54 protein-coding genes and 1 pseudogene (1 of these 55 running past the window's edge) are annotated in these 57,671 nt (G+C 38.3%); 22 read left to right on the top strand and 33 right to left on the bottom strand.

Going from position 1 to position 57,671, the window contains the following annotated elements; all coding sequences use genetic code 11:
- From CFPU101_RS06125 to CFPU101_RS06115, 3 genes are all read left to right on the top strand, one after another.
- On the top strand, positions 1–855 hold the 3' portion of the coding sequence (locus tag CFPU101_RS06125; protein WP_206814451.1) for a four-carbon acid sugar kinase family protein. The gene continues 471 nt to the left of window position 1, outside the view; only the last 855 of its 1,326 coding nucleotides appear in the window; its start codon lies off the left edge, out of view; it ends in the stop codon at positions 853–855.
- 93 nt (positions 856–948) lie between these two features.
- The gene (locus CFPU101_RS06120; protein ID WP_206814450.1) at positions 949–2,280 is read left to right on the top strand and encodes an ATP-binding protein; all 1,332 of its coding nucleotides are present in this window, start codon (positions 949–951) and stop codon (positions 2,278–2,280) included.
- Positions 2,281–2,282: 2 nt separating this feature from the next.
- A complete protein-coding gene (locus CFPU101_RS06115) occupies positions 2,283–3,755 on the top strand; it encodes a tetratricopeptide repeat protein (RefSeq protein WP_206814449.1) in 1,473 nt (490 codons plus the stop codon).
- Here CFPU101_RS06115 and CFPU101_RS06110 read toward each other — a convergent pair.
- The gene (locus CFPU101_RS06110) at positions 3,752–5,470 is read right to left on the bottom strand and encodes an HAD-IIB family hydrolase (protein ID WP_206814448.1); all 1,719 of its coding nucleotides are present in this window, start codon (positions 5,468–5,470) and stop codon (positions 3,752–3,754) included. The genes CFPU101_RS06115 and CFPU101_RS06110 overlap by 4 nt on opposite strands.
- 234 nt (positions 5,471–5,704) lie before the next feature.
- Between CFPU101_RS06110 and CFPU101_RS06105 the strand changes: the two genes are divergently transcribed.
- A complete protein-coding gene (locus CFPU101_RS06105; RefSeq protein WP_206814447.1) occupies positions 5,705–6,808 on the top strand; it encodes a class I SAM-dependent methyltransferase in 1,104 nt (367 codons plus the stop codon).
- A gap of 62 nt (positions 6,809–6,870) precedes the next feature.
- Here the strand turns inward: CFPU101_RS06105 and CFPU101_RS06100 are convergent, their stop codons facing one another.
- The 7 genes from CFPU101_RS06100 to CFPU101_RS06070 all read right to left on the bottom strand — a co-directional run bounded on the left by CFPU101_RS06100 (position 6,871) and on the right by CFPU101_RS06070 (position 14,937).
- The gene (locus tag CFPU101_RS06100) at positions 6,871–8,220 is read right to left on the bottom strand and encodes a cytochrome c biogenesis protein (RefSeq protein ID WP_206814446.1); all 1,350 of its coding nucleotides are present in this window, start codon (positions 8,218–8,220) and stop codon (positions 6,871–6,873) included.
- 106 nt (positions 8,221–8,326) lie between these two features.
- Positions 8,327–9,073 (bottom strand): cytochrome c biogenesis protein CcdA, encoded by a 747-nt coding sequence (locus CFPU101_RS06095; RefSeq protein WP_206814445.1) that lies wholly within the window; start codon positions 9,071–9,073, stop codon positions 8,327–8,329.
- A 206-nt stretch (positions 9,074–9,279) separates the two neighbouring features.
- Positions 9,280–10,704 (bottom strand): glycogen synthase GlgA, encoded by a 1,425-nt coding sequence (glgA, locus tag CFPU101_RS06090; RefSeq protein WP_206814444.1) that lies wholly within the window; start codon positions 10,702–10,704, stop codon positions 9,280–9,282.
- An 83-nt stretch (positions 10,705–10,787) separates the two neighbouring features.
- Entirely contained in the window at positions 10,788–11,807 is a 1,020-nt protein-coding gene (gene thiL, locus CFPU101_RS06085; protein ID WP_206814443.1) for a thiamine-phosphate kinase, read from the bottom strand.
- A gap of 34 nt (positions 11,808–11,841) precedes the next feature.
- Positions 11,842–12,756: a histone deacetylase gene (locus CFPU101_RS06080; protein ID WP_206814442.1), complete on the bottom strand. Its 915-nt coding sequence runs from the start codon at positions 12,754–12,756 to the stop codon at positions 11,842–11,844.
- Positions 12,756–13,133, bottom strand: coding sequence for a phage holin family protein (locus CFPU101_RS06075; protein ID WP_307730434.1), 378 nt, complete (start codon positions 13,131–13,133; stop codon positions 12,756–12,758). Before CFPU101_RS06075 ends, CFPU101_RS06080 begins: the two co-directional genes overlap by 1 nt.
- Positions 13,134–13,347: 214 nt before the next feature.
- Positions 13,348–14,937, bottom strand: coding sequence for a glycoside hydrolase family 57 protein (locus CFPU101_RS06070; protein WP_206814441.1), 1,590 nt, complete (start codon positions 14,935–14,937; stop codon positions 13,348–13,350).
- 153 nt (positions 14,938–15,090) lie between these two features.
- On the opposite strand from CFPU101_RS06070, the gene CFPU101_RS06065 reads away from it, so the two are divergent.
- The 3 genes from CFPU101_RS06065 to arsS all read left to right on the top strand — a co-directional run bounded on the left by CFPU101_RS06065 (position 15,091) and on the right by arsS (position 18,645).
- Positions 15,091–16,257, top strand: coding sequence for a histidine kinase (locus tag CFPU101_RS06065; RefSeq protein WP_206814440.1), 1,167 nt, complete (start codon positions 15,091–15,093; stop codon positions 16,255–16,257).
- A 100-nt stretch (positions 16,258–16,357) separates the two neighbouring features.
- On the top strand, positions 16,358–17,545 hold the full coding sequence (locus CFPU101_RS06060) for a methyltransferase domain-containing protein (protein ID WP_206814439.1): 1,188 nt from the start codon (positions 16,358–16,360) through the stop codon (positions 17,543–17,545).
- 116 nt (positions 17,546–17,661) lie between these two features.
- Entirely contained in the window at positions 17,662–18,645 is a 984-nt protein-coding gene (gene arsS / locus CFPU101_RS06055) for an arsenosugar biosynthesis radical SAM (seleno)protein ArsS (RefSeq protein ID WP_206814438.1), read from the top strand.
- Here the strand turns inward: arsS and CFPU101_RS06050 are convergent.
- From CFPU101_RS06050 to psb35, 3 genes are all read right to left on the bottom strand, one after another.
- Positions 18,619–19,026, bottom strand: coding sequence for a hypothetical protein (locus tag CFPU101_RS06050; protein ID WP_206814437.1), 408 nt, complete (start codon positions 19,024–19,026; stop codon positions 18,619–18,621). The genes arsS and CFPU101_RS06050 overlap by 27 nt on opposite strands.
- Entirely contained in the window at positions 19,026–19,496 is a 471-nt protein-coding gene (locus tag CFPU101_RS06045) for a tetratricopeptide repeat protein (protein ID WP_206814436.1), read from the bottom strand. The genes CFPU101_RS06050 and CFPU101_RS06045 overlap by 1 nt, the downstream gene beginning before the upstream one ends.
- An 80-nt stretch (positions 19,497–19,576) precedes the next feature.
- Positions 19,577–19,786, bottom strand: coding sequence for a photosystem II assembly protein Psb35 (gene psb35 / locus CFPU101_RS06040; protein WP_206814435.1), 210 nt, complete (start codon positions 19,784–19,786; stop codon positions 19,577–19,579).
- A 108-nt stretch (positions 19,787–19,894) separates the two neighbouring features.
- Between psb35 and CFPU101_RS06035 the strand changes: the two genes are divergently transcribed.
- From CFPU101_RS06035 to CFPU101_RS26135, 3 genes and pseudogenes are all read left to right on the top strand, one after another.
- Positions 19,895–23,548 (top strand): Yip1 family protein, encoded by a 3,654-nt coding sequence (locus CFPU101_RS06035; RefSeq protein ID WP_206814434.1) that lies wholly within the window; start codon positions 19,895–19,897, stop codon positions 23,546–23,548.
- Between the two features lie 9 nt (positions 23,549–23,557).
- The gene (locus CFPU101_RS06030; RefSeq protein WP_206814433.1) at positions 23,558–24,319 is read left to right on the top strand and encodes a DUF3011 domain-containing protein; all 762 of its coding nucleotides are present in this window, start codon (positions 23,558–23,560) and stop codon (positions 24,317–24,319) included.
- Between the two features lie 14 nt (positions 24,320–24,333).
- Positions 24,334–25,589, top strand: a pseudogene (locus tag CFPU101_RS26135) (phosphopantothenoylcysteine decarboxylase).
- Here CFPU101_RS26135 and CFPU101_RS06020 read toward each other — a convergent pair.
- The 9 genes from CFPU101_RS06020 to lepB all read right to left on the bottom strand — a co-directional run bounded on the left by CFPU101_RS06020 (position 25,572) and on the right by lepB (position 33,264).
- Positions 25,572–27,194, bottom strand: a complete 1,623-nt coding sequence (locus CFPU101_RS06020; protein WP_206814432.1) for a CocE/NonD family hydrolase — start codon at positions 27,192–27,194, stop codon at positions 25,572–25,574. The pseudogene CFPU101_RS26135 and the gene CFPU101_RS06020 sit on opposite strands and share 18 nt — an antisense overlap.
- Before the next feature lie 115 nt (positions 27,195–27,309).
- A complete protein-coding gene (locus CFPU101_RS06015) occupies positions 27,310–27,768 on the bottom strand; it encodes a cupin domain-containing protein (protein WP_206814431.1) in 459 nt (152 codons plus the stop codon).
- Positions 27,769–27,776: 8 nt separating this feature from the next.
- The gene (folP, locus tag CFPU101_RS06010) at positions 27,777–28,616 is read right to left on the bottom strand and encodes a dihydropteroate synthase (RefSeq protein WP_206814430.1); all 840 of its coding nucleotides are present in this window, start codon (positions 28,614–28,616) and stop codon (positions 27,777–27,779) included.
- Between the two features lie 5 nt (positions 28,617–28,621).
- Positions 28,622–29,953, bottom strand: a complete 1,332-nt coding sequence (locus tag CFPU101_RS06005; protein WP_206814429.1) for a TIGR03279 family radical SAM protein — start codon at positions 29,951–29,953, stop codon at positions 28,622–28,624.
- A 208-nt stretch (positions 29,954–30,161) separates the two neighbouring features.
- Positions 30,162–30,353, bottom strand: a complete 192-nt coding sequence (locus CFPU101_RS06000) for a DUF4278 domain-containing protein (RefSeq protein ID WP_206814428.1) — start codon at positions 30,351–30,353, stop codon at positions 30,162–30,164.
- A 124-nt stretch (positions 30,354–30,477) separates the two neighbouring features.
- Positions 30,478–30,774 (bottom strand): DUF3288 family protein, encoded by a 297-nt coding sequence (locus CFPU101_RS05995; protein ID WP_206814427.1) that lies wholly within the window; start codon positions 30,772–30,774, stop codon positions 30,478–30,480.
- A gap of 22 nt (positions 30,775–30,796) precedes the next feature.
- On the bottom strand, positions 30,797–31,576 hold the full coding sequence (gene larB / locus CFPU101_RS05990; RefSeq protein WP_206814426.1) for a nickel pincer cofactor biosynthesis protein LarB: 780 nt from the start codon (positions 31,574–31,576) through the stop codon (positions 30,797–30,799).
- 125 nt (positions 31,577–31,701) lie between these two features.
- Positions 31,702–32,025, bottom strand: coding sequence for a DUF4164 domain-containing protein (locus tag CFPU101_RS05985; protein ID WP_206814425.1), 324 nt, complete (start codon positions 32,023–32,025; stop codon positions 31,702–31,704).
- 105 nt (positions 32,026–32,130) lie between these two features.
- Entirely contained in the window at positions 32,131–33,264 is a 1,134-nt protein-coding gene (gene lepB, locus CFPU101_RS05980) for a signal peptidase I (protein ID WP_242577795.1), read from the bottom strand.
- 114 nt (positions 33,265–33,378) lie between these two features.
- On the opposite strand from lepB, the gene CFPU101_RS05975 reads away from it, so the two are divergent.
- The 6 genes from CFPU101_RS05975 to cruG all read left to right on the top strand — a co-directional run bounded on the left by CFPU101_RS05975 (position 33,379) and on the right by cruG (position 42,543).
- A complete protein-coding gene (locus CFPU101_RS05975) occupies positions 33,379–34,665 on the top strand; it encodes an ankyrin repeat domain-containing protein (RefSeq protein ID WP_206814424.1) in 1,287 nt (428 codons plus the stop codon).
- Between the two features lie 19 nt (positions 34,666–34,684).
- Positions 34,685–35,608, top strand: coding sequence for an o-succinylbenzoate synthase (locus CFPU101_RS05970; RefSeq protein WP_374191935.1), 924 nt, complete (start codon positions 34,685–34,687; stop codon positions 35,606–35,608).
- Positions 35,605–36,918 carry a 2-succinylbenzoate--CoA ligase gene (locus CFPU101_RS05965; protein WP_206814422.1) on the top strand — a complete coding sequence of 438 codons (1,314 nt, stop codon included), beginning with the start codon at positions 35,605–35,607 and terminating at the stop codon, positions 36,916–36,918. Before CFPU101_RS05970 ends, CFPU101_RS05965 begins: the two co-directional genes overlap by 4 nt.
- A 26-nt stretch (positions 36,919–36,944) precedes the next feature.
- Positions 36,945–38,327, top strand: coding sequence for a sulfatase (locus CFPU101_RS05960; RefSeq protein WP_206814421.1), 1,383 nt, complete (start codon positions 36,945–36,947; stop codon positions 38,325–38,327).
- Positions 38,328–38,475: 148 nt separating this feature from the next.
- On the top strand, positions 38,476–41,292 hold the full coding sequence (secA, locus tag CFPU101_RS05955; protein WP_206814420.1) for a preprotein translocase subunit SecA: 2,817 nt from the start codon (positions 38,476–38,478) through the stop codon (positions 41,290–41,292).
- A 72-nt stretch (positions 41,293–41,364) separates the two neighbouring features.
- Complete coding sequence (cruG, locus tag CFPU101_RS05950; RefSeq protein WP_206814419.1) at positions 41,365–42,543, top strand: 2'-O-glycosyltransferase CruG; 1,179 nt, start codon at positions 41,365–41,367, stop codon at positions 42,541–42,543.
- Positions 42,544–42,651: 108 nt separating this feature from the next.
- Here the strand turns inward: cruG and CFPU101_RS05945 are convergent, their stop codons facing one another.
- The 3 genes from CFPU101_RS05945 to CFPU101_RS05935 form a co-directional block, all read right to left on the bottom strand.
- Positions 42,652–42,927: a hypothetical protein gene (locus tag CFPU101_RS05945; protein ID WP_206814418.1), complete on the bottom strand. Its 276-nt coding sequence runs from the start codon at positions 42,925–42,927 to the stop codon at positions 42,652–42,654.
- Positions 42,928–43,176: 249 nt separating this feature from the next.
- The gene (locus tag CFPU101_RS05940) at positions 43,177–44,388 is read right to left on the bottom strand and encodes a diadenylate cyclase (RefSeq protein WP_242577794.1); all 1,212 of its coding nucleotides are present in this window, start codon (positions 44,386–44,388) and stop codon (positions 43,177–43,179) included.
- Positions 44,389–44,418: 30 nt separating this feature from the next.
- On the bottom strand, positions 44,419–45,219 hold the full coding sequence (locus tag CFPU101_RS05935; RefSeq protein WP_206814417.1) for a PD-(D/E)XK nuclease family protein: 801 nt from the start codon (positions 45,217–45,219) through the stop codon (positions 44,419–44,421).
- Positions 45,220–45,266: 47 nt separating this feature from the next.
- Between CFPU101_RS05935 and grxC the strand changes: the two genes are divergently transcribed.
- From grxC to CFPU101_RS05920, 3 genes are read left to right on the top strand one after another with little or no spacing between them, the layout of a single operon-like run.
- A complete protein-coding gene (grxC, locus tag CFPU101_RS05930) occupies positions 45,267–45,524 on the top strand; it encodes a glutaredoxin 3 (RefSeq protein ID WP_206814416.1) in 258 nt (85 codons plus the stop codon).
- 14 nt (positions 45,525–45,538) lie between these two features.
- Complete coding sequence (gshB, locus tag CFPU101_RS05925) at positions 45,539–46,498, top strand: glutathione synthase (protein ID WP_206814415.1); 960 nt, start codon at positions 45,539–45,541, stop codon at positions 46,496–46,498.
- A complete protein-coding gene (locus tag CFPU101_RS05920; protein ID WP_206814624.1) occupies positions 46,495–46,800 on the top strand; it encodes a DUF2499 domain-containing protein in 306 nt (101 codons plus the stop codon). The genes gshB and CFPU101_RS05920 overlap by 4 nt, the downstream gene beginning before the upstream one ends.
- Here CFPU101_RS05920 and CFPU101_RS05915 read toward each other — a convergent pair.
- The 5 genes from CFPU101_RS05915 to CFPU101_RS05895 all read right to left on the bottom strand — a co-directional run bounded on the left by CFPU101_RS05915 (position 46,797) and on the right by CFPU101_RS05895 (position 50,262).
- Positions 46,797–47,198, bottom strand: a complete 402-nt coding sequence (locus CFPU101_RS05915) for a type II toxin-antitoxin system HigA family antitoxin (RefSeq protein ID WP_206814414.1) — start codon at positions 47,196–47,198, stop codon at positions 46,797–46,799. The two genes, CFPU101_RS05920 and CFPU101_RS05915, sit on opposite strands and share 4 nt — an antisense overlap.
- A gap of 100 nt (positions 47,199–47,298) precedes the next feature.
- Entirely contained in the window at positions 47,299–47,604 is a 306-nt protein-coding gene (locus CFPU101_RS05910; protein ID WP_206814413.1) for a type II toxin-antitoxin system HigB family toxin, read from the bottom strand.
- Between the two features lie 125 nt (positions 47,605–47,729).
- On the bottom strand, positions 47,730–48,179 hold the full coding sequence (cynS, locus tag CFPU101_RS05905) for a cyanase (protein WP_206814412.1): 450 nt from the start codon (positions 48,177–48,179) through the stop codon (positions 47,730–47,732).
- A gap of 93 nt (positions 48,180–48,272) precedes the next feature.
- Entirely contained in the window at positions 48,273–48,986 is a 714-nt protein-coding gene (locus CFPU101_RS05900; protein WP_206814411.1) for a hypothetical protein, read from the bottom strand.
- A gap of 802 nt (positions 48,987–49,788) precedes the next feature.
- Entirely contained in the window at positions 49,789–50,262 is a 474-nt protein-coding gene (locus CFPU101_RS05895) for a hypothetical protein (RefSeq protein WP_206814410.1), read from the bottom strand.
- Between the two features lie 367 nt (positions 50,263–50,629).
- Between CFPU101_RS05895 and dnaA the strand changes: the two genes are divergently transcribed.
- The gene (dnaA, locus tag CFPU101_RS05890) at positions 50,630–51,988 is read left to right on the top strand and encodes a chromosomal replication initiator protein DnaA (RefSeq protein WP_206814409.1); all 1,359 of its coding nucleotides are present in this window, start codon (positions 50,630–50,632) and stop codon (positions 51,986–51,988) included.
- 183 nt (positions 51,989–52,171) lie between these two features.
- Here dnaA and CFPU101_RS05885 read toward each other — a convergent pair whose 3' ends face one another.
- From CFPU101_RS05885 to crtA, 3 genes are read right to left on the bottom strand one after another with little or no spacing between them, the layout of a single operon-like run.
- The gene (locus CFPU101_RS05885) at positions 52,172–52,837 is read right to left on the bottom strand and encodes a PspA/IM30 family protein (protein WP_206814408.1); all 666 of its coding nucleotides are present in this window, start codon (positions 52,835–52,837) and stop codon (positions 52,172–52,174) included.
- A 55-nt stretch (positions 52,838–52,892) separates the two neighbouring features.
- Positions 52,893–53,579: a cyanoexosortase A system-associated protein gene (locus CFPU101_RS05880; protein ID WP_206814407.1), complete on the bottom strand. Its 687-nt coding sequence runs from the start codon at positions 53,577–53,579 to the stop codon at positions 52,893–52,895.
- Complete coding sequence (gene crtA / locus CFPU101_RS05875) at positions 53,576–54,427, bottom strand: cyanoexosortase A (RefSeq protein WP_206814406.1); 852 nt, start codon at positions 54,425–54,427, stop codon at positions 53,576–53,578. The genes CFPU101_RS05880 and crtA overlap by 4 nt, the downstream gene beginning before the upstream one ends.
- A gap of 404 nt (positions 54,428–54,831) precedes the next feature.
- Here crtA and CFPU101_RS05870 point away from each other — a divergent pair, with 404 nt between their 5' ends.
- Complete coding sequence (locus CFPU101_RS05870) at positions 54,832–55,464, top strand: PEP-CTERM sorting domain-containing protein (RefSeq protein WP_206814405.1); 633 nt, start codon at positions 54,832–54,834, stop codon at positions 55,462–55,464.
- Positions 55,465–55,679: 215 nt separating this feature from the next.
- The gene (locus CFPU101_RS05865; protein ID WP_206814404.1) at positions 55,680–56,483 is read left to right on the top strand and encodes a TPM domain-containing protein; all 804 of its coding nucleotides are present in this window, start codon (positions 55,680–55,682) and stop codon (positions 56,481–56,483) included.
- Between the two features lie 19 nt (positions 56,484–56,502).
- Here CFPU101_RS05865 and CFPU101_RS05860 read toward each other — a convergent pair whose 3' ends face one another.
- Both CFPU101_RS05860 and CFPU101_RS05855 read right to left on the bottom strand, forming a co-directional pair.
- Positions 56,503–56,829 (bottom strand): hypothetical protein, encoded by a 327-nt coding sequence (locus CFPU101_RS05860; protein WP_206814403.1) that lies wholly within the window; start codon positions 56,827–56,829, stop codon positions 56,503–56,505.
- A gap of 177 nt (positions 56,830–57,006) precedes the next feature.
- Positions 57,007–57,582 carry a CHRD domain-containing protein gene (locus CFPU101_RS05855; RefSeq protein ID WP_206814623.1) on the bottom strand — a complete coding sequence of 192 codons (576 nt, stop codon included), beginning with the start codon at positions 57,580–57,582 and terminating at the stop codon, positions 57,007–57,009.
- Between the last annotated feature and the right edge of the window lie 89 nt (positions 57,583–57,671).

Here is a 57,671-nt window from a genome sequence, read left to right as displayed (position 1 = left end):
CACAGTTATTTACCCGATTATGTGGAAGAAAAAACAAAAGGACGAATTAAAGCAAATGAGGTAGAACGCTTTTTATTAAACGACATTCGTCAAAGTAGTTGTAGTTTAGAACGATTAATGAAATTAGAAAATAATCAATGTGGGGTCGTAGATGGAGAAGTACAAGCAGATTTAGATCAATTTGCTCAGGATATTTTACAAGTAACTGCATCAAGAAAACGCTTTTTGTTTCGTAGCGCCGCCAGTATTTTAACTTCCTTAGCACAACTAGGGACACAACCCATTCCCGCCGAAGAAATGGCAAAATATAAACCAACTGATCTTTCAGGTGCCGTTATTGTCGGTTCTCATGTCAAAAAAACCACCGAACAACTTGAAAATCTCCTAAAAGAACCTGATACAGTTGGTCTTGAAATTGATGTAACTCGTTTGAGAGATTATCCCGAACAACGAGACGAAATCCTACAAGAAACCCTCATAAAAATAGAACAAATACATCAATCACATCAGACCCCTGTGATTTATACCAGTCGTCAAGAATTAACCTTTGATACGGTACAACAGCGTTTAGATTTTGGGGTGGCGGTTTCTGCTTTATTGATGGATATTGTGCAAAATTTACCGAAAGATATTGGTTTTTTAATCAGTAAAGGTGGCATCACGTCAAATGATGTTTTAAGTACGGGATTAAATTTACGATCAGCCCGTCTTGTTGGACAAATTTTAGCAGGTTGTTCGATGGTTCGTACTGCCGACAATCACCCCCGTTTCCCGAATTTACCAGTCGTTTTGTTTCCAGGTAATGTGGGGGATGCAGGGGGGTTAGCAACGGTTTATCGACGACTGCGAGGATAATTGATTTTTACTCGAAATGCGATCGCATTGCTAGAATAGTTTTAGGCTGTTGCACGGCTCATACAACATGGATTAGAGCAATTCTAAATATATATGTCCGAAGACTTAATTATCAGCATTTACAATAGTTTTAATCCCTTTGAGCCATTAAATCCAGGCGATCCGAAATATGTAGACTGTAGTAAAGTCCGAGGTGATGAAGATATCTTTAGGGAAATCGGAAAAAAAATTATACGTTCACAGAAATGCACTTACCAACTTTATACAGGACATAGAGGTGTTGGTAAGTCAACAGAACTATTACGTTTAAAACAAGATTTAGAAAGTAAAGACTGTTTTGTTGTTTATTTTGGTGCAACTGAAGATATCGACGAACAAGACGTTCACTATACAGATATTCTTTTAGCTTGTACTCGTCATATCCTACAACAACTTCGGGACTATGCTAATGATGCTCCCGTTGTCAATTGGTTAAAAGATCGCTGGACAGATATTCAGGATTTAGCGTCATCTGAACTAGAGCTAGAATCAATAGAAATAGAACCTAATATTGATTTTTTTGCTAAACTAACTGCCAGTATTAGAAAAGCTCCAAGTAAGCGAGAAGAAATTAGAAAAAAAGTTGATTTGTATGGCGTGTCTTTGATTAAAGCCTTAAATATATTTATTCAAGAGGCTATGCAGAATACAAAATTTAATGAGAAGTTTTCTAAATTAGTGGTGATCGCAGACAATTTAGATCGAATTGCTTTTCTACTGAGAGAAAACGGCAGAACTAACTATGATGAAATTTTCTTAGATTATCATACCCAGCTAACATCATTGCAATGCCATATTGTCTATACAGCACCGCTCTTATTAGTTTATTCTGATCGAGCTTTGGAGCTTCGTAACTTATATGATTCTCCTGAAGTTTTGCCCATGATTATGGTGAAAGATAAGCAGTATAATCTTTATAAAAAGGGAATTGATAAAATGACAGAAATTCTTTGTCGTAGAATCCAAAACTATCCAATTAAATATAATCAACCTAATTTAGGAATTTTTGATACTGAAGAAACTAGAGTTAAACTTTGTCAGATGACAGGAGGGTATGTCAGAGAATTAATGCTTTTTATGCAAACAGCAATGGATTATATTGACGATTTTCCAATTACTGAGAAATCAATTAATCGAGCATTGAATGATGCGAGAGAGAAAACTTATAGAATTGGAATCAATCAAGATGAGTGGAATAAATTAGCAATCATTGCACGTGACAAAATAATCCCAAATGAAATAGAATATCGAAGTTTACTGTTTCGTCGCTGTGTTTTAGAGTATTGGGAAATAGATGAAAAAGATAATCCCAAGAGATGGTATGATGTTCATCCTTTAATAGAAGATATTGATGAATTCAAAACAGCTAGAGATAACTTAAAATAATTATGGTAACGAATTTTACTAAAGAGCAACTTTTACGAGATTTCTCGCTTAAAACTGAATATCGAGAAACCTATCAAGCTTTACTTCGTAATTTAAAAAGACGAGAAGGATTCGGGATTTTATTTGTTCTTTGTTCTCCTGCACAGAGAGTAGAAATTATTGATTCTGTTCAAAAAGATTTACCTGATAAAAGCGTTGAAACTCTAAATTTAGAAAATAATATTAATAATTTATATAATTTGATTGCTCAAAAAAATAATCAAAAAAAGATTGATATATTATTTATTACAGGAATCGAAAAAACTTTAGTAGACTATATTAAATCAAGTGGTATCGGAGGACAAGGAGATTATTATAGACTTGATACCGTCCCTCCAATTCTATCACATCTCAATCTACAACGAGAGCGATTTAGAGACGATTTTAAGACTTGCTTTGTGTTTTTTGTACCTTTATTTGCTCTGAAATATATTTTGAGACGTTCACCTGATTTTTATGATTGGCGTTCGGGTGTATTTGAGTTTGCCTCCACTCAAGAGAGAGTAAAAGAAGAATCTTTACGTTATCTTAGAGAAGGAGATTATGAGCAATATCTTTTGTGGACTCCTCAACAACGACGAGAAAAAATTTTAGAAATTGAAGATTTAATCTCAGAGCGATATCAAACTTTAGAAAATAAAGCAGCGTTATGGTTTGAAGTTGGTAGGATTTATGCAGCAGAACAAAATTGGGAAGAAGCGATACAATCCTATGACAAAGCCATCGAACTTCAACCTGATAACTATAATGCTTTGAACCTTCGAGGTATTGCACTACGAGAGTTAGGAAGATTAGAAGAAGCGATAGTATCCTTTGACCAAGCTATCGAAATCCAATCTAATGATTCTGTTGCTTGGAATAACAAAGGTATTGTACTACATAAGTTAGGAAGATTTGACGAATCTATACAATCCTATAAACACGCTTTGGCACTTAAAGCTGATGACCATAATTCTTGGTTCTTTCTAGGCTATGCACTACTTGACTTAGGACAATTTGCAGAAGCAGCAAAATCTTTTGACACAGCTTTGACACTCAAACCTGATAACCATGATTCTTGGTTCTTTTTAGGCTATTCACTCTCTAATTTAGGAAGATTAGAAGAAGCTATACAATCTTTTGACACAGCTTTGGCTCTCAAACCTGATGACTATGCAGTTTGGTATTTTCGAGGTATTACACTTTCTAACTTAGGACAATTTGAAGAAGCTATACAATCTTACGACAAAGTCCTCAAATTTAAATCAGAAGATGCAAACACTTACTATAACAAAGCCTGTTGTTATGCTTTGCAAGAAAATATCGATCAAGCTTTATCCAATTTACAACAAGCGATCGCTCTCGATCAACAATACCAAGTAATGGCAAAAACAGATTCAGATTTTGACGATATTCGCTCGGATCAGCGATTTCAAAATCTGATAAACTCTCCCTAAGCAGGTAGGGTATAGCGTTCCTCGATCAAGTCTTTAATGCGATCGCGGCTTTGGTTGGCTGATAAATCAGAATTATCCTCAATCTCGGATGTTTCTGTGGCTAAATCTTCATCTTTAATCGCTTCTCGGAACCAGCGCGAGTAATCTTGTTGTTGAAGATGGTATAACCAAGTATCATCATCAACTCCCTCGGCTATTTGAGTAAACATAATCAGATTTTGCGCCTTTAAATTGAGTTTATTTTCAGCACCTCGGAAAAAGAAGCATTTATCATCACCCAATTCTCCCTTAGCATACTTCCGTCGATGGCGAACTTTTTCAAAACGAGGGGGATTAATCTTAAAGCAAAAAGGTTCTTCTTCGGTTTTGCGGAACCATGCTAAACTATTACCCTGCTCTAAAGTTTCTGGTATGGTTGATTCAGGTGGGCAGTATCCGACAGTCTGACAAAAAGCGTCAAGGGTTCGTCTGGGTTCTTTACCAACCACGAGAAGGGTATCAATCAGTGATAAGGCTGGTAACGCGACATGATCTGGATGTACTGTAATTAACATCACGCCATCTAAAGACTTAGGAAGGGTCATCGAAGACGGTTCCCAAGAGGTGGGTAAAAGATGGTGTGCTTCATCAATCACTATCCAATGAGGACGACCCAAACTAGAACGCATTTCTAATAGTAGGGGCCATAATTTCATAAAAAAGGCTGGTCGATCTTCTAATTTAACAGCCAAAAGATTGACGACCACATTTTGCTCAGGCTGCTGTTTTAATAGACTGATGACTTCATCAATATTAGGTGCTTGTTGGGTATTCCCTAATATAAATGCGCCTTCAAAATTTTCATAGTCTCCTTCAGGATCAATAATACAGAACTGATATCCTTGCTCTGTTAGACTTTCTAGTATTGCGCTGGCGAGAGTAGATTTACCACCGCCCGACATTCCCGCAAGTAGAATACTTGTACCATATGGATGAATTTGAACGGGGCTTTGGTCATCTTTTGTTCCCAAAGTCAAGTCATGACGCTTAATTTGAGTCGATAATTCAGCTAAATCTGACTCTAGTAAATGATCGATTAATTCGGCAACCCCTTCACCCCGACTATTCTCGGTCACCCAGTCAACCCGTTCTTTGACCATTGGTAAGGCATTAGCGACGGCTACAGACAATTCACACAAATCTAAAAACGCATGGTCATTTTCTGCATCACCAACCCCAATGACATTATGTGGTGAAAACCCCATTTTATCTAAAGCTGCCTTAAGTCCTGCGGCTTTATTAATTCCCGAAGGCAAAACCATGACAGCACCTTTATTAAAGATAACCTGTAATTCTAGCCCTAAATCTTTAATGGCTTCTAAAACCTTTGTCTCATTCGGTTCCCAAGTTGCAACAATCACACGACCTACTGAAAGGGGTTCAATATTTTGGCTTTTTAATCTTTCTACAAAAACTTCTGGAGGACTGGCACCTAATAAAAATTCTTCTTTAGTGGCAGGATCATAAATTAATGCTCCATTTTCAGCCACAATACAATCAAATACCTCTATTTGTGAAAAATCTCTACGGAGTTCGTTTAATTCTCGCCCTGTCACTAAAATAATTTTACGCCCCGATTCTTTAAATCGTTTGACGGATTCTAAGATCTCTTCTGATACTTGTCCATGAGTTGCGAGGGTTCCATCATAATCGGTGGCTAGGGCTAAATAACGCATATAAAATTCCGTAAATAATCAGTTTTTCTTTAATCTATTCGCTATTTAGTGCGAAATTCTAATCTAATATTGTTTTTAACTATAAATAACCTTTTTTGGCTAAGACACTGACCCTAAGAGAGATCAAACATTCATCTAATGGATGATTTTTATAAAGATTTGCAACAGTATTGAGGAAAAGCGTAGGTCAATATTGAGGTTTCTAGTAATACGAAAAACTTAGGAGGAATATCAATGAATTTACGATTACCTCTTTCTCATGACTATGTAGAATCCTCGACTAGCTTTAGACTTCCTCAGCAAGCAATCGCAGTCTCTAACGCGGTTCAAATGTGGTTTTCTGAAGCTTATATTAATGGTTTAGAAATTCCTGATTTTTTGGTTTTAAACACGCTTAAACCGCTTTTATCTTTAGTTTATCAATATTTCTCGACTTTACTCATTATGGATGATTGGGTGATTCAAGAAAGTGATGATTTAGCCGAAGATTCACGCCATCTGATGCGACTTCAATATAACTTACCAACCGAGCTTTTTCGGCTGATGCTTGGTGAGAGTTATCAGATTTATCCTAAGTATAGTGTGGGATTGTGGGAAAAAGAGGCAACGACTTTAGAAGAAGCTCAAAAAACCATGCTTGATGATTTAATCGAAAAAGCAGGAATAACCGACGGAGATGAAATTTTAGATATAGGATGTGGTTGGGGTTCAGCGTCTAATTATATTCTCTCTAAATTCCCTAATGTGCGAATCACAGCGATTAATCTTAGTCAGACTCAATGCGCCTATATGCGTCAAAAAATGCAAGAACCAGATAGTTATCTAAGTTCTCATCGATTTACTTTAATTGAGGAGGATTTTAATACTGTTTATTTAGCTAATCAATTTGATCGCATTATTACGATCGGTTTTTTTGAACACGTGGGCAATTTGACAAAATCTTTTGCTAAAATGGCTAATTTTTTAAAGAAAGACGGTCAAGTTTTTCTACATATTATCTCGTTTCAGTTACCCCATAATGGGATGGCTCCTTTCATTGATAAATATATTTTTCCTCGGATGCGGGTTTGGCATTATGATGCAGTACCAGCGCATGAGCAACATTTTAAAGTAATTGATCGCTGGTTTTTAGACGGCTATAATTATGCTCAAACTCTGCGATGCTGGCTAAAAAACTTTGATGCTCATCAAGAGGAATTAAAAAACTTAGATTACGGCATAGAATATCAAAAATTCCGTCGGATGTGGCGGCTTTATTTGCTGTGGTGCATTGCGTATTTTGAAGCGTGCAAGGGAAAAGTTTTAGGCAATGCTCAATATTTAATGAAAGTTGTTTAAGTGCTGTAAACTGACCAAGTTTTTTAAGATGAGAATTTGGTCAGTTATTTTTCAGTTAATTTTTATACCGTCTTTTCCATTGATTCCATCATCTCAATTATTTCTCGTTCAAAACTGACTTGCGCTCGATTGGTTTTCCCACCAATATAAAAGCGATCGCCTTCTTGCAAAGCCCAAATTTGTGAATGAGAAACATAACTCATCATGACCCCTATCATCAATAAACCAAAACCTGTATAAACAAAAGGAATACCAGGATCAGCTTTAATTTGTAGTCCCGTACTTCCGAGTAATTCTTTAACTTTTAACGTCACTCCATTGATTTCTAAATCCATTCCAGAGCGTACTGCACTATACAATTTACCTGTTTGATCATAAACCATCATTGTTCCTTGTAAATCTCTTGCAAGTAAAGAAATTCCTTGACTTAAATCAGGTTTGGTGGGTATCCAAGTTCCCCAGATTTGTCCGTTTCCATTGGTGTTTATCTGTGCCATTGGCAGTTTAAAAATGGGACTATTATTAATCTGTACTTTGACATATGAAATTCCCCAATTCGTTTGATAGAAAGTTACTCCTTTATAACGCAAGGGTTCATTGACATGAATAATTTTATGATCTAATTCTTTTCCATTAGTATCAACAATTGATAAATCTGAATAAAACTGATCCACATTACCATTAGGTGTATAATCTATCCAAAATCGATTAACTTTCACACCCCAATCTTTAGGTATCCAAGCAGCCGAAAAAGGCCCCGCTTCAATAATATTTCTGATTTGGAAAGTCTCGCCACTCGCTACCATTTCTTGAGCAAAGAAACCTGACATCACACCAATAATTGATCCAAGTAAGATAATAATCATTGCTGCATGAACAAGAATCGGGCCGATTTTTCCAGCGATTCCTTTTCGGGCATATAAACTATTATTTTCTTCAAAAATTTTATAGCCTTTCTTGGATAATAATTCTTTGAAACTAAGTAAAGAACCTGATTTTAATTCCGCGCTTAAGGCTAATTTCTCAAATTGCCTTTCTTTGTTATAAAATTTCCAACTTCTCGCCGCTTTTAGTGCAGGAAATTGTCGAGTAAAAGTACAAGCAATTAAACTTGTACCGAATAAAATTAATAAAGATAAATACCACCATGTACTATAAACATGATTTAAACCCAGAGCTAAAATGACTTTCCAACTTAAAAAACCAAATAATGCAGGATCTTCAGGGTAATTTTGTTGATAAAACGGTAAAGTTTCGCCTTGTTCGATGACCGTTCCACTCATGCTAAATACAGCAATCACTAACAATAGAATAATCGCTAAACGAAGATCAGCTACAATTTGTATTAAACGCCGCCATAAATATTTAGGATTTGAGAAGATATGAGATTCTAAAGAGTCAGAAACAGCCATTGGTTAATCAATTATAAATTTACTTTATTTTGATTATATCTCCAAATTCAGTTATTAATGGGCTTTAGACAAACCTCTCCAAATTTATTGGATTCAAGGAAAAAACTTAATTTAAAAACATTCCTTGAGGTAAACGAGATAACAACGAGAAAACACCAAAACCAATTAGTAAAAAACCACTAACAGGATTAATCCAAGCTGACCAACGTCGTAATGATAATATATTCTTCAAAGACGCTGTAAACGAGCCTACTAGAATTAAAGGCAGAACATAACCTGCAGTATAAGACAATAACAACACTGCACCAAGTTCTAAATCTTGGGTACTGGCAACCCACGCCAACAAACTAGCCAGAACGGGTGTACTACAAGGAGATGCGACTAAACCAAAGGTTAAACCCAATAAATAAGACCGTAAACTGGCAGGAAAATCGCTTTTAATCCAATCTGTTGCACCAATTGACGGTAGAGGGATAGTAATGATTTCAAGCAGGTTTAAGCCCATTATAATTGCAATCAGGCTGACTAAAATGGGTAAACCAAGCCCGACTTGTCCATAAACTTTTCCCAACCCTGCCGCAAAAATTCCTAAAGCTGCTAAAGTTGTTGCCAGTCCCAAAGAAAACCAGATAGATTGAATCGTAGCGTGAAATCGTCCCTGATTTTCGTAGCCACCGATATAAGCAACTGTAATCGGTAACATGGACAACATACAAGGGGTTAGACTGGTAACTAAACCTGCGAGAAAAATCACACCAATACTAACTCCACTCAGATGAGTCAGTTGTGAGGTTACGCTAGAGTTGGCGAATTGTTCTAAGTGATAGAGTTGGGTTTGAATGGTTTCCCACATAAACAGTAAAAGCTAGATCCTGTTGCATTCTAGCTTATTTGTATACAATTTGACAGAATTCTAAATGTGACCTCACCCTAACCCTCCCCACCTCACCCTAACCCTCTCCTACAAGGAGAGGGAACTATTAGGAAGACGTTTGTATATTAGAGAGGGAACTATAAAGAATAGTTTTTGTTTAGGAGGAGTTGAACGGTAAAATTAAGTTAACCCGTAACTAGGGCTAACTTACTTTGTTCATCTTCGGTTAATGCGTCAGACTGTCCTTTAATTTGCTTGTAAATTTTCAAGTATTCTAGAGCAGATTTAGTCCAGCTAAAATCTTGTTGCATTCCCCGTTGTTGTAATTTGCGCCAATCATTTTTATAGCGGAAACTTTCCCACGCCCTAACAAGACAAGTATAAAGGTCTAGGGGTTCATAACGATCGAAAGCAAATCCTGTTCCTGTTTCTTCCACTGGGTCATGAAAAGAAACAGTATCCACTAAACCACCCGTTCGACGTACAATCGGAATGGAACCATAGCGCATCGCTAAGAGTTGACTGATGCCACAGGGTTCAAAACGAGACGGCATGAGAAACGCATCGGTACCGCTATAAATACGCCGTGATAGTGCATCATTGTAGAGTAATTGAACCGACATTCGACCAGGGAAACGAGAAGCCATCTGCCAAAGTTGCGTTTCATAATAACGATCGCCTGTTCCGAGTATAATTAACTGAGCATTGGTATAAGACAAAAATCGTTCTAAAATCTGGATAACCAAATCAATTCCTTTTTGTTCAACCAAGCGAGTTACCATCCCCACTAAAAACGCTTGACGGTTCACTTCTAATCCTAGTTCTTCTTGTAAAGCTATCTTATTCGCTTGACGATTATCTATCGTATCAGCCGTAAACGTTTTTTGTAAGAATTTATCGTTTGCGGGGTCATAACTTTCGGTATCGATACCATTGAGAATACCAACTAAATTACCGCTAATAAACGATAATAACCCTTCTAAGGTTTCTCCATATGCGGGAGTTTGAATTTGTTGGGCATAGGTTGGCGAAACAGTTGTCACACGATCGGCATACTGAACCGCCGCCGCCATGGTATTATGTCCTTGCATATACCAAGGACACCACGTAATTCTATCTAGAAACCAACGCCAAGGGCCTTGATAAGCTAGATTATGAATGGTGAAAACAGTTGCAATATCGGGTGATTGGTGCATCCATACTGGAATCATCCCCGTATGCCAGTCGTGACAATGAATTACATCGGGTTTCCAATAATTCCAAGAAAATTCCGCAGCCCCATTCGCAAAAAGGGTAAACCGCCAGTCTTCATCTTCTCCACTATAAATCCGACGCGGTGAAAAAGCAGAATGACCAAATAAATATAAAGGAATATCTGAACCTGGGAGTGTCGCTTCATAGACTGAAATGTCTTGAAACATCACAAAACTTTTCCAAATGGGATCTTTTGGAATTTCCATTTTATCGGGCAGAAAACCATAATAGGGCAGAAAAATTCTTACATCATGCCCTAGCTGTCTTAATATTTTTGGTAAAGCCCCAACAACATCACCCATACCCCCCGCTTTAGCAACTGGTGCCGCCTCAGCAGAAACAAATAAAATTCGCATATACGCAAAGCGTTCCCTTTTTTGGTTTGCATTGCCAACGATTATAGGGGTTCACGGTAGACAATGAAGATCTTTTTCGGATTTTAATCGCTAAAATGCTGGTATCCTTGGGCTAGGTTTAATAATCGTTCGTTTAGCTTGACTTCTTTTTCTGTTGTAATATGACCAATAATCGCGGCATCTTGTCCAATTGTTTCCACAAATGCTTCGGCTATTTCTAAGGGTAAACACAATACTAATTCAAAATCTTCCCCTCCATACAATGTCCATTCTAGGGCTTGTTCATCTGAAACAAAATCACACAAGGCAGAATTTAGGGGTATGGCATTTTGATCTATTTTCGCCCCAACTTGACTACAACGACAAATCTGTACGACTGCATCCGCTAACCCGTCACTGCTATCCATCCCCGCAATAGAAGAGGACACGAGTGAGCCGTCGCACGACTCACCTTGAGATGTCCGTTTAGGAATCAAATTCCATAATGAGTCTAAAACATCTAATCTCGGTTTTGGGCGTTGATGGGCTTGAATTAAGATATTTTTGGAATTTATGTTTAAATTTTGTCCTGTTTCGGGATGTAACAATAATTCTAGTCCAGCGCGGGATAAGCCATGACATCCAGTGATAACAATAGCATCCCCAACTTTAGCCAAAAAACGGCTAATGATACGATTCGGTAATACTGATCCTAGCGCAGTAATACTGACACTAATTACAGAAGACCGACAAATATCACCCCCGACAATGACGGTTTGATATTGCTTTAAACAGTCTGTCATTCCCTCATAGAGACGTGTAACCCAATCTTGGGAAGTATCGGGAGGTAATGCTAAACCGACTGTAATTCCTAACGGTTTTGCCCCCATCGCCGCTATATCCGATAAATTTGCCGCAACAGAACGCCATCCAACATCTTCGGGTGAGGTAGTGCGATCGCTAAAATGTACGCCATCAATTAGTACATCTGTTGTCACGACCAGCGAATGTCCGTCTGGAACTTCTAGAATAGCCGCATCATCGCCAATAATTTCAGGTGGACAAAACTGCTGTAGGATTTTTAGCAATCCTTGTTCACCAATATTTTTAATACTACTTTCCACTGTTAGATGTATCTGCTTTTTTGAGAAATGTCATTTAGATTAAAGTGCGATAAACCTCATTTGCTGCACGATGTAGGATAGAATGACGATAAACTAACGCTTTTAAATCATCTGCATAACCACCCCCAATAACAGCAGCAACGGGATAACCAGCAGCGAGACAGGTCGTTAATACTTGCATTTCGCGGCGATATAGTCCAGTATCAGTTAAAGCCAATTTTCCTAAACGATCGTAAACATGAGGATCGACCCCTGCATCGTATAAAATTAGATCGGGTTTGATTTGGGTGAGTAAATCAGGTAAATATTGCGCTAGAGTTTGTAAATATCCGTCATCGTCTAAACCAATGGGTAAAGGAACATCTAAATCACTTTTTTGCTTTGTTCCAGGGAAATTCGCCTCACAGTGCATCGAAAAAGTAAAAACACTCTGATCATTTTGAAAAATACTTGCGGTGCCATCCCCTTGATGTACATCGAGATCAACAATTAAAATCTTTTGAGCAAGTTTGTATTTTTGTACTACTTTTGCCGCGATCGCTAAATCATTAAAAATACAAAACCCTGAGCCATAATGGGGAAAAGCATGATGAGTTCCCCCTGCAGTATTGCAAGCTAAACCATATTCTAAAGCCAGTTTTGCAGTTAAAATAGTTCCCCCAACCGCAACACAAGTTCTATTTGCGAGTTCAAGAGTCCAAGGTAAACCGATGCGTCTTTGTGCTTTTGGGTCGAGTGTCCCAGTACAATAAGCATTGACGTATTCGGGGGTATGAACAAACTCGATTAATTCTTGTGGGGGAAGCTCTGGAGTATATAAATTTTTTTCTTGAATGATGCCATCTTTTAGGAGGAGTTCGTAAAGAAGACTAAATTTAGGCATCGGAAATCGATGACCATCCGGTAAAGGCGCGACATAATTAGGATGGTAAACGATCGGTGGACTCATTATCTAGCTACACCAGGAGTCCCCAAAACTGAAGTTAAAATCTGATTTAGAATTGAGTTAACAAATGCTAAAGCGATCGCACCAAGTAAAGCACTAATAATCCCATTCCGCAATCTGAACCCTTGTACCAAAGCCGCCGCGAGTCCAAAAATAATCGCATTAATGACAAAGGCAAATAAACCAAAGGTAATCAAAGTAAAAGGAAAAGCGAAAAAGCTGATAATCGGTCTGACAAAGGCATTCAGTAACCCAAAAACGAGCGCAGAAATTAACGCTTTTTTAAAATTATCAATTTCTACACCGATGGGAAGCTTGGAAATAATGATAAAACTGATGGCAGTTACCACGAGAGAAATTAGCAAGCTGATAATATCCATTTTTAAAAACTCCTTTTTTAAGTTTGCTTTAATTTTAAGGGTAAACCAATATAGCGCGATCAAGTTTAAAAATTTTACGGATATTCACAGCTAACATAAAATTCAAAATATGTCAACCAAAATGTAGAGGTTTGGTCTCCAAACCCAGTTGAATTACAAAACCCCTACCAAACATTTCGGTTGTATGATTAATACAAACGTTTGCCTTGGCTCATCACAAAGGACGATAAACTCGATAATTGATACTTGGGAAAATATTGTCAATTTTTTCCACTTTTTCTAACCAACCTGAATCAATTTTACCTGCATTAATCTCTTCATACAGTTTATTCAGACGCAACAAATGAGAACGAGTACGACGGACTGCATAAGGAACCATTGTTCCAGTACGCATAATAAACGCCCAGTCCGAAGATTGTGCTAACAGTAATTCCCTAGCTGCTTGGTTTAAAGCACGCCATTCAAGTTCGTCTGCGGGTTCTCTTTTACCAAGTTCGATCATGCGTTCGGCTGCTTTGTGTAAATGGGGATAAATCCAAGCATTTGTCTCATTAAGCCAATATTCATGAAAACCTTTGTAACCCCAACTCGACTGAGACGGACGACAAACCTGTTGAGTAGGATTGTAGAGTAAATAATCTGCTAGATGGGTCATTTCATAAACATTTTGGTCGTACCAAGACTTACGGAACAGAAAATCGATAAACCAAGGCCCCTCATACCACCAGTGACCAAATAACTCGGCATCATAGGGAGAAACAACAATTGGCGCACGTTGCATCAAATTAGCTAAATTGCCAACTTGCTGTTCACGATTGTACATAAAGTTAGCAGCGTGTTCGGCGGCTTTTTCTTTTGCCCAATAGGGATCATAAAGAGCTTTATCCGATAAACCTGCTTGTCTACTGGTAATACGGTGGTACTTAATCCCTGTATTTTTCCGTTGACCGTTGGGCATAATATAAGGCTTAATGTACTCGTATTCGGCTTCCCAACCGAGATCCTTATAAAATTCCCGATAAACTGGATCACCAGGATAACCCACTTGAGAAGACCAAACTTGCTGAGATGATTCGTGATCTCGCCCAAACGCAGCAACCCCTGTTTCTGTATAAATGGGTGCATATGAACCATAGCGGGGACGGGGACGAGCGTATAAAATTCCGTGACCATCGACTAAAAAGTAACGGAGTCCTGCATCTGCTAACATCCGTTCTACACCCTCAAAATAGGCGCATTCAGGTAACCAAATTCCTTTAGGGGGACGGCCAAATGTTTCCTCATAGTGTTCACAGGCGACTTTAATTTGCGCCCAAACCGCTTGAGGATACATTTTCATCAAGGGAAAATAACCGTGTGTGGCACCACAAGTAATGATTTCAAGATTATTGCTATCGAGAAATTGCTTAAATGCAGTGACTAAATCACGATCGTAGCGTTCCCAAGTCGCCCGAATTTGAGCAAACGATTCGACATAGTGTTCAGCTAGATAACGGATGTGACCATTGTCTTTATTGTGATCAATCTCTTTTTTAGCCAGTTCTTCGAGTAGGGCTAAATGAGCTTCAAAACGATCTTGCAGCAAAGGATCGCGCAACATTGACACTAGAGGGGGTGTCATACTCATTGTCATCTTGAAATCGATGCCATCTCGTTTTAATCCCTCAAACACGTGCAGCAGAGGGATATAAGTCTCTGTAATTGCCTCAAATAACCATTCTTCCTCTAAAACATAGTCGCTCTCTGGATGGCGTACAAACGGCAGGTGAGCATGGAGTACAAGGGCAACATAGCCAAAAGCCATAACAATTCCACTATTACTTTTATGTGAATAAAATTTTACGTTTATGTTGAGTAGATTTTATACTATCTTAAGCTTCTAAAATGATAGAAGTAGTAAAATGCTAAATTTTCTTTTCTAGATTGTTATTTTTTTAGCCGATTGAGTTCTATTTCTGTGCCACAGCCTAACGACTCCCAGATCTCTAATGGAAATACGCCTGCTACGTCGCAGGTGCTTCAGCTTTTATTATTTGTCGATGAGCGTCCTAATTCTCAAGAGATTATCCGTCAGATTAAAGCGTATCTCAAAAGCAATCAAGGCGATCAAATCAGTGAACTGCAAGTCATCGAAATCAAGGAAAAACCGCACTTAGTCGAGCATTTTCGCCTTGTAGCTACTCCTGCATTGATCAAAATCTCCCCAGGGCCTCGTCATGTGTTAGCAGGCAGTAATTTACTAGAACAGTTGAAGAAATGGTGGGGACGTTGGCTAAAAACTTTTGAGGAGGAACAAGACAAAGAAAGGCTTAATGGTCAGTCTAAATCTAAAGCGGTGGCCTCAGTTGAATATTCCGCAGAACTGATTCGACTTTCTGATGATGTGTTCCGTCTCAAAAAAGAAAAAGAGGAACTACAAGCGCAATTAAAGTTTAAAGATCAAGTGTTGGCTTTGTTAGCCCATGATCTCAGAAGTCCTCTAACTGCTGCATCGATCGCACTCGAAACATTAGAATTGGCAAATAATCAACCCGAAACAGAACGGAATCGACAGCTTAAAGAACAATTATACAAACAAGCCAAAAATCAGTTTCGCATCATGAATCGATTGATTACCGATTTATTGGAGGCTTCCCGACACAATCAATCTCAGTTTACGGTTAATCATACCCGCTTGTTTTTACAATCTCTGTGTGAGGAGGTTCTAGAACAGTTTTGCAAACGCTTTCAGGAAAAATCCCAAGTTTTAGAAGTTGATTTACCTCAAGATTTACCACCTGTTTATGCTGATCCAGAATTAATTCGCCAAACCATTATTAATTTACTTGATAATGCAATTAAGTACACACCAGAAGGCGGAAAAATCTGCGTTTCTGTGATTCATCGTACTAATCAAAAAGTACAACTGAGCGTTTGTGATACAGGCCCAGGTATTCCAGAAGATAAACAAGACTCGATTTTTGAAGCGCGATTTCGTCTTGAACGTGACAAGGCTAAAGAGGGTTACGGTTTGGGGTTATCTCTGTGTTGCAAAGTAATTCGCTCCCATCATGGACACTTGTGGGTGGATAGTGTGTTAGGTGAAGGCAGTTGCTTTAATTTTACGTTGCCTGTTTGTCCTTAGCTTAATAAGTACGTTAAATTAATCTAAAGAGCCTTAGTTAATAACTCGATTGATTTTATCCTGAGTAAATTGACGCTCAATATCTACACGGATCAATAATATGGTGGCTTCAGATTTTTCTTCTGTTACTTATAATGTCGAGGACGCGGTTTTAGAACGCTATCAAGCAGGTGCTAAACAAAAAGAAGATAGTTTATGTTGTCCTACTAGCTACGAGGGAAACTATTTAGCAATTCTTCCTCAAGAAATTATCGAAAAAGATTACGGCTGTGGTGATCCGACTCGTTATGTTCAGACAGGGGAAACGGTTTTAGATCTAGGTTCTGGCGCAGGGAAAAATTGTTATATTATCGCGCAAAAAGTTGGCGTGTCGGGACAAGTGATTGGTGTCGATTTTAATGACGTAATGCTTAATCTTTCCCGTCATTATCAACAGGAAATCGCCGATAAAATTGGATACCATAACACAAAATTTGTCAAGGGTAAAATCCAAGATTTAATTTTAGATTTAGCTCAAGTCGAAACTTGGTTGAAAAATAATCCAATTACCTCGTTAGAACAATGGAAAGATTTTGAGTTAGAATGCGATCGCTTACGTTCTGAAACTCCATTAATCGCAGACAATAGTATTGATGTCGTGATTTCTAACTGTGTTTTAAATTTAGTGCGTCCCCAAGATAAGCAACAACTTTTTCAAGAAATTTATCGAGTTCTGAAACGAGGTGGAAGGGCGGTTATTTCTGATATTGTTTGTGATGAAGATCCAACACCAGAAATATTGAATAATCCTGATTTGTGGAGTGGCTGTATTGCAGGTGCTTTTCGAGAAGATACATTTTTAAAGATGTTTGAGGAAGCAGGATTTTATGGTGTAGAAATCCTCAAACGAGAAACCACACCCTGGCAAACCATTGATGGAATTGAATTCCGTTCGATGACGGTTCGTGCTTATAAAGGAAAAGATGGCCCTTGTTTAGAACGCAAGCAAGCAGTTATTTATAAAGGCCCTTGGAAACAAGTTCAAGATGACGACGGTCATACTTTATGTAGAGGGGAAAGAATGGCAGTTTGTGATAAAACATATAATATCTTAACCAATTCAAATAGCCCCTATTCAAAAGATATTATTTCCGTTCCTTCCTATGAAGATATACCTTTAGAAAAAGCGACACCATTTAGCTGTAAAGGTAAAGCCATTCGTCACACCAAAGAAACCAAAGGACAAGACTATAACATCACAGTAACTAACGATGATTCTGCTTGTTGTGTCCCAGGTGAATGTTGTTAAATTGTAGGGGTTTGGTTCAGTAAACAGTCGTAAAACAGTAAAATTAACCTCATACTGATGACTGTAACGGGTAGTGTATCCAAACCCAAAATTAATAAAAATTATCTGAATAATTTATGATTCAATCTATCACCCCTTTTCAAGATAAAATTAAAACTCCATTAACCAAACATAAAATAACGATTTTACAAATTAATCTCGGACGCAAATGTAATTTAGCTTGTCATCATTGTCATGTCGAAGCAAGTCCAAAACGAACCGAAGAATTATCCCCCCAAGTAGGTCAAGAATTAATTGAATTAATCCTACGCTTTCCACAAATTCAAACAGTTGATCTCACGGGTGGCGCACCTGAAATGAATTATGGATTTAAACCCATAGTCGAAGCAGCTAGAGATTTAGAAAAAGAAGTGATTGTTCGTTCAAATTTAACGATATTTTTTGAAAAAGAATTTACAGATTTACCAGAATATTTTGCTCATCATCAATTAAGAGTCGTTGCTTCAATGCCCTGTTATTTAGAAGATAATGTAAATCAACAAAGGGGAACTGGAGTTTATCAAAAATCGATTCAGGCAATTCAAAAATTAAATGAATTAGGATATGGAAAAGAGCCGAATTTGATTTTAGATCTAGTCTACAATCCACAAATTCCTAAAACAGAAAAATTCTCTTTAACGCCTAACCAAGTTAAATTAGAACTAGATTATAAAAAATATTTACTCGAAAACTTCGGAATTGTTTTTAATCATCTATTTACAATTACTAACTTACCCATTGGACGAACGAAAAATCAGTTAAAAAATCAAGAAATCTATCTCCCTTATCTAAAATTTCTAGAATCAAATTATAATAAGCAAACACTTTCGGGATTAATGTGTTTAAATCAACTTTCAATCGATTATTTAGGTCAAGTGTATGATTGCGATTTTAATCAAATGGAAAACATACCCGCAACTACGGCAAATGGAGAAATCTTAACCGTATCCAAACTTTTAGAACTCAATAGCTTAGATGTAATTTCAGAAATTAAAACAGCAGCCTATTGTTATGGTTGTACCGCAGGAAGTGGTTCAAGTTGCGGTGGTGCCTTGGTGTAGATTAACAATTGAACTGACTCCCATTGGAACTTTTTGGCTAATTACTTTGGATAATTCTAAACTTAAATTATCACCGCCTCGATGCGCTTCCCACGTTCCAAAATGACGGTTTAGAATATTCCAGTTTCCCTGCATTGCATTCTCATCTTCTGAAACAATTCCAGTATATTCAACCGTATAATAAGAGCGATTTAGATAACGTTTAGTAAAGCTAATTCGTCTCCCGATAATTTGTCCAACTAAAGTAGCTTCTCCCATATAACCATCATCTAAAACACTCCCACTTAACGTATTGCCACCTTGAACTAAAATCAACTCAAAACGAGTCGGTTGATTATCTTGTTCAAAGGTTCCTAACCAAGTCCCGCTTAAATCAGCCATTAATCTAGCAAAGCTGTACATTCAAGAATTAATCGTTGATTGACTAAAGCGTGAGGTTGAATGTCTAATGCTTCTCGAAATGCGCGAATTGCTTCAGGATAATGACCTAAATTCGCCTCACACAATCCTAAACCATGCCACGCTCCAAAATGATAGGGATTTAAGACAACCACTTTCAGACAGTCTTCTTTTGATTGATGGTAGTCTCCCTGCATATAGTATAAAACGGCTCGTCTGTTCCATGCTTCGGCAAAATCGGGATAAGTTTCAATGGTTTGAGTCAGCATTTCTTCAGCTTTAGCCATATCGCCTGATTCCATCAGTAATTGCGCTCTTTTAAGGATTTCTAGACCTAATTCCCCTTTTTGTTCAAACCAAAGCCGCCATAGTTTACTCGTTGCTGCGTCTCTAAGGGATTCATTTTCCTGTTTTAGAGAATCTAATAATTGTCCTAGTTCTGGGTGATTCACGGTTTTAGATTTACCTCAAATACGTGGAAGAAAGTTTTAATTCATTTCAAAGGTAAATGTTGAGTTTAAGATTAAATGTATTATTTTTTGGGTGTCTCGGAAGATTGTTCAGCGTCTACATCTACTTTTGGCACAAAATCGGGACGGTCTGCATTTTCCCAACCCGCAGGTCTTTTAGAATTGTACCAAGCAATCGATCCGATCGTCACTGCTGCCATAAATCCAACAACATAGACAGCGACAAAATAGGTCGGAAATTTACCTGTAGCGGTTTCTAATAAAAAATACATAAACGACTAACTCTAAAGTTTTGTAACTAAACTGTTGCTGATTTTATCAGAATCAGATCCATCGTTGATAATTTTTTTGTGATCGTTTTGTTTGTTTATTCTTTAGCCATGCCTTATCTACATAAACTTTGGGAACTGATCTCTGGCGCACTTAGTTTAAACTTTGATGCCTTCCGAGAAGTTGAATCGCTCAATTATGGACTGTTTCTATCATTACTGATTGTTCTGATGGTCGGTTTCTCAGTAGGCTTTGGTCAAAGTATTATTCTTTTTATTAACCGTGTACAACCGATTCGCTTTCTTTTCAGCCTATTAATTAATGCGGTTTTATTTACCTTTGGTTTTTTGTTTCTCGTTGTTAGTACGTGGTTAATCTGTCTTGTTCCCTGGTCGGTCAATGTCTCTTTTTCAAGTTTAGTCGAAGTTCTAAGCCTTAGCTATGCACCTTTAATTCTGAGTTTTTTAGGTGCAATTCCTTATTTAGGTGTACCCATTCTCTCCATTTTATCCGTGTGGCATTTACTGTCGATGGTCGTCGGCTTTAGTGCGATTACAAATTTACATCTAGGAGAAGCATTTGGCTATGTGGCGTTGGGATGGATTGTACTACAAATTTTACAACAAACCATCGGACAACCGATCGCTAATTTGGGGCGTTGGGTAGCTGATAGTGTCGCAGGAGTTCAACTGAAGACCCGTCGTCGAGATCTGGCGGCAATAGTAACCGAAAACGTAACATCTGGGGCTAATTCTCCTCGTAAAGTGATTCAAGTCTCCAATCAACCCATTACGACGGAATTCCCCATTACTGCGGAAATTTCTGGACTAGGAACGACGGCTGTTTTAAACCAAGAATCACCCAATAATATTAAACTGATCTGGGTCATTCTCACGGTCGTGGGTATGATTATTTTAGGATTCGTCATTGCCATTGTACTAGAACCGATTCGACATGATTTATTTGGTTGGTATCATGGCAGTATCCCCAGAGTGTTTCAAGTCGGTTTAGATTTTATTTGGATTGGTGTCATTGCGATCGCAGTTGCTGGCTTATTGGCCCCGCTAGAAACCTTGGGATGGTGGGCAGGATGGTACAGTGATGAGGTGGATACGACTGAGAATGTCGGTCAACTAGCAGAACCCCTCACCGAAAATCAGTCAATTACTCGCTATGTTATTTATTTAGATGGAATTAGTCAATCGAGTTCAACCTATCTACCCGATGTTGAGGCTTTTCTAGATGCCTTAGCCCCCGCATTACCTGAGAATATTGCCTTAATTCGCGGTTTGATGACCTATTCTGTACTCAATAATTCTCTAGATCAAAATCGTCCTTTAGCTTTTTTCTGGCGACTTGCGGATCGATTGCGGTTTGCTAATCCCGCTAGTATCTTAGGGCTGATTGTTAATATTCGCAATGTTCTAATTGTTGCTGTCTCTGCCGATCAACGATATGGGCCGATTTACAATCAAGGTATTGCTCAGATTATCTACAATGCTTTGATTAAAAATGGTTATCAACTCGGTAGCAATATTCCAATTACTTTAATCGGTTACAGTGGTGGGGGTCAAATGTCGGCTGCATCTGCACCCTTTCTACGACGAGCAACTGGCGCACCAATTGATGTTATTTCATTAGGTGGGGTAATCAGTGGTAATTGTAATCTCTTAAATTTAGAACATTTGTATCAATTAGTGGGAGACAAGGATCAAGTCGAACGTCTTGGCCCAATTATGTTTCCCAGTCGTTGGAAAATCATTCCCTTATCTTACTGGAATCGCGCCAAACGACGCGGTAAGATTAGTCTTATTTCTCTAGGCCCTGTTGGTCATCAAGTGCCTGGGGGATTACTCGATCCTGATGCTTATTTACCCGATGGACGATCGCATCTAGAGCAAACGATCGACTACATTCTTAATATTTTACGGGGTTATCTGTTACTACGCCAAGAACAGCGTATCCCCAAAAAAATCAGTAATTACGAACTATATCGCCAAGCTATTTTTAATCATCCGAGTTATTATCCCATTGCTCAAACCATTGATTTAACGTTATATCGACCGATAGGAAAATGGATGGGACGGCTAATTTTACCGAAACCTGATCAGCGACACGAAGTCAGAGGGGCATTATTTGAAGTTCACCATACAGAACAAGGTTTTGAACATTTAATCGGTCAAACGGTTAATCTGCGATGGGGCAATGATCCCTATATTCGATATATGCTACGGGCAGTTAAGCGAGATGTCCACTTTAGCGCGGATGCAGAATATACCAGTAAATATGGAGGTCTAATTCATCCTGAACGTCTGGATCACTGGCAACAGGTCGATCCGCTAGAATCGTTAGCAGGTTCACGTCCTAATGATGATCAGATAGTGATGCTATCGGACAAAGTTAGGGTCATTCAATCGGAAAAAACCCAACGTTATAACATTTATATTTATGAACAGCCGATACAAATCACGGGACGTTACTATGCTTTAGTTAAATTTATTGCCCCAGTTGTCGGTACCGATCAATTTCAAGTTATTCATTTTAATCCCAATAGCCAACAGTTTAACGGTGTTACTGAAGTGGTGCGAATGCCTGCTGTTGTGGCGGATCAAAACGGTTGTTTTCCCTCAACATCCGACAAAATTGAACGATCATATCTCAATGAAACGGGATGGTATATTTATGGTGCTAAAGATCATCAAGATCGTTTTGTTGTGCAGTCATTAGCCCCGCGATCGTTGTTCCGTCTTCAACCGAATCAAGTGCTTTTCGGAACGAGAGCCGCTTATCAATATATCCGTCAAGAAGCTTGGGCCGATATTATAACACAAAAAAGTAAAATTTCTTCAGTTCTTTTAGGTGGTGGAAAACATGAAGAAAAAACAGGAGAAATCCAAAAAGCGATTGATACATGGCATGAAGGCGAGCAGGGCTTAGTTTTACACGTTTATGGCGGAATTGGTGGGAAAAAGAAAGAACCTGCCGCAGCATCACCGATCTTTTTTGGTCATTTTGCTTATGGTGTAGCGAAAGTAATTCGAGAACCGATCACAGGGGAATTACAATTCAATATTGAATACTATCAGGTGTACACTCACAACACCGATGGCCTGGTGGCAGGAACTTTACATTGGTCACGTTATATGGGCGATCGTCAGTTTGGTTGGCTGGGGGTTCGTCCTGTGTGCGACATTATTATTAAACACCCTCCGATTACAAAAGAATATGATTTTGATTTTGATGGGATTAAAGAATCAGCCCTCAGCATGATGTTACTTCATTTAGAAGCGATGACGGCTCGTTATCGGATAGGAGATGGTACTGGGGGTACTTATGTTGGCCCTGCTAATAATTGTTCTCAGGACTCAAATCAGGCTTTATTTGCGAGTATTCGTCATATTCAACAGATGGTTAATTCGAGTCGCGCTTTTGACAATTGGCTTGAACGAAATCCTATTCAAGCCAGTCGATATCAACAACTGGTTCAACTGGGTCGATCTTTGCAAAAAGAATTACAACCCTTAGGCGCACCGCGTACCGACTGGGAAAAACATGAATACAATCTCGGTAGTACATTAGAAGATGCACCTCTGCGAAATCTTTTGACGGGAATAGGCAGTTGGAAAACCCTCTTACCTCGTCTAGCCAGCGATCGCATTGTTCAGGTATTCTTAAAACAGGGTGCCTCTGTCTGGGTACTTCGTACTAATCAAATTGGTGGAGATGACCCCGATATTGAACCGATTAGTCCAATTACGATTTAGGATTTTGTGATGATTCGTCAAACTTTATTAATTTCAGTTTTAATTTTTGCTTCGATTCCTTTGGCTCCTGAACCTGCTTCTGCCCAATATGTAAGCTGTGAGAGTGAGAGGGGAAAAACGACGCGCTGTCGCATTGATGCGAGAAATGGTGTGCGCTTAGTCCGAGAACGTTCCCAAACGCCTTGTAATGGCAACTGGTCTTATCGAGATGGCTATATCACGGTTAGGAATGGCTGTCGAGGCGATTTTGAGGCGATTCGTCGGGGTTCTAACAATGATGATGATTGGAATGGTGGTGGCAATACTGGAAATCGACAACGAGTCACCTGTGAAAGTATTAATGGCAGAACGAAAACTTGTCCGATTAATACTCGTGGAGGTGTGCGTTTAGTCGAGGAACTTTCTGGCGCGTCTTGTCGCAATAATTGGCGGGCAGATGGTGGTTATGTAACGGTGAGAAATGGCTGTCGCGGTGTTTTTGAAGCGCGTCGCGGTGGTGGCGGTGATAACGGCGGTGGCAATAGACGCTATCGTGATTTTGGTGACATTAGCGGAATTGGTAGTTTTGTTGTTGATCGCTCTAGCTATCATAATAATGGTCAGGTGAGAGAATTTGATGCTCTGGTGAATGATTATCAGGAAAGATGGTGGGTTAATTGTCGTAGTGGGGTGATGGGACAAGGGAATGATTTCGACTATTCCACAGCCCGTAGCAGTCGCAATCGTAGCCCAGGGCAAGTAGTCGATTTTGTCTGTAACGATAGATACTAAATGAGTTTTAATTGATGAAAATCTGGAATTTTACGCCACCGCCTGAGTCTGATTTAGGGGATCATGATGTTCCTCTCTTAGGTGATCATTTAGTGGGATTACGGGTTGCAATGCTTGTTACAGGGGGTATTGCAGCGATGAAAGCCCCTCTAATTGCAAGGGCTTTACGGCGACAGGGGGCCCAGGTGGTGGCTTTTCTTTCAGATGAAGCGTTACGTTATACGACGATCGATACTTTAGCATGGAGTACCAATAACCTTGTCATTACTCATCTTACCCCTGCGGCGGAACATCTGAGCGATCAGGCACCGTTTGATCTCTATTTGGTGGCACCTGCAACCTACAACACCATTAATAAGATGCGCTATGGGATAGCTGATGGTGTAATTACTACGACTTTAGCCTCAGCATTGGGGCGTATGGAACAGGGCAAAACAAAAATTATGATTGTTCCCACGATGCACGGTAGTCTACATAATTCGATTTTGACGGAATCTTTAAAAACACTACATCAAATGAGTGTCGCAATTATGCCACCTAGAGAAGACTATGGTAAACATAATTTGCCATCTGAACAAGATATTACGGTTGAGGTTTGCCGTTTGGTGAGTCGTTCTCTGCTGCGTGGTATGAATATTTTAGTGACGGGTGGGCCGACTCCTGTTTTAGTAGATAGTATTCGTCGCATTACTATCGTTTTAGTGGACAATTGGGTGTAGAAATTACTGAGGAGTTATATCTAAGAGGTGCGGATGTACATTTAATTCATGGACAAGGTAATTATCAACCCCCCTCTTATTTACCGCATCACATCATTGAAACTTATGACGAATATTTAACACAAGTTGTTAAAAATCTGAGTGAGAAACCCTATCAGGCGGGGATTTTTACCGCCGCCGTCGCTGACTATAAACCCGAAGAAATTTTAGTGGGTAAAACTCCCAGTGGAGGTTTATTAAAATCAATTAATTTAGTGCCAACTCAGAAAGTAATTGAACTGGTTAAGGATAAGTTTCCTAATTTATCGATGATTACTTTTAAATATCAAGAAAATGTAAGTCACGATAAATTAATCGAAATTGCTCAAGAACGGTTAAAAAGAGGCTATTCGGCGGTTGTCGCTAATCGTGGCGAAGAAAAAGGCAATCAGGGTGAGCAAATCGCTTATTTAGTGACGGCTAACCAGATTCCTGAAAGAATGATTGGAAAAAAAACAATTGCTGTCAAAATCGCCGATTATTTAGAGCAAATACTAAGTTTGAAGCGGTAAGACTATCTTAGAAGCTGTTTCACCGTGAACACTTGTCTTTAGGGTAATAATTTTGGCTTCGATTAATCTTTCTTCATGAGGTGGTTTACCCGTTCCGCTATTAACGGGATATGCGGGAAAACACGCTGCACTTAAACTAAGTCTAAGACAATGACCTTGCAGAATTTTAATACAAGTGTATTGAAGTGGGATTCTAATCGGTAATGGGGTATTGACTCGGATATAACCTTGAGTGAAGTTATACACTTTGCCGTTGGGAGTAACTTCAGATAAAACAGCGCAGAGATCAAAACTCGGTGTATCAGCTACACAATAACAATCTACAAAAATTTGTCCGAGGATTTGTAAATCGGTTTCTAGGGGTTCGGATGTATAGGTTAAGACATCACTTCTACTATCGAGATGAGTTCGTTCAAAACTTCCCCCGGGGTATGTATTATGACCTCCTAAAGCGGGAACGGGTCGCCAAGGATCATGAACTATAATATCTTCTATCTCGGAATCTGAAGGAATTTCCGTTAGTTTTCCCCCATCTTCTCGAATATTCGCTAATCCGTGACTCGATAAATAATAGGTTTTTTCTTTTTGGAATAAACGTTCCAAATATATCCACTGATGACTCCCTAGTTCAAACAGTTGAATAGGTGATTGTTCTAGAAGCTTATTGTCTTGGTCTTTGAGAAAATAATCAAACCATTGTACTTGGATTAGATCAACTGGACTAATTGCATTGTTCCCATAGTCCATGACACCCACTTTACGACCCCAAGGTAAATGTGTCCAAGGCCCGATAATTAGATATTGGGGATAATTAGAACGATTCGCCATCTCTTGATATAGATTCATCGTTCCTCTGAGATAGGGGTCAAACCAACCCCCGATATGTAACATCGGTAAATCTACATCTTGGATTAAATATTTAGGTGAAAGCTTTTTCCAGTATTCATCAGATTTAGTACGTGTGATCCAATCATGGTAAAACGAATCAGGGGCTAATTCTTTTAAGACATCTGGATAAGCGGGAATGAGATCAGATAAAGGCAAATTTCGAGATGCTTGATAGAGTTTTTGGAAGGCTATCTCATCTCCTTTTAAACGACTGGTTTCTGCTGCGAGTTGAATAGCCCATCCTAAATTAGCTTGTAAACAAAACGCCCCATTTTCGTAGCCCCAATCGCTATATAAATCATAGGCAATCATTGAAGGACAAATGGTTTTTAAGGCTGGATGTTGATGAATGGCGGTATAAAGTTGGGTCATTCCTTGATAAGAAAATCCATACATTCCGACTTTTCCCGTAGTCCCCGCTAACTGAGAAACCCAGTTTATTGTGTCTAGTCCATCTTCTATTTCATATTCAAACAGTTTAAATTCACCTTCAGAGGTTCCCCGTCCTCGGACATCTTGAATCACGACAATATAACCCTGTGACGCATACCAGACAGGATGTGCATAAACAACAGTCGATGCGATCGCACGTCCGTAGGGTTGTCTCATTAATAGAACTGGAAAATACTCGCTACTCTCAGGAAAATAAATATCAGCATCTAGTCTTATTCCATCACGAGTATAGATCGATGCTGTTTCTTTACGGACTGAATACATTTAAATACTGTTCGTAGGCGCAAGCCTTCTCCATTATTTATATACTATCATGTCAAGTGTTGTGTGTAAAGAGAAAAACTCAAATTTTTTGGAAAAATATTTAAGTTTAAATGGATTAATTAACGCCCTTTAAAACCTTTAAATCCTCTTCGTCCAACACTTCTGGAACTCCACTGCGAATTAGTTCTGAAAAATCCTCATTAGGAACCATAAAACAAATTGCATAAAGACGACCAACACCCGTATTTCTAATCTCATGTATTCCCGTAGGACGAACTAATAAGCTATCCCCTGGACGTAACGGAATACTTTTCCCATCACAAATCGCCTCACCCTCTCCTTTGAGGATATAGAACATTTCGACTGCAAAATGATGTCGGTGAGTGGGTGTACTGCCACAAGGATCAAAAATCTCGACACAAACGGTTAAAGAATCATCGGCGGTGGTAGAATCAAAAACGATCGCTAAACGATTGGTATCCTGTGGACTAATGCGAAAAACCTGATAGTCTTTCGGTGACTTAATCACTGGAATCATGCAATGATCGGTAGTTAGTTCAGAAGAAGTAGTCATCGTTTTTTTTAGGTTCGCCATATTGCATCAGCCACTCTGCATACATCATACATCGGGGCCACATCATGTACTCTTAGGATATCAACACGGGATGCGATCGTGCCACAACAAGCTGCAGCCGTTCCCCAAACCCGTTGTTTAGGTTCAGTTTGATGAATAATATGCCCGATAAAACTCTTACGCGATACACCTGCTAAAATCGGTACATCAAGGGAACGAAATTCATTTAAGCGTCGGATTAATTCAAGATTTTGTTCAGCATTTTTCGCAAAGCCAATCCCCGGATCGATAATGAGATTAGAGTGCTTTATACCGAGTTCTAATGCTTGCTGAATTTGTTTTTCTAGAAATTGCTTAATTTCGCCGACTAAATCTTGATATGCAGTCAATTTTTGCATCGTTTTCGGGGTTCCGCGAATGTGCATCAAAATAATTGGAACATCTAACTTTGCTGTAATTGATAACATTTCGGGGTCAAAAGTAGCACCAGAGATATCATTAATCATATCTGCACCTGCTGCGATGGCTGCTTGTGCAACTTCAGAACGAGTCGTATCAATTGAAATGGGATGAGATATCGCTACTCTTAAAGCTTTGATTACAGGAATGACTCTATTTAATTCTTCTTCTAGTGTAATTTGTTCGGCCCCCGGTCGCGTCGATTGTCCACCAATATCGATAATATTCGCGCCTTCTTCAACTAATTTAATTCCTTGTTGTACAGCATTCTCAGTTGTATTAAAATCTCCACCATCACTAAAACTATCGGGGGTTACATTTAGAATTCCCATTAAATAGGTTTGTTTGCCCCAGTTAAAAGCATGATTTCTAATCAGTAGATTTTCCATTGTTCTTATTGAATACAAGTTTGCATTAATTCTTCAACTCCATTAACGGTATAAATTGGGATATTTAAAGCTTCCGAAACTTCACTAACAGTTGTATCATCCAAAAACTTTTCTTCACCATATTTCAGCATTACTGAAGGTAATAGTATTCCATCACCTAAATTTTTTTCTTGTAGTTTTATCATCAAATCTTGTCCAGTGAGTAAACCTGTCACTGTAATTTCTTGCCCCCAGTAGTCACTATTTAAAGCCACTATGTTTACCGTTAAATTTTCCACTTGATTTAATTGATTGATCAACGGTTGAAAAGCCAATTCTACCGCATTTCCAACGACCCAAGTTAAAGTTTTAGGTTGATTAATTTTCTTCGGCAAGATTGCTTTACCTATATTCTGAAACTGTTTAATAAACTGACGAATTGAACCGACACCGTTCCCAATTTGGGGATAATCTTCATACTCAGATTCTAGTGGTAATTCTTGACGCGCAATTAAAAACCATTCATCCGCTAACCAAGCAAAACAACTTCCAAATTTTTTCTTAAATTGTTTCTGTAATTCCTGAACTTGGTTAATGACTTCTTTAGCTTTTTCTTGAGTGACGGGAATCAGTTTATCTTCTGTGGGACGAAACCGAGTTAAACCCACTGGAACAACTGCTGCTGATGCAACAGTGGGGATATCTTCGTCATAAAAATTTGCTAAATCTAACAGAGTTTTTTCTAAATGTATTCCGTCATTAATCTCTGGACAAACGACCACTTGAGCATGAATTTGTAAACGTCTTTCTTGAAACCATTTCAGATGATCTAATAATTGTCCAGCGCGAGGATTTTTCAGTAAACGGATTCTTAAATCAGGCTCAGTCGCATGAACAGAAACATATAGTGGAGAAAGGCGCATTTGTTCAATTCGTTCCCATTCTTTAGCCGTTAAATTGGTCAGTGTCAGATAACTACCATACAAAAAACTTAGACGATAATCATCATCTTTTAAATATAAACTATCTCTTTTGCCTGGTGGTTGTTGGTCAATAAAACAAAAAGGACACTTATTATTACACTGGATTAAACCATCAAACAAAGCCGTTTCAAATTCTAAGCCCAGATTTTCATCATATTCTTTTTCGATTTCGACGTGATGGGTTTTGCCTTTTGTATCAATAACTTCGAGTTCTAAGAATTCATCGGTACACAAAAACTGATAATCTATCAAATCTCTGGGACGAATGCCATTAATCGATAAAATGCTATCTCCTGCTTCAAATCCCATGTCTTCGGCAATCGAATCGGGTAATATTTTACTAATCTTTGCTGGTTGAATCGTTGCTACACTCATAATACATTAAAAATTGTCCCTTCTTTTAACATACCGCAAGCCTAGCAACGATCGCAAAAATTAGAGAATTTCACACAGGAGGTAGCCAACGCTAGTTCATTGCCTGTTGTCTGGGAAATAGATGTTGGATTTTGGAATGATATTCAAAAGATTAGCTGAAATAAATAAGTTTCTTAGTTTTTAATACTGATAGTATTCGGGTTTTTAATTAATCGTTAAAATTTTGCTTATTGTAAGAACGACCTCGATATTTAAGTTCAGTTCTATAACTATCTAGTTGAGCGATTGATAAATGCCTTTGATAGCTGATACCGCGATACTTAATGGTTTTACCAAAATCAGCGGGGGTCAGAATAAGAGAATGTGTTTGATAATTGATATGGCGATAGCAAAGATTCATTTTGATTCTCCTTGAGCGGTGTTGTTGATGCTTCTTTTAGTTTCTACTACACACGCCAAAAAAAAAATCCTGAAAAATTCAGGAAATTCATAAATTAGGTTTAGAAAAGTTAAGGTTTTAAAAATTAACTCCAATCTTGTTGGGATTCATCACCGCGTTTTTTGTAAACTTGTGCTTTGAGATGAATCTGACGAGTTTTTTCAAAAAGTGCCGCTTCTGTTAATTGCCATAGGTTCAGGAGTCTGTCTAAATCTTTTTGGGTTTCTCTGGCACCAGGAAAATTCTGATAACGAATCCTAAGCCGAGCAAATTCAGCTAAATTATAATCTGTGGGTTCTTCTTGCAAGAGACGGTTAACAATTTCTCGATCTTGCTTTTCTAATGGGTGTTTTTGGTCTTGTGTTTGTTTAGGAGTTGGCATAAATCGAACAAGTGTACTAAAATTATTTTATTTTTTCTTGCAGTTTAGCGGCGGTACGAAGAATTTTACCCGCTAACATCGCTGCACCAAAGCCATTATCAATGTTAACAACGGCGATACCTGTTGCACAAGAATTCAGCATCGTTAACAAAGGTGCCACCCCACCAAAACTAACCCCATAACCGATACTCGTCGGAACTGCAATTACAGGACATTCAACCATACCCGCAACCACACTCGGTAAAGCACCCTCCATACCCGCCACCACAATTAATACATCTGAATCAATTAATAAGTCACGATGACTCAATAGACGATGGATACCTGCTACTCCCACATCCCAAAGACGTTGTACCCTAAACCCACATAATTCGGCGGTAATGGCTGCTTCTTCGGCGACTGGAATATCGGCTGTTCCCGCAGTTAGAATCGAAATGAGTCCCGCTTTAATGGGTAATTCAGATGATTTTAAGGCACAGATACGCGCTATCGGATAATAAATTAAACCCGAAACCTGTTCTAATAACTGTTGTGCGACATCAGATTCGATGCGCGTTGCCATTACAATTGGAGAAGATTGGCGCAAGCTGTGGATGATTGAAATAATCTGTTCTGGAGTTTTACCTGGGCCCCAAATCACTTCAGGAAAACCTGTTCTCAGATGACGATGATGGTCAATTTTAGCAAAGTCTTCGACGGGTTCAAAACTTAGATGTTTGAGTTTAAGAAGTGCATCATCAGGGTTGATTTGTCCTGTAGCTACCGCTTGAAGCAGATTATGTAAGGCTTCTGGTTGTGTCATTATTGCTTGAGAATGCTTTCTCTTTCTGTCTAATCTTTACCCTGTAAGCAGTAGAGGTATTGAGCTAATAAACACTTCTATCTATTTTCTATTTATGTCTACTGTACTAATTGATTTTACTACTGTTATGGGTTTGGGAAAAAGACAATCTTACCGATAACAGTTAGAACACCTGTAACGAATACCCCGAAAATACTAAAGAAACCTATTGTAAAAGTATTGAGACGCGCATCAACGCTATCAATGGGTTTAATTGTGTCATCAATACGCTTTTCTAGTCCATCAACCTTAGATTCAATCTTGACTACTGAGATGGCTAAGTCCTGTACCTTTGTCTCTAGTCGGTCAAGTCGCGACTCAACTGCATCAAACCTTTGCTCTATTCTTTGTGCCAGACCCGTGATTAAATCTTCTAATCGTTTTAAATCGCCTTCTGTAACTGTGGACATTTTTGCTAAACTCCTATGAGACAAAAGATTTTATCGAAAGATTAGATAATGGTTGTAACTTAATAGTAACTATATACTATTTTTTTGTAAGTAAATATTTCTATCTTATTTCTTGAGAATTAGGGATTGCACCCGACCCAACGGCCAAGAAATTTTGTATGCTCGCCCCACTAAATGCTCTTTTGGTAAAAATCCCCAAACATGAGAATCGACACTTGCATTACGGTTATCGCCTAGAACAAAATAGGACTGACTGGGTACGATTTCTGGCCCCCATTGATAATCGGGTGGTTGTGCGATGTAGGGTTCCGTCAGGGGTGCATTGTTAATAGAAACGATTCCATTCTTAATTTGTACTTGATCACTTGGTTGACCAATAATACGCTTAATAAAATAATCTCCCGCATCTGAACTGATTTCCTTAACAATATCAGGGGTTCTAAATACGACGACATCCCCTGGTTTCGGTTCATAGTCAGATGTTTTTTCGATTAGCACAAAATCCCCAATTTGTAAAGTCGGTTGCATCGATTCACTGGGAATATTAAACAGTTGCCAACGTTGGTCAACCCAATTGGGTAAATAATTCCAAACCAGTCCCCAAGCAAAAATAATTCCCACCATCACCGCAACGATAGACCGATATTCGAGGGAACGAAATGAAGATTTATTAGGGAAAGCAAGATAGGCGTGATAAGTTGCGATCGCGGCTAAAGTTGGCGATACAATTAATAAACTGGGGTAAAGATCATCGATTTTGAGAAAAATAATCGAAGCGGTTAAAAAAATCAGTCCCAAAATTGAGTAATTGCCATACAATTGACCCAAACCAGGTAAAACGCGAGAGACACTAACAGCAAACCAAGGATTTTTGTGTTTTCTTGGAATTTTTTCTAAGCTTTTGTCGTTTTTAGCGAGATAAACCGTCCGATGAGCATCTAAAATATTAGCTAAATAAATAATAATCGTGATGCCAAGCAGAATTAATCCTGTTGTTGTTTGGCCATTCGCGCTTAAAAATGACCAAATTGCAGCAATAAGACATGATATTTGGCTAATCACCCAAATCATTCCTTTGAGCCATTTTTCTCCATAGAATTGACCCAAACCAGGGAAAAACATCGACAGATTGACGGCTAACCAAGGATCTTTTGTATGAGTTTGTGTCGAATTGGATAAAGAAGAAATGGTTCTCACGCTGACTGCAAGCCTTATGATGGGTGAAGGTAGTACCATCATAGTCTTTTAATCCTAAATAGCTGTGATTTCAATCACAGGTAAATTCCTTAAACATCGGTGTCCTAAAACCTCTAATCTGGAGATAGTGACTTACTCATTTCGGTGGTAGTTGATATGGTGGCGCAACAAGAACTTAATTTAATTCAAGCGGTTCGTAAAGAGAATATTCAACAGGTTGAAACTATTCTAAAAGAAGGGGTTAATGTTAATACAACTGATCCTCATCATACAACAGCCTTGATCTATGCGGTGCAACGGGGTGATCTCAAGATTGTCGAATTGCTGCTACAATCTGGCGCAAATGTCAACCACCAAAAACAACCCCAAGGTGTTAGCGCATTAATGTTAGCGGCATCTGGAAATCATCTTGCTATTTTAGACGCTTTAATTCAAGCAGGTGCGGATGTTAATCAAGTTAATAGTGACGGTAGTCCCGCGTTAATGATTGCCGTCTATAAAGGTTATACAGATATCGTACAACGCCTCCTTGATGCGGGCGCGGATGTTAATTTACAAGATAACGACGGGGATACGGCTTTAAGTTTAGCAATTCAACAAAATTATATTGGAATCGCAATTCAATTAATTCAAACAGGAATCAATATTCATCAACTTTACCCTGATGATGAAACGGCTTTAACCCTAGCTGCCGAAAAAGGAAATTTTGATCTGATTTCTTCTCTACTCAAAGCAGGTTCAGATGTTAATCATGCTACAACAACAGGGGACACCGCTTTACTGATTGCTGCGACTGAAGGACATACCGAAGCAGTCAGACTTTTATTAGCATCAGGGGTGAATATCCATCACCAAAATCATGAGGGAGAAACTGCATTACATTTAGCAACCATCGAAGGACATTTAGCAATTGTTCAAATTTTATTACAAGCAGGTATTAAAGCAACACAACGCAATCAATTAGGCGATACACCTCTGATTATTTCAGCATTACAAGGTTATGAGGAAATTGTTAAAGAACTTTTAAAATATCAAGCCAATCCAAATGTAGAAAATCAAAGAGAAACACCCTTAACTTTAGCTATTGCTCAAGAACATTTAAACATTGTCAAAATTTTACTTGATAGTGGGGCTAATCCCAACCAATTTTATTTAGATGGTAAAACGGTTTTGATGAAAGCAGCCGAATTAAATAACGTGGTATTAATTCAATATTTATTAAGTGCAGGTGCCGACATCAACCAAAAAGATAAAAATGGAGGAACCGCTATCATGTGGGCAAGTTATCGCGGTAGTCTAGAAGCTGTACAACTTCTCTTACAATCCGCCAATATTAGTTTAGATGATCGTAATCCGGGTGGTTTGACTGCTCTTATTTTAGCTCAACTTCAACAACAGCATGAGATTGTTAGTTTACTCCAAAAAGCAGGGGCAAGAGAATAAGATAGGGGTTTGGTAGATGGTGTATCAATTTACTTTTTCTCCCTATCAAAAAAAATTCCGTCAACCTTTATTAACCCATCATGGAAAATGGGAAATTCGAGAAGGAATTATTATTAATTTAACCAACAATGAAGGAAAAAAAAGGGTAGGTGAAATAGCTACCTTATCTTGGTTTGGTTCAGAATCTCACCAACAAGCATTAGACTTTTGTCAACAGTTGGGACAAACCATTACTCAAGAAACGATTTATCATATTCCGACTCATTTACCCGCTTGTCAATTTGGCTTTGAGACAGCATTGGAAAATCTATTATTTCCTCCGTCTCTCTCTAAATTCATTCATTATAGTTACTTACTACCAACAGGAGAAAAATCTTTAACTCAGTGGCACGAAATCTATCAACAAGCTAGAGAAGTTCAAACAGATATAACTTTTAAATGGAAAATCGGAGTAAAATCGATTACTGAAGAAGTTCCACTTTTTAATCAATTATGTCAAGCGTTACCAAGCAATATAAAATTACGTCTAGATGCCAATGGTGGATTAAATTTAGATGAGGCTAAAATTTGGTTATCTGTTACTGATCAAACTAAAATAGTAGAATTTTTAGAACAACCTTTACCACCCGAACAGTTTAAAACAATGTTACAGTTGAGTCAAGCTTATTCTACACCTTTAGCCTTAGATGAATCGGTAGCCACCATTCAACAATTAAAAGACTGTTATCATCAAGGCTGGCGTAGTATTTTTGTGATTAAACCTGCTATAGTTGGTTCTATTTTACAACTTCGTCAGTTTTTGAAAGACTATTCAGTAGATTCTGTTTTTTCATCGGTTTTTGAAACGGATATCGGACGACAAAAAGCGATACAATTAGCCGCAGAATTATCGAATTGTACTCGCGCTGTTGGTTTTGGTTTAAATCACTGGTTTATTGAATGAAAGAAATTTTAGAAGTCTTAAAACAAAAAAGTCAAACTAACTGGTTAGTGAATTGGAATAGTTTAGATTTTTATCGAGATACACTCATTTTTTATCATCAATTTAATCAATACCATCAACCAACTATTTTTTTAGCCGAATCAAATTCATATCTTTTTTTAACTGCTTTTGTCGCGGCTGTTGCTTCAGAAAGTTCTCTATTTTTATGTAATCCAGACTGGAAGGAACAAGAATGGCAACAAGTCTATCAATTAGTATCACCTGATCTTGTTGTTGGTGTATCTCCGAAAAATATTCCTAAAAATATTGCTGATAAATCTAATTTATTAAATAAGATTATGATTCCGACTGGTGGTACATCAGGTCAAATTAAATTTGTAATTCACACATGGGAAACCCTAGAAGCTTCTGTTAGAGGTTTTCAGGAATATTTTGCAGTTAATCAAGTTAATTCTTGTTGTATTCTCCCTCTTTATCATGTTAGTGGATTAATGCAGTTTTTACGTTCTTGGTTTACTGAAGGACAGTTTTTATTTGTCTTTTATCGCCAGATTAAGCAAGGTATTTTACCTAAATATGAGCTACCAGATTTTTTTATTTCACTTGTGCCTACTCAACTACAATTTTTATTAGAAAATTATGCAAATTGGTTAAAGGAATTTTCTACTATTTTATTGGGTGGTGCGCCCGCTTGGAGATCACTTTTAGAACAAGCTAGACAAGAAAAATTTAATTTAGCTTTAACTTATGGCATGACAGAAACAGCCTCACAAGTTGTTGCTTTAAAACCAGAAGAATTTTTACAAGGAAACAACAGTAACGGTCAAGTATTACCTCATGCTAATCTGAAAATTAGTCCTGAAGATAATATTATTATTGAATCCAAATCCATGTTTTTAGGTTATTATCCAAATTTTCATCCGCAAAAAGAGCTTATTACTGATGACGTGGGATATTTAGATGATAAAAATAATTTATTTATTTTAGGACGAGATAGCCAAAAGATAATTACTGGGGGTGAAAATGTTTATCCCAAAGAAGTCGAAGAAGCTATTTTATCAACTCAACTTGTACAAGATGTGGCAGTCATTGGTATTTCCGATTTACAATGGGGTCAAATTATTGTAGCTTTGTATGTTTCTAACAGATCAGATAGAGTAGAAGAAATGCTTAAAATAGAACTTGAGCATCGAATCAGTAAATACAAACATCCGAAACACTGGATTAAAGTCACACAGATTCCTCGTAATTTACAAGGAAAAATTAGTCAAGAACAAATCCAAAAGTTAGTCAATTCTTTTTTAAAATAAAAGGCTGGAGTAATTAGGAGCTAAATATGAAAATCGCTAGAAGAAAGTTTGTACAAGGTACCATTTTTGGGGCTACTTTAGGAATTGCAGGAAGCTTGACAAATAAGTATTTTAGTGCTGCAACAGAAAATAATAAACGACCTAATTTTGTGATTTTAGTAACAGATGATATGCGATGGGACTGTTTAGGAGTAGCGGGAAATCGAGTCATTCAAACGCCAAATCTGGACGCTTTAGCCTACGATGGAACCTTATTTTTAAATCATTTTGTTACCACATCAATTTGTCCGAGTAGTCGCGCTAGTATTTTTACTGGAGACTATGCAAGAAGACATAAAATTTGGGATTTTGATACTGCTTTAACTCCAGAACAATTTCGTTTATCGTATCCTTATTTATTGCGTTCTGCTGGCTATGAAACTGCTTTTATTGGTAAATGGGGACTTGGTGGAGAATTAGCTGTAACAGAATTTGATTATTGGAAAGGTTTTGAAGGACAAGGTTATTATTTTGAACCAGGGCAAAAAATCCACTCAACCCAATTATTAACTAATCAAGCCTTAGATTACTTCAATCAATATTCAGGTACAAAACCCTTTTGTTTATCGCTTAGCTATAAAGCACCTCATGCACAAGATAATAGTCCCGAACCGTTTCAAATCGATCCAAAGTTTGCTAATCTTTATCAAGATGTAACAATTGCTGAGATTTCAACTAATACAGCAGCTAATTTTAAAAATCTTCCGTTATTTTTACAAGAATCTGAAGGTCGAATCCGTTGGCAAGGTAGATTTAATCAACCTGAATTTGAAGAGTCAATTAAACAATACTATCGACTTATTACAGGTGTCGATGATTCAGTTAGACAAATCGTTGAGAAATTAAAACAACTTAATGTCTATGATCAAACTTATATTATTTTTACCTCAGATAACGGCTTTTTCCTAGGAGAACGAGGACTATCTGATAAATGGTTTGGCTATGAAGAATCAATTCGCACTCCTTTAATTATTCGTTCACCTGGGAATCCATATAAACAATTGATTCCAGCCATGACCTTGAATATTGATATCGCCCCAACTATCCTTAATTTAGCAGGGATTGATCTCTCTGAGTCAATGCAAGGAAAAAGCCTTGTTCCACTCATACAAGAAAAAACCGAATCGCTTAGAGATATCTGGTTTTATGAACATCTGCTCAATATTCCTAAAATTCCAAAAACTGAAGGTATTCGCACCGCAGACTATAAATATTTAAGTTATCTCATTCCCAATCAAAATTACGAGATGCTCTTTAATTTAAAACAAGATCCATTAGAAGAAAATAATTTAGCCCATCTTCCCCAATATCAAGACAAACTACAAGAGTTTAGACAAGCTGTTAACCAATTTTCAAAAAGTTTAGTTTAAGCATTAATTACTAAAGTATTGGTTTTCCAGCCCTCACTAAGACCAAAACCATACAATCATTAACCGAAAAATGATAGAATTTTTAATAAAAACACATCAATAAACCGAATCAAGCCAGCCACCCGTACCTAAAAGATAAAAAACTGCTATGTTTAAAGCCTTACTGGGAGATCCAAACGCTCGTAAAATTAAAAAATTTCAACCACTCGTCACAGACATCAATCTCCTCGAAGAAGACATCAAAAAGCTGTCTGATGATGACTTAAAACGGAAAACAGCAGAATTTAGACAAATTATCGAAAAAACTCGCAGTGATCAAGAACGAGCAGACGTATTAGATGATATTTTACCCGAAGCCTTTGCCGTCGTCCGAGAGGCTGGAATTCGAGTATTAGGAATGCGCCACTTTGATGTACAACTATTAGGCGGGATCGTTCTCCATAAAGGACAAATTGCCGAAATGAAAACAGGGGAAGGAAAAACCCTTGTTGCGACTCTTCCCTCATATCTAAACGGAGTAACGGGTAGAGGCGTTCATGTCGTCACCGTTAACGACTATCTAGCCCGTAGAGACGCGGAATGGATGGGACAAGTTCACCGTTTTTTAGGTTTAAGTGTTGGACTCATTCAACAGGGAATGTCCCCTGAAGAACGCAAAAAAAACTATGGTTGTGATATCACCTATACCACCAACAGCGAATTAGGATTCGACTATCTGCGGGATAACATGGCGACTACGATGGGTGAAGTCGTTCAACGTCCTTTTAACTATTGTGTAATTGACGAAGTAGACTCCATTCTCATTGACGAAGCAAGAACCCCCTTAATTATCTCTGGTGCGGTAGACCGTCCTATTGAGAAATATTACGAAGCGGCCCAAATTGCCTGGGAATTAGTTAAACAACAAGAAGAAGACGGGCCAGGTGACTACGAAGTTGATGAAAAAGCCCGAAACATCTTGATGACCGATGAAGGCTATAAAAAAGCAGAACAACTTCTAGGTGTTGATGATCTGTATGATCAAGAAAACCCTTGGGCGCATTATATTCTAAATGCCGTTAAAGCCAAAGAATTATTCCTTAAAGACGTTAACTACATCGTTCGCAATGGAGAAGTTGTTATCGTCGATGAGTTCACTGGACGGGTGATGATAGGCAGACGTTGGAGTGATGGACTTCACCAAGCCATCGAAGCTAAAGAAGGCGTAGAAATTCAACAAGAAACTCAAACCCTTGCCACGATCACTTATCAAAACTTCTTTTTACTGTATCCCAAACTCGCAGGGATGACAGGAACCGCGAAAACTGAAGAAACAGAACTCGAAAAAGTTTATAACCTACAAGTAACCATCGTTCCGACAAACCGCACTTCTAAACGCGATGACCTCGCCGATGTCGTCTACAAAAATGAGGCCGCCAAGTGGAAAGCGATCGCCAACGAATGCGAAGAACTTCATAACATCGGTCGTCCCATTCTAGTCGGTACCACCAGCGTCGAAAAATCAGAATTACTTTCCTCTTTACTCGCTGAACGTAAAATCCCCCATAACCTCTTAAACGCCCGCCCCGAAAACGTAGAACGGGAATCAGAAATTGTCGCCCAAGCAGGACGAAAAGGCGCGGTAACCATTGCTACTAACATGGCAGGACGTGGAACCGATATTATCCTGGGTGGAAACGCCGACTATATGGCGCGTCTGAAAATTCGGGAATATTTAATGCCGAGATTAGTTCGACCCGATGATGATGAACTGATGTACAGTGTGGCTGCGGTAAATAATGGACGCAACCGCCCCGAAGGTTTTGGCAATAGTAACGGCAAGAAGAAAAAGAAAACTTGGAAAGCTTCGCCTGAAATTTTTCCTACCGAACTTTCTAAAGAAACGGAAAAAGCTCTCAAAAATGCGGTACAGTACTCGATTGACCAATATGGCGAACAAAGCATAAGCGAACTCGAAGTCGAAGAGAAAATAGCGATCGCATCGGAAAAAGCTCCCATTGATGATCCCGTAATTCAAGAACTACGGAAAGTCTATAAACTCATCCGTTCCGAATACGAAAACTTTACCACCACCGAACATGATGAAGTCGTCTCCAGAGGTGGACTCCATGTCATCGGAACTGAACGCCACGAGTCACGACGCATCGATAACCAGCTAAGAGGACGCGCAGGACGACAAGGCGACCCCGGTTCTACCCGCTTTTTCCTCAGTCTACAAGATAACCTATTGCGGATCTTTGGTGGCGATCGCGTTGAGGGATTGATGAATGCTTTCCGCGTCGAGGAAGATATGCCCATTGAGTCTGGAATGTTAACCCGTTCTCTAGAAGGCGCACAAAAGAAAGTCGAAACCTTTTATTATGATTCCAGAAAACAGGTATTTGAGTATGACGAAGTGATGAATAATCAACGTCGTGCCATCTATGCCGAACGTCGTCGCGTCTTAGAAGGACTTGATCTTAGAGAACAGGTTCTACAATATGCCGAAAAAACGATGGATGAGATTATAGATTATTACGTCGATCCAGAACTACCCGCCGAAGAATGGAACCTCGAAGGTCTAATCAAAAAATCCAAAGAATTTGTCTATCTGCTTCCTGATTTTGATCCCAAAGAACTCGAAGAGATGACCGTTATTGAGATGAAAAACTATCTTCATGAAGAAGTCAGAAAAGCCTATGAAATTAAAGAACAGCAAGTTGATCAAACCCGCCCCGGTTTGATGCGTGATGCTGAACGATACTTTATCTTGCAACAAATTGACGCACGGTGGCGCGAACATCTTCAAGCGATGGAAGCCTTACGGGAGTCTGTTGGTTTACGGAGTTATGGTCAAAAAGATCCACTCATTGAATACAAACAAGAAGGTTATGAAATGTTCTTGGAAATGATGATCGATATTCGTCGCAATGTCGTTTATTCTCTATTCCAAATGCAACAGCAAGCCCAACCTCAGACCGTCTAATATAAATGTTGTTGGGGGTGGAAATGCCCCCAATGACATAATAAGGTTCATGTATCTTAAATAAAAATAACCATGACCTTTGTTGCCGTATTTTGTCTAGGACTTTTATTCTTTCAAATTCCCGCTACTCTCATTTTGTTGTCTCGCTTGCTTAAAGGGCCGAGTCGTCGTCCTCCCCTACTACCGCTTCAAACGACAGGCGATCTTTTAGGAAAAGTGAGTATAATTGTACCTACTTTAAATGAAGTAGAACGAATCGATCCCTGCTTATTGGGTTTGAGTCAACAAGGTTATGAAGTGCGCGAGATATTAGTAGTCGATAGTCAGTCCAGCGATGGCACTAGAGAAAAAGTCAAAGATATCGCCGCCCTTGATCCACGTTTTCGCCTAAAGACCGATGATCCTTTACCCGCTAATTGGGTGGGTCGTCCCTGGGCGTTGCATAATGGTTTTCTGATGAGTTCTCCTCAGAGTGAGTGGATCTTAGGAATTGATGCTGATACCCAACCGCAACGGGGTTTAGTGGCTAGTATCGTTAAAACCGCAATAGAAGAAGGTTATGATCTGTTATCCCTCTCACCCCAATTTATCCTTAAATACCCTGGCGAATGGTGGCTACAACCTGCTTTACTAATGACCCTCCTGTATCGTTTTGACTCAGCAGGTGTTAGAGATCATGTACCCGAAAGAGTTATGGCCAATGGTCAATGTTTTCTGATTCGTCGAGCGGTTTTAGAAGCGTTAGGGGGCTATCAATGTGCAGCAAAATCGTTTTGTGATGATGTGACATTAGCCCGTTATGCTGCGTGTTCTGGGTACAAAGTCGGGTTTATGGATGGGGCAAAAGTCCTACGGGTGCGAATGTATGAAGGACTACAGGAAACATGGAAAGAATGGGGACGATCGCTTGATCTTAAAGATGCAGCCACTTCTGCACAAATGGCGGGTGATCTAGCATTATTGTTATTGACTCAAGGATTACCTCTATTTTTAGCGATCGCTTTAGTTCTATTTTTTCTTCAAGGCTATCATTTTCTTACACTAATTATTGCTTTAGGCTTAAATCTATTGCTACTATTGATTCGGTTCGGTTTATTATTTGCGATCACTCCATCTTATTACCGAGATCAGACGAAACAAGCAAGTTCGTGGTTATTTTGGTTATCGCCATTAGCCGATCCTTTAGCAGTTCTTAGAATTGTGTTATCTACACTACAAAAACCGACTTCTTGGCGTGGCAGGGAATATTAATTCATAAATAAAACAAACACAGAAAGTTTAAGGGTTAGTCACAATTAACTAATGACAAGTTGTCATGCTGATGACTTCACTTAACCCTTTTTTAACTTTCAGCTTGCATTAATCAATACGTTCAAGTTGCCAAAGAATTTGATTTCCTTCACGTCTAACTCGTGAGACAACCCAGTTACGCCAAGACCAATGGTCACCGCGACTGGTGACAGCACTAGCATTGATATCCATAAGATCAGCTAGTTCAGAGCTACTGATTAAATAGCCTTTGCCAGCAATTTCCTCCGCGATCCGAAGGGTTTCAATGAGATTTTGTAGCTGAATAACGCGCTCTTCACGAGGAAGTTGGACTTCATCGAGGATATTGGTAGATGGTTCAATCATGGTGTTGTCGGAGTTCAAAGTAATTAATTATCTTCCCTAGTAAACTATTGTTTTAGCAGTTATTAAGATAGATGCTTCTGCTACCATAATTCTACCGATTTTAAAAAAAAACGGTGTGATTTGATCACAAATTCCCATAATTTTTAAGCTGAATGCTAATTAAACCATTATTTTAATGAGTATTTTTCATGACTTTTTCTAGCCCTCTGAGTAGAAGTAGTATTTTTTTGACTCATCGTTCTATCCAAATTATTGCGGCAACAAATTTTTAACAATGTAGACACTCATCACATAACATTTAGTTGAGTACAGAAAATGGTTACAAACTGGACAAGAAATCTTGTGTTCTTCCGACTCAGCCCAACTCATTGTTTGAATTTTGAATGCTTTTTTGCAATTACTGCATTCAATTAATTTTTCTTTTACATAAAAACTGGTGGCATTTTCCCTAGATTCGATCGGGAGGGAAAAATCAGTAATCACGCTATCGACTGCATAGGTTTTGAGATTAACCAAATTCATACCATCTGAGAAAACCGTCACTAAACCATCGCTAGAAACCACAAACAATAGGGTTTCGGGAAAATCATAAGAAAATCGTTTTGCTGAAGTATGCCGAGTTCCCCGATAGGCATTAATCAAACGTCGGCTATCTTCTGAATATTTTAGATGTGCGCCGCCCCCAATGACTAGACCCTCAGCATCAAGAAACACCGCCCCATCTGCATAAGTCAACATATGACGGAGGATCGCCCGATTCACATCATCCCGCATATCTAGTGTAATTCGTTTCTGGAGATTGCGAGCGGGCGCGTAGCGTGCCTGCGGCATCGTACTCGGTAAAAAGCGTTCCATCTCTTTAGCAGGAAGACTTTTTAAACACCAAACCAAGGTAGCCCCAATTTTATTCGGACTAAGTTCATAGAAACAAAATCCTAAAATACTATCCAAAATCTCGCAATCAATGGGAGAAACACAACGACGAATATTACTCAACGCCTGTTTAATTGAGGGTTTATGCTGCCATTGACGATATTGATGAATAAAAACCCCTTCATCACAGAAGATTTTTGTCGTTCCTGTATTATCTGTAATACAAATCACCGCTTTAGAGGATTGTTGTAACTGAACGAGAGAATATTCATCATCGGCACTTTCAGCTAAAGGAAAAACACCCTTAAATTCTCCTTCCGTAAAAATGAGAAAACTATGACAACCATCAGCGATCCGACGGGCAATATTGAGTTCAAACCCCGTTTGATGAGCAAATTTACGATAAATTAATGAATCTGTACAACTACAAACAATAAATCCATAGGGTTGAATTTTGCCTTCATGAACCACTGGACGCAACGCATATTCGAGTTCAGCTAAAACAGCTTCGTGTTCAATAATTTCTGGAATAAAACTAGCAATCCCATTCTGTTCGAGTTCATCTTTGAGGAAAGACATTTGAGCCATCAATATACGCTACCTTCTTTTTAATGTAACTTAAACAAACGGGTTAATCTCTTCAATCTCATCAATAGACAACATTTTACTCGGATCATCTCCATACTCTAAACGCTCAAAAGAGTCAGCATAAGGACATTTTTCTAGACAGTCAGAACGATGAGGGAAAAATACTTCGTGTTCTAAGTAATTTTTAAACCATTGATCCAGTTGAGTCAACAGACGGATTAAATCTCGTTGAGTTTGTTCATGTTGTTGGCGATCGTAATTAAAAGTAATCTTTTGCGGTTCTTTGGGCAACTTAACAAACCAGTAAGTCATTGAGATCTGTTCAGGTAAATAAGAAGACGTTTCAGCGAGTACATACAGATAAAGCCGTGTTTGCCAGTTTTTCGCCAGTTTATTTGGTTTTTCTGGCTGTAAATAAGTTTTCCAGTCCAAAATCTGAGCGTGTGTTGAATCAGCAATCAGTAGATCATAAATAACCGTAAACAGATAACCTTGCATCTCAAGTGTACGGCAATGCTCCGCCGCCCGCCAATGATGATTCAGTTGCAGTTCGGGGGCGGCTTGCAAAAGTGCCTTCAGAGAATGGTTTAATTGATCATCATCGCTCAGAAGTTCTTCGATCGGTAACCCTAATTCTCGTTGCTGCATCAACAAGTGAAACTGACTACCCCAAATTAGTTTTTCTTGCTGTTCTGGACTCGTTGGTGTGCTAAGTTGTTCAAGATAAATACGCTGAAATTGCGGTGGACAAACTTCTAAAAGGTTAAGCTGTGCTTGAGAAAGACGAATTAAAGGAAATTTAGCGTTTTCTGAGGGTGATGAGATTTCCATATCGTTTAGAATTGTAAATAGAACTTAACATTCGCTTGGGAAAAACAATGGCGACTAACATTGAAATTTATACATGGAGTTCCTGTCCTTTTTGTATTCGGGCTAAAGCCTTATTGAATAAAAAAGGGGTAGAGTATACCGAATATGCGATCGATGGAGATGAAAAAGCCCGCGCTTTGATGGCAAAAAGAGCAAATGGACGTAAAAGTGTTCCCCAAATTTTTATCGATGATCAACATATCGGTGGTTGTGATGATCTATATGCTTTAGATCGACAAGGTGAATTAGATCCGCTTTTAGCTTAAACAGTAATTTAGTCATGAAACTAGCATTTATTATCGATCCGATCGCCAAGTTAGATCCAGGACATGATACCAGTGTAGCGTTGATGGAATCAGCCCAAGCAATGGGTCATGAAGTCTGGATCACGCAAATACAAAATCTTAGTGTGATTGCTGGAAAAGCGTGGGCAACTCTTAAACCCGTTTACTTAACCCCTGTTACTAAGAATAGCGATCATTGGATAGCGGTTCCGAATTGGTATACTTTGGGTGAAGAGGTTTTGACCTGTCTTGATGAAATGGATGTGGTTTGGATGCGAAAAGATCCACCCGTCAACATTCCTTATCTCTATGCCACCTATATTTTAGATTTGATTAATCCTGCTTCTACTTTAGTTCTGAATTCTCCTCAAGGTTTAAGAGAAGCCAATGAGAAAATGTATACCCTTCAGTTTACTTCGGTGATGCCAGAAACGATCGTCACTCAAGAAAAAGCCATTATCCGCAAATTCCTTGATGAACAACAAGCAGCAGTGATGAAACCATTGGGGGGAAAAGCAGGAGAAGGCATTTTATTTTTAGACCCAAGCGATCGTAATTTTAATTCTTTAGTCGAAATTAGCACCAAATGGGGACAAGAACCCGTCATGATCCAATCCTATTTAAGTGCTGCCAAAGACGGCGATAAACGGATTATAGTGTTAGATGGCGAACCTATTGGGGCAGTAAATCGGATTCCAACAGGTAAAGAATTTCGCGGTAATATGGCAGTGGGTGGACGTGTCGCCAAAGTTGAAATTACAGACAGAGAACGAGAAATTTGTCAAGTAGTTGCCCCAAAATTAAAACAAGATGGTTTATATTTTGTCGGTTTAGATGTCATTGGTGGTTATCTGACTGAAGTGAATGTCACAAGTCCTACTGGAGTCAGAGAAATTGATCGTTTAAATGGGGTAAATTTGGGTAAACAAGTGATGGAATGGATCGAGAAACGATGAATGCACTCTCAATTCCGACTTGGATGGTTCATGTTTCTAGTGTCATCGAATGGATGGCAGCTATCTGGTTGATCTGGACTTATGGAGAGGTGACAGGCGATCGCACTTGGCGGACTTTATCCTATGGAATGTTACCCGCGTTGGTGAGTGCCATGTGTGCTTGTACCTGGCATTTTTTCGACAATGCTCTTAGTTTATCCTGGTTGGTTACAGTTCAAGCTGCGATGACCGTCGTGGGAAATTGTACCATGTGTGCGGCGGGCTGGTGGATTTGGCGATCGTCTCGTCAAAAAAGTGTTTAAGTTGATATGGTAGGAAAAAATACAGCAGGAGATAAATTAAAAAATTCTGCTAACTCTTGAATATGTCTAGCCGTTAATTCCCGTTTTCCATTTAGAATATCTGAAATAATTGATTCAGTTTTAAAAATTGAAACAAGATCTTTTTGTCGTAGGTTTCGTTCTTCTAATAATACTTTCAAAAGTTCAACACCATAAATATCAGGTATTGGTTCTTGAGTTTGTTCATATTCATAAATTAAGGTACCTAAGACATTAAGATAGTCTCGTTCTTCTAAAGTTAATTCTGGTTTATCCAGTAAAGAATTAACAACTTTTTGCATTGCTTCTAATTTTTCATCAGAATCAATGGGACGTGGTGGAAAGTGATGAAGTAATTCAAGGTATCTGTCAGTAATCATAAATTAAGTTACCATTATTAAAAAATAAAAACTAAAGGAGGTAGATCAAATAAAATTTTAAGTAATTTTTATAAAATTTATATTTTTGCAAAATTTAATATTATTTATCGTACCATTCATCTTTTTTCCAATTATCTTTATCATATTCAGCGTGGGTTAATGCCTTTCTGATAAAAACTTTTCCATTGTGAAAATCAATAAGAGTAATCAATCTGTAATTGTTTCCACAAATATTGAAAATGATGAAGTTACCGACTTGATCAGCCGACGGGAAAACCTGACGAACGTCTTCAAAATTTTTCCACTTATGTTGGCTAGATAGTTTGTACCAGTATCGTAATCCAGCTTGTGACTCTGGATGAATTTTCCAAAATTTATTCAAGGCGGATTTTGAAATAATGTGCATAAATTATTAATCCTTTTATGAAAATGAATAGTCATATTTATACCTCCTTTAGTTAATGGCTATGAATCCCACTTCTTTAAGTTAGCAAATTGCGAAGTTAATTGTCAAGTCGAGCGTGTAGTCCTTTACCACTTTTTATAGGATAAAAACTTTCCATTCATAATTACCTTAACCCGATCGCCTTTAGGGTCTTCCTCTTTTTCGATATCAAGTGTGAAATCGATCGCACTCATGATCCCATCACCAAATTTTTCGTGAATGATTTCTTTAATTGGCATTCCGTAGACCTGCATAATTTCATAAAAGCGGTAAATTAAAGGATCAGTCGGAACAACATCGCCCAAACCTTTCGAGGGATAACTGGTTAATTCTGCGACTACAGAAGCATCTAAACCTAATGCTGTAACGATTTTGCTCGCTTCTTCTTCACTAGCACTGGCTTGACGGTAAAATACAGCAGCTAACCACACTTCATCGCGTCCTACCTTTTTTTCTAAATCAGCAAAACTTAATCCTTTAGCTTTTTTTGCGGCTAACAGTTTTTCTGTAATAGCGGGAATTTCGGGAAGTGACATGAGCTAAAACCTCAAAGCGCGATATTTCTCTATAATTTACCGTCAAAACCGTTTTTTGGGAACAGACGCGCTATAGAAGCGCATCTATTTACCCTAATATCGATAGCCATTGCGATCGTCGTTACGATAATCATTACGACCGACAGATAAATCAGATCTTAGTGTCAGGGTTAGGTCTCGATCAGGCTCGATGGAAATCAGATCACGAGAACCGCCACCGATAACACCTGTTTCGGGTAAGGCCCATCCCGCAATTGTCCCAATAGCGGCACCTGCAATCACTTCTAGAGCGTTGATATTACGATCGCCTGTTAGTCCTGCAATAACAGCCGCCGCACCTGCACCCGCAACGGTTCCACCTAAAATTTCTTTAGGGTTCGCGCCTTTTTTGATGGTTTCAGTGCGCGTAATGACATTTGAGGTGGCATTCAGTGAGATTTCATCACCATTATTGAGAATAAGCTTTTTAGCGACAAAGCGTGCGCCACGACCTGCGGGTTGTAATTGTCCTGAGATTTGGCTACCAGCAGGAATAACGACTCTGCCATTACGAGAGCGAATATCTCTGGCTACTTCGAGGGTTAATGGGATGGTTTCGTCTTTAGACATCAAAATTCTTTTGCCGTCTTCATATTGAACTGGAATGGATGTTCCAGAAGGGACAATTGCTTGTTGATAATAGTTATTACGTTGTGCTTGTACAGGTTTAGCGGCAACGGGTTCTATCGGTAGGATGGGCGTAATTGTTAGCGTACTGAGTAATAAGGTAAGTGCAGTAGCGGTTTTTTTATTGTTGATGTTTAACATTGTGTCTTCCTTGACTAAACTCTCTATACTTTCAGAGTAATTTTTTCCTCTGTTCATGTCAGTCCCAAACAACATAGAAATTAAGGGAAACTAAACTAATACAAAATTACTACTTAGAGAAAAAAGTAGAATCAGCACAATTATTTATTTTTTATAAAATTTAATTAATTATATCAATAAATCTTTAATTTTTATATAAATTCTATTTTCATGAACTAAAAAATATATAAAATTTCATTTTTTTAGATAATTGTAAAACGCAATATTATTGTATTTTTGTAAAAACTGATCATCTATGTAGCAATGTCCATAATTCTTGTTAAAACTGTATAAATTATAGGATAAATTTTGCATTGAATCCTAGCCTAATTCGCTCTTATCTACTTGAACTAGCAAGTAATGAGAAGCATATGATTGTTCTTAAATAACCCTTATCAGATCAGTATAGAGCAGCTTCATCAGTTTTGGAGTCAGCGTTTTACACGTCATTCAACAGCCAATTTTCTATGTAATTGGTCAAATAATTTGGTTAAAAAGAGGTAATAAATCATGTCTGATAATCAAATCAATTTATTCCCATTAAGTTTTAATAATCTTTTAAGTGAAGCACAAGAATCACTGACTTTTGCAAGAAGTCTATTATCAAACGTTGGCAACTTTAGAAAACGTATTATCGGCTCAATTGAGTGAGAATAACGTTATTGCCTAAACTGTGTCTAGGATGTCTTGTCTGGCATCTTTACTAAAAAACGGTCTTATTAACTAACAAGACCGTCTAACTCAATCCTTTGAAACTCAATAATTATTCCGCTACTGCTTCCGCTTTTTCTTTGATACTTGCTTTAATTTTTTCAGCAATATCATCAGCAGTCGGTTTATATTTATCTTTCATTTTCATCCCTGTTTTAATTTTGTCAGCGATTTCATCTGGAGAAAGTTTTGCTTTTGCTCCCTCAGCCGCTTCTGAGAGATCGGTTGTTGCAGGTTTGAATTTTTCTTTCATCTTCATTCCAGTTTTAATTTTCTCTGAAATTTCATCTGGAGAAGGCTTAAATTTATCTTTCATTTTGATTTTGTCAGCGATTTCATCTGGAGAAGGTTTAAACATATTTTTAATCTTCGAGAAGAAATCAGTTTTTTCTTCAGGTGATAGTGTGGTGAAATCAGGTTTATCAACCGCAACCTGAGCCAACGTTTGAGCTTGAGCCGTACCAACGACAAAAAGATTGAATAAAACGAGGATAGCTGTCAAGATTGAAACAATTTTGAGCTTCATAGAGAATTGTCTCCTTTTTCCGTGTAATTTAAGTTTATCTTAGCTTGTCTTTTGATCCCCGAACATCCTACAGTTGGGTCTAAAAAACAAAGTCTAGTCTATAGTAGACTGGAATTGCTTGTAAAACAAATCTTAAATAATAGCGATCGGATATTTCAATTTTGTAACAAGAAAAATGTAATGCAATTACTAGATAATATCTAGTTGAAAAATCACTAGCTCAAAGTGGCAAAAAAAACTCTTAAAAAAAGTTAAATTTTTCAAGATTAATCGATCGTTTTTAGAGCCGTGTCTTTTTCACTTTCTGAAGTCATGGATATAATGTAATGACCCGCCTTGATCGTATTGTTTTTTGCCTTATATAACTGTGTCTATTTCTTCTCAAACTTTTTGGAATCAAGTACTTGAACGCCTTCAGTCTCAGTTAAGTCGTCCTACGTTTGAAACATGGATTCAAACGGCAAAACTCAAAGACTGGCAGGATCACTGTTTAGTTATTGAGGCGGCTAATCCCTTTATTCTGAATCATTTACAAAAAAATTATGTCAAAATCATTGCTGAAACGGTACAAGACATTTTAGGCTATCCCATTGAAATTTATTTAACTACTGGGGAAAATATGGTGATTTTAGAAGAATATGAGCCAATTGACCTCAATTCAGTGGTTTCGCCGACTGATAACACCGATCATCCCAAACAATCGAAGCTTAATCCAAGATACACCTTTTCTCGTTTTGTAGTCGGGCCTACGAATCGGATGGCACACGCGGCATCTTTAGCGGTGGCAGAGTCCCCAGGTCGTGATTTTAATCCCTTGTTTCTCTGTGGGGGTGTAGGTTTGGGGAAAACTCATCTGATGCAAGCGATCGCACACTATCGATTAGAATGTCAAATCAACGCTAAAATCTTTTATGTTTCGACCGAACAATTTACCAACGATTTAATAGCCGCCATTCGTCAAGATAGTCTAGACAAGTTTCGTGAGCATTATCGTACAGCAGATGTACTCCTTGTTGATGATATTCAGTTTATTGAAGGAAAAGAATACACTCAAGAAGAATTTTTTCACACTTTTAACACGCTACACGAAGCAGGAAAACAGGTCGTTATAGCCTCAGATCGTCCACCGAAATATATTCCTAGCTTACAAGATAGGCTGATTTCGCGCTTTTCGATGGGTTTAATTGCAGATATTCAAGTACCCGACTTAGAAACACGCATCGCCATCTTACAAAAAAAAGCGGAATACGAAAATATGCGATTACCGCGTAATGTGATTGAATATCTAGCGACCAATTATACCTCTAATATACGAGAACTCGAAGGGGCATTATTGCGGGCGATTACTTATATTTCAATTTCAGGACTACCCATGACAGTCGAAAACCTCGCACCTGTCTTAAACCCTCCCGTTGATCGCGTGGTAACCTCTCCAGAAGTTATTATTAATCTTGTTTCTGAAGTGTTTAAAGTGTCAGTTGAAGATCTCAAGGGGAACTCACGTCGTCGAGAAATTAGTTTAGCTAGACAAGTGGGAATGTATTTGATGCGACAACATACCGATCTGAGTTTACCGCGTATTGGTGAAGAATTTGGCGGCAAGGATCACACCACAGTAATGTATAGTTGTGACAAAATTAATCAACTTCAACAACAAGATTTTCATCTAAGGCAGACTCTAAATCAACTCAATGATCGCATCAAACAGTCGATGGTAAAAAATTAATCTATTGATAACCTATTGATTAACATGATAGAAAAAATTGATTTTTCCCCAAGGTTGATTCAAAAATTTAGTTAATCTCTAGGTGGGTCAAATGCTTACTTATTTAAGGTTTTGACCATGAACAAGCTATGAAAAATCACTAAAGTTTTCCACAAGTTTTCCACAGGCTGATCGATGCTGTAACTATGATTCTTGAGAAGAATGATTTGATTGAAAAGATTTCATTTTAGCAAGCTCGGCTTCTACACCATTCCCATCCTCTAAGGATATAAATTTCCGTTCTAGGGGATCTGAGTAAGCTTCTGAGATCTCTACTTGCGCTTCTAATTCAATAAGTTTTGTTTCCACTCGTTCAAAAATATTTTTAGAATTGAGATTACCTGATAATTCCTGCATTTTCACAGAAGCCGATGCTGTACGCAATCTTGCCATATATAAACTTTTTTTGGTTTTCGCTTCAATATATTGCTGTTCTATGCTTAATAATTCTTTTTTTAAACGGTTAATGATTTCTCGCTGTTGTCCTAGTTGATTTTTATAAGGAGACGCACTGGTTTGATATTGATTCCATTTGATCAATGCCTCTTTAGCTAAAACTTCATTATTATTATCTAACGCCATTTGAGCGCGATCGTGCCAAGTTTGAGCCGCTTTTTGATATTGGCTGTATTGACGTTCGGTACGTTTCTGAGTGGCGATCGCTTCAGCCAGTCCTTGTCGCATCCGTATTAATTCTTGTTCCATTGCTGCGACAGTTTCTTCGAGGATCTTTTCTGGATCTTCGTTTTCTCGGATCAAGCTATTAATTTGGGAGCGAATGGCTTGTCCCATCCGATCTAATAAACTCATAACCGTCTACCTTGAACAAATTCTCTGTTTTCTAGTTATAACAATTTTTTTGGGTTTACGGAAAAGGATTCTTTTGCCACCAGTCAAACCAAGAAAACCAAGCTTTTTCTAGTTTCTCAAAGGCTTTATCTGTCGCATCCGCACTCGCATAACTATCCACAGGCATCGATATAACTGTCCACAAACAACGACTCTCAAATAAATCTTGTTGTCCAATTAGCCAAAAAAAGCTTCTTGGAATACTCCAGCCATAGCGATAACGGTTATTGACGTATTGCTGTTGGGTAACGCTGGTTGCTCCTTTTGGTGGCAGACAAGCACTTAAATAAGCTTGATCTTGATAATCAAAAAGATAATAATGACCAATGTCTTTAATATATTTCGTTTTTGGTAGGATGGTTGCAGGTGGTATTCCTTCATACACCATTAAAAGTCTACTGGCATTACTATCGGTGTATAGTTGATACCATGCCTCAATTTTTAGTTTTTCTTGACCATTCTGATATTGATACAGTTGACCTGGATCGGATTGATCTTCATTTTTAGCCTTCTTAGCAGATGATGACACTGGTTGCCAATTAGCGATCGGTATTGTTTCAGGGAAATTTACGCTAATTGCTGTTTTTTGCTCATTTTTATTAGATAGAAACTCATTACCTAAAACAACTGCAACTCCACTAATTGCCACAGCGATTAAAGCAATTCTAAAACTATCCCATTTATTGATTTTTAAAGTCATCATCTTACTTCTTCTTTTGTAGAATCTGCTAAATTAGCCATATTACGAACATAAGCTAACCAGCAAAAGAGTCCAAACAGCGCGACACCGATCACTGAAAAGATTAAACTACCATCTTTACCGTGCCAATAGTCAAAAGCTTCCATATCTCTTGATGCAACTAAAATAGCCATCAAAGATACTCTAGCAGCATTAACAATAAAGCCTAAAAATATAGCTAATCCAATACATACTATTCTTTGAATCGTTTTAATTGGTATGAGTAAAAAGAATAAAACTGCAATACATAACATTAAAAGAATACTATCAATTCCCGAACAAGCTCCATAAACTTCGACTTTTCCTGTAGGTAAATTGATAAAAACACCTTCACGATAAACTTTAAATCCAGTAAGCCAAAGCAGAAAGGTAGAAGCTTTTGCAGTAATTAAAGGTAAATTAATGGCTTGTAAAACATTAGCTAATGGAGAATAGAGAACTAATAAGCCTAAAATCAATAACTCTTTCCAATAATCTAATAATCGTTTGACACCAGATGCCATCAACGCAAGACCAAAACCTGAAACAAAAGGCGAAATCTTGAGATGATAACCCGTTGGTGCTAGTCCTCTACACAAAATTAGCATAATTAAAGAAAAACCGACCAAAGTAGAAACAAGATCACTTTCTAAGTGTAGATTATGACGTTTGTCCCAAAGTAGAGATCCGATCGCAAGCCAAAGCAGTATACTTAAGCTCATCAAGTTAGGTTCACCAGCGCGATCAAGAATCGTCAGATGGAGTGTCGCAAGTGCCACCCCCAAGGCAAGTAGCCAATAAGTCGGCTTTTGTAAATATCGAGTCCATTCCATAGTTATTAAAAATGCGTTCTTTAGATCAGCTTGATAGACCTTATTGCAACCTGAAAATATTTTAATGTTTTCTAATTGAGAATATACTAGCAGATTATGAAACTTACTCTCATCAATAATCTTAATAGTTATAATTTCAGTTAAACCTCATTTATTGAGAATAGATAAAGCTCAAGCAGGAACTATTAAAGATTTTATAAATTTTTAATAAAAACTATCTTTTTCTCTAAAGTTATACACAAGTTATACACGAAGTTATACATAAGGAAAACCTCATCTAAAACATCAACCCTATATGATGAATATGAGCGGATCTTACAACACTCAATCTAGATCTAACAAAGATTTTAAGTTAATCCTGTTTATCAAGATTAACTAATAATACAAATAGTGGGTTTATAAAAATGACAAATCGTTTTTCTGTTTTAGTAGGTTCTTCCGTTTTAGCGGCGGGGATGATTACTTTTTCCGCTACTGATGCTAATGCTCTGGCGTGTTCGGCTGGCTCAGTAACTTATAATGGTGCTGCTTATAATTCTTGTCAAGGGGCTTTTAGTGGAAACCTTAATCCAACCCAAGAAACTAGTTTTTTAAATGATAGTGGTGGTCTTTTTGCTGGAATTACGGACTGGATATATGATAGAAAAATTAATACACCTGGTTCCGTTGAGAATGGAGCTAACTTTTTAGGCTTTAGTATTACCCCCACTACGGGTTCAACCAGTGGTCAATGGGGATTTAGTAATACATCTTATACTGGGCCAGTTGTATTAGCACTAAAAGCTGGTCAGGGTCGTAGCTATTACTATTTTAGTTCTATTACAGGTGCTAACTCTCTCTTGGGAGACTGGAATACAAATGGAACTTCTACTAATAATTCAGGTAGGCCTCAAAATTTATCCCACGCTTCCTTATTCTATGTTGAACCTAGTGCAGCCGTTCCCGAACCTCTAACAATGCTTGGTGTAGGTGCTGCGGCTGGTTTTGGTGCATTTTTCAAGAAACGGTTAGCGAAAGCTCAAAACAAAGATATCTAAATCTTTAACTCAATTCTTAGCAGCAGGTGAGTAACCTGCTTTTTTTATCTCCGTAATCAATTAAAACCATACTGTACTCCGTTGCTTGATGATGTCATATATAAATTTTTCTGATGTATTAGCCAAGACTGTCGTGTAACCTTAAAATAAAGTAAATAAGTGTAACGAAACTGATACCGTTTGACATAATTCTTAGTTTTATAGAGCAGAATACTATGCAGCATCGTTGGAAGCGAATTTTTATATCTTTTATAATATGTCTGCTTACCCTATCGTCTTGGATGATTAGCCCGTCAGAAGCAAGGGCGGTGAATAATCCAGAGCTATTGCCCGAAGAAGTAACCCCAGTAGTAGATTTAGCGAATTATTTGCCTAAACAGCAACAAGACGCACTCGTTAAGGATATTGAAAACTTTGAAAGCGAAACAGGCTGGAAATTGAGAGTATTAACCCAATATGATCGTAGCCCTGGACGTGCTGTCATTAATTTTTGGGGATTAGACGATAAAAGCATTCTTTTAGTAGCAGATGGCAGAGGGGGCAACCTACTTGCCTTTAGCATTGGCGATGCTGTATATGAATTACTACCCCGCACATTTTGGATCGAAATGCAAGCCCGTTTCGGCAATATGTATTTTGTTAGAGACAATGGTGAAAATAAAGCCATTTCCCAAGCATTAGATACAGTCAAATCCTGTTTAGTTCAAGGTGGCTGTAACGTTGTTCCTGGTTTACCGAGAGAACAGTGGATTTTAACCCTAGTAACATCAATTGTTGGTGGATTAGTTTTTGGTTTTGCAGGTATCCCGCGCAAACCTGGTCAAATTTTCGCGTGGCAATGGGCTTTAATCATGTCGCCTCTTTGGTTTATCCTGTTTATTGCTTTCGGAATTGGGCCAGTTGTGACCCGTACCTCAGAATGGTTACCATTGGTGCGTAATATCGGCGGGTTTGGACTTGGTGCCTTAGTTGCTTTTCTAACGCCATATTTTAATCAACCGACTCCCTCTAAAACTTAAAACAAGTTGAGTGTAAGTATCATTTTCTCCGATTACCTACACTCAGTTGCTCGGCTGTCTGCTGCTTAAGCTTGGCATTTGAACCGAACAACCTCAGCATATTTAACCCTGTAAATAATAGCCACAGCAATCCTAAAGCAGTTAGCCCTGTATAGATTAAGTATGCTGAACCCAAAATAATCTTACCACTATGAATTTGACGGACTAATTCGGCTGCACCCTGATAATTCAACGCTTCTAATGCTGGTGAAATCAGCCCAGTTATAGCCATCATCATCAAAGGAAAAGATACAATAACCGCTAATTTACGGTGATGTTTACGAAATGTAGATTCTCGACGCGCCATAAAAAATTCCTAGATCTACAATACAATGTGTTTAGACAATATGTTTTTAAAACTTGTACCAAGACAGACACAGCCACATAGAAAACTAGAGCCAAGTAACCTTTTAACATTTGCTATGTGACAGCAACTTGGCTTCTAGAATCGAGGTAATAAAGGACAAAGACTAAAGTGAGTGAATCACGCTGAGTGGCTGGTCTTACGCCGTCTTAGGAGAAAAGCTGCACTACCCACTAAGGCCAATCCCATCAGGTTTTCTGGTTCAGGAACGGCTGTAATCTGACCCCGAATTTCACCACTCGGAATACCTGCTGTGTGAATGTTAAAGTAAAGATTACCGTTCTGCAACTGTTGAGCTAAGGCATTAGTGAGAGGGTCACTAGGATCATCAAATCGCCAATCTCCAGTAAATGTTCCAGAAGTACTACCTGCAATTGGAGGATCTTCAGCACCATCAACATGATGAATAATAGGGCCATTAGAACCGAAGGGAGCATTATGAATGTGAACATAGGGCGAGGCTATAGGACTTGATAAATCTGAGTAAGTCACTTCATAGTCGAGAACCCAGCTACCTGGGCCACCAGTAAGCTCAAGAGTTGCAAAGCCATTTCCAGTTGTCGTCACTGGCGGAACTTCCTGAGAGCCTGTTAAATTAGACTGAAAAAAAGTAGCAGCAGTGGCGGGTGCTGGTGCGATCGCAACCACTGAAGTCAAAACCGCACCTAAAATAGGGATTGTCCAAAGTTGTCTCATATCATTCTTTTTGTTGGTATAAACTTATAACGCCAACATAACTTTTACGGGTGTCCCAGCATAATGGATTTATTTAATACCAATTCATT

The sequence above is a fragment of the Chroococcus sp. FPU101 genome (assembly GCF_017312365.1).
In the GTDB taxonomy this organism is placed as follows: Bacteria; Cyanobacteriota; Cyanobacteriia; order Cyanobacteriales; family Microcystaceae; genus Chroococcus.
The sequence above is the reverse complement of the archived record's forward strand: the minus strand, read 5'-3'. Positions and strand labels throughout refer to the sequence as shown.

Bases quoted from the DNA above. Each gene is read 5' to 3' on its own strand.
- folP (WP_206814430.1), bottom strand. From the start codon at position 28,616: ATGGAAAATCTACTGATTAGAAATCATGCTTTTAACTGGGGCAAACAA.
- CFPU101_RS06030 (WP_206814433.1), top strand. From the start codon at position 23,558: ATGATTCGTCAAACTTTATTAATTTCAGTTTTAATTTTTGCTTCGATT.
- CFPU101_RS06015 (WP_206814431.1), bottom strand. From the start codon at position 27,768: ATGACTACTTCTTCTGAACTAACTACCGATCATTGCATGATTCCAGTG.
- secA (WP_206814420.1), top strand. From the start codon at position 38,476: ATGTTTAAAGCCTTACTGGGAGATCCAAACGCTCGTAAAATTAAAAAA.
- CFPU101_RS05900 (WP_206814411.1), bottom strand. From the start codon at position 48,986: ATGTTAAACATCAACAATAAAAAAACCGCTACTGCACTTACCTTATTA.
- CFPU101_RS05880 (WP_206814407.1), bottom strand. From the start codon at position 53,579: ATGATGACTTTAAAAATCAATAAATGGGATAGTTTTAGAATTGCTTTA.
- cynS (WP_206814412.1), bottom strand. From the start codon at position 48,179: ATGTCACTTCCCGAAATTCCCGCTATTACAGAAAAACTGTTAGCCGCA.
- CFPU101_RS05865 (WP_206814404.1), top strand. From the start codon at position 55,680: ATGCAGCATCGTTGGAAGCGAATTTTTATATCTTTTATAATATGTCTG.
- CFPU101_RS06005 (WP_206814429.1), bottom strand. From the start codon at position 29,953: ATGAGTGTAGCAACGATTCAACCAGCAAAGATTAGTAAAATATTACCC.
- CFPU101_RS06070 (WP_206814441.1), bottom strand. From the start codon at position 14,937: ATGGCTTTTGGCTATGTTGCCCTTGTACTCCATGCTCACCTGCCGTTT.
- glgA (WP_206814444.1), bottom strand. From the start codon at position 10,704: ATGCGAATTTTATTTGTTTCTGCTGAGGCGGCACCAGTTGCTAAAGCG.
- CFPU101_RS05995 (WP_206814427.1), bottom strand. From the start codon at position 30,774: ATGCCAACTCCTAAACAAACACAAGACCAAAAACACCCATTAGAAAAG.
- CFPU101_RS06105 (WP_206814447.1), top strand. From the start codon at position 5,705: ATGAATTTACGATTACCTCTTTCTCATGACTATGTAGAATCCTCGACT.
- CFPU101_RS05965 (WP_206814422.1), top strand. From the start codon at position 35,605: ATGAAAGAAATTTTAGAAGTCTTAAAACAAAAAAGTCAAACTAACTGG.
- grxC (WP_206814416.1), top strand. From the start codon at position 45,267: ATGGCGACTAACATTGAAATTTATACATGGAGTTCCTGTCCTTTTTGT.
- CFPU101_RS06050 (WP_206814437.1), bottom strand. From the start codon at position 19,026: ATGGCTGATTTAAGCGGGACTTGGTTAGGAACCTTTGAACAAGATAAT.
- CFPU101_RS06095 (WP_206814445.1), bottom strand. From the start codon at position 9,073: ATGTGGGAAACCATTCAAACCCAACTCTATCACTTAGAACAATTCGCC.
- CFPU101_RS06100 (WP_206814446.1), bottom strand. From the start codon at position 8,220: ATGGCTGTTTCTGACTCTTTAGAATCTCATATCTTCTCAAATCCTAAA.
- arsS (WP_206814438.1), top strand. From the start codon at position 17,662: ATGATTCAATCTATCACCCCTTTTCAAGATAAAATTAAAACTCCATTA.
- CFPU101_RS05985 (WP_206814425.1), bottom strand. From the start codon at position 32,025: ATGTCCACAGTTACAGAAGGCGATTTAAAACGATTAGAAGATTTAATC.
- psb35 (WP_206814435.1), bottom strand. From the start codon at position 19,786: ATGTATTTTTTATTAGAAACCGCTACAGGTAAATTTCCGACCTATTTT.
- CFPU101_RS05910 (WP_206814413.1), bottom strand. From the start codon at position 47,604: ATGCACATTATTTCAAAATCCGCCTTGAATAAATTTTGGAAAATTCAT.
- CFPU101_RS06075 (WP_307730434.1), bottom strand. From the start codon at position 13,133: ATGGATATTATCAGCTTGCTAATTTCTCTCGTGGTAACTGCCATCAGT.
- CFPU101_RS05860 (WP_206814403.1), bottom strand. From the start codon at position 56,829: ATGGCGCGTCGAGAATCTACATTTCGTAAACATCACCGTAAATTAGCG.
- CFPU101_RS06110 (WP_206814448.1), bottom strand. From the start codon at position 5,470: ATGCGTTATTTAGCCCTAGCCACCGATTATGATGGAACCCTCGCAACT.
- CFPU101_RS06000 (WP_206814428.1), bottom strand. From the start codon at position 30,353: ATGAATCTTTGCTATCGCCATATCAATTATCAAACACATTCTCTTATT.
- crtA (WP_206814406.1), bottom strand. From the start codon at position 54,427: ATGGAATGGACTCGATATTTACAAAAGCCGACTTATTGGCTACTTGCC.
- CFPU101_RS05975 (WP_206814424.1), top strand. From the start codon at position 33,379: ATGGTGGCGCAACAAGAACTTAATTTAATTCAAGCGGTTCGTAAAGAG.
- CFPU101_RS06080 (WP_206814442.1), bottom strand. From the start codon at position 12,756: ATGAGTCCACCGATCGTTTACCATCCTAATTATGTCGCGCCTTTACCG.
- CFPU101_RS05940 (WP_242577794.1), bottom strand. From the start codon at position 44,388: ATGGCTCAAATGTCTTTCCTCAAAGATGAACTCGAACAGAATGGGATT.
- CFPU101_RS05885 (WP_206814408.1), bottom strand. From the start codon at position 52,837: ATGAGTTTATTAGATCGGATGGGACAAGCCATTCGCTCCCAAATTAAT.
- larB (WP_206814426.1), bottom strand. From the start codon at position 31,576: ATGACACAACCAGAAGCCTTACATAATCTGCTTCAAGCGGTAGCTACA.
- CFPU101_RS05855 (WP_206814623.1), bottom strand. From the start codon at position 57,582: ATGAGACAACTTTGGACAATCCCTATTTTAGGTGCGGTTTTGACTTCA.
- lepB (WP_242577795.1), bottom strand. From the start codon at position 33,264: ATGATGGTACTACCTTCACCCATCATAAGGCTTGCAGTCAGCGTGAGA.
- CFPU101_RS05945 (WP_206814418.1), bottom strand. From the start codon at position 42,927: ATGATTGAACCATCTACCAATATCCTCGATGAAGTCCAACTTCCTCGT.
- CFPU101_RS06020 (WP_206814432.1), bottom strand. From the start codon at position 27,194: ATGTATTCAGTCCGTAAAGAAACAGCATCGATCTATACTCGTGATGGA.
- CFPU101_RS06060 (WP_206814439.1), top strand. From the start codon at position 16,358: ATGGTGGCTTCAGATTTTTCTTCTGTTACTTATAATGTCGAGGACGCG.
- CFPU101_RS05915 (WP_206814414.1), bottom strand. From the start codon at position 47,198: ATGATTACTGACAGATACCTTGAATTACTTCATCACTTTCCACCACGT.
- cruG (WP_206814419.1), top strand. From the start codon at position 41,365: ATGACCTTTGTTGCCGTATTTTGTCTAGGACTTTTATTCTTTCAAATT.
- CFPU101_RS05935 (WP_206814417.1), bottom strand. From the start codon at position 45,219: ATGGAAATCTCATCACCCTCAGAAAACGCTAAATTTCCTTTAATTCGT.
- gshB (WP_206814415.1), top strand. From the start codon at position 45,539: ATGAAACTAGCATTTATTATCGATCCGATCGCCAAGTTAGATCCAGGA.
- CFPU101_RS05920 (WP_206814624.1), top strand. From the start codon at position 46,495: ATGAATGCACTCTCAATTCCGACTTGGATGGTTCATGTTTCTAGTGTC.
- CFPU101_RS06035 (WP_206814434.1), top strand. From the start codon at position 19,895: ATGCCTTATCTACATAAACTTTGGGAACTGATCTCTGGCGCACTTAGT.
- CFPU101_RS05870 (WP_206814405.1), top strand. From the start codon at position 54,832: ATGACAAATCGTTTTTCTGTTTTAGTAGGTTCTTCCGTTTTAGCGGCG.
- CFPU101_RS05960 (WP_206814421.1), top strand. From the start codon at position 36,945: ATGAAAATCGCTAGAAGAAAGTTTGTACAAGGTACCATTTTTGGGGCT.
- CFPU101_RS06120 (WP_206814450.1), top strand. From the start codon at position 949: ATGTCCGAAGACTTAATTATCAGCATTTACAATAGTTTTAATCCCTTT.
- CFPU101_RS05895 (WP_206814410.1), bottom strand. From the start codon at position 50,262: ATGAAGCTCAAAATTGTTTCAATCTTGACAGCTATCCTCGTTTTATTC.
- CFPU101_RS06115 (WP_206814449.1), top strand. From the start codon at position 2,283: ATGGTAACGAATTTTACTAAAGAGCAACTTTTACGAGATTTCTCGCTT.